We start from the raw sequence: 55,992 nt of genomic DNA on the forward strand, positions 1-55,992 counted from the left end.
GTGGATTCGTCGTAGACGGCCGGCGGGTAGGTCCAGCCGAGTTCGAGCAGGCCGTCCTGGACCACGCCGGTGATGTCCAGCAGGTAGGGCCGGGGGGCATCGGGGTCGGTGTGCCCGGCGAGGCCGTGGAGAAGGCCACTGCGGCGAGAGCCACGGCGGCGATGGACGGCATCACGATGTTCGTGATTCGCTTTTTCGGGTTACTCATCTCAGTTTTCCCTTCCGGTTTTCCTGTGTCAGGAGTTGGTCCACTGGAACGATGCGTTCTGGTTGTAGACGTTCCGGAAGCGGGCGATGTGCTGGTAGGGGTCCATCACATCCTGAGCGCCTTTGTAGCCGCTGTTGTAGTAGACGCGGGCTGTATACCTGGGGTGGTGGTTCTCGCCGGACGCGGCGTTGTTTTTGATGGGCTGGCTGGAGCCAGGCCACGGGTTGCTCGCGCCCTCGTGGCAGAATCTGAGCCGGTATGTGCTGGGGTCGGATCCTCCGGGGCGAAGTACGTCGAAGTTGTAGACGCGGTAGCCGATGTTTCTCCAGGTTCCCTTCTGGCCGGAGTTGTAGAAGATGGAGAACTTGAAAGCTGACCGGCCGGGTAACTCGCAGGCCTCCATGCTCCACAGGTTGTCGTCGTCGTAGTAGTTGTCGTCTGCCGCTGCCGGTTTCACGGTCGCGCAGAGCGCTGCTACAACTCCGACCAGGACTCCAAGGAACTTGCGCATAGTTCTCCTTTTGCTGTTCTCTCCACTGCCAGTAACAGCCCAGACACCGGCGTGAAGTTTCCGGTTACACATCATTACCGCTTCGCGGCCAGCCGGGGCTATTCGCCCGGCCAGGCCGTCGGCTGTGATGACGCGCCATTACCTTTTGACCGCCAAACGCTGGACGCTTCGCCAAACGAACCGAGCAGGCCCAATTCCTGCGCCTTGGCCCCCAGCGCGACACGGCCCCTGACCTGAAATTGGGACATGATGTTTCCCACGCGTCGCTGCACTGTGCGATGCCCTATACCCAGCTGTCGGGCAACTCCTGCGTCGCTCAGCCCGCTGTAGAGCAACTCAAGAATCTTGAAATCCGTTTCCTTGAGTTGCGACTCACTCGCACTCAAGCTTCCCCCTCAGCATTAGCCAGCAAGCGCTATAGCATGAAGATTCTATGAAGGTCCCACGAGGAACAACAGCCCCACAAGGCGTACCAAACAGACACAAGCGACAATCTTGCTGGCGTCTTTACGCCATTTGCATCCAGGCGACATGATGTGCCTGATCTTCCCAGGTGAAGCGGGTACGGGCGCTTCGAGCTATCGCTCGTCGAGCGATTTCAGCCGCCACTTGGCCACTTTGACGCTAAGCGGCTTTCCTCTATCGCTTCACATTCTGCTCGTTCACCAACCGCTGCCGAACGGGCCGACCCGGGCCGGACTGCCTGAACGATCAAGCCTATGCCGGCATGGGGGTACGACCACGGTCACCTGCGGTGATGATAGGTGGGCCTCACATCACCACTGCATCGCCCGCAGAAACATCGAGACCTCACAACGCCGGGGTCGTCACCGATGGACCGGTGACCGCCATGCCCAGGCTCGTCGGCTGCCGCAGAAGTCAGCCGACGCTTCGGACGCGAAGTGACGTCTCCTCGCGTTCACCAGCATCGCCTGCGCCCCCATTTGCTACCGAACTCAGTCTTCTCGCGGCTTGCTACCGGGCGAGCGGATTCGCGCTGCGGGCCCTCAGCAGGCAGCGAAGCGACGGACAGATCGGACTCTTGGGACGGCGCCTGCCCATGAAGGAACCGCTGGCAGTGATCGACAACGAGACGGCGCCGGTCTGCCTCGGTCGGCTCATCACCAGTGAACTCAAGGGCGACACGATGGGCTCACCCGCGATGCGCAACGTCTGGCCAGGGCGTCGAACCCACAAACGCACTCGTCGGGCATCTCCCACCATGCCTCTGTGAACGCTCGGTCGCGGAATACGTACACGTGGTAGTCGTCACCGAAGATGATCACGGGGCCGGTGGCATAGTCACGAGCGAAGGAGGGACATCACATCGGATGACGAGACGGTCTGCTGATTCCGGGGTGGGGTGACAGTGACCGGCTCTCCGAGCCCGCTGAACTGGACGAAGAAGGACCGGCCCCCTTCGACGTGGAACTCCGCGAGTCGGGTTGATGGTTTTCCGTGCTCAGGTACGTACACACGAATCCTCACGGGACCATCCGTGAGCGTCAGAGGTCGCAGCCTTGCTCCCTGGCGTTCGGTAACCGGTTCAGGAAGGACGTCGCTGTCGCTACTGCTGGCTCCAGCCAGCAGCTCCCCCGTCTTGCAGACAGCGGCTATGCCCTCAAGCTGCGGCGTTTCCGCGGGGAGTTCGGTCACCATGTACGCCCCACGCAACAGCCTGGCTGCTTCCCAGGCGGGCACGTCATCGGCAGGCGTCACAGGACCCGCGCTGGCGGCTCGGCCGTCGTTGAGCAGCGACACGGCCTGATCCACGTCCGAGTCCTTCCATCGCGTCCACACCCGCCCTTTTGAGAGCAGGCTCTCGGCACCGCCCACCGTCCCCTTACAGTCACCTCCCGCGATGACCTGGGCGTCGAATGGGGTCTTCGTCCCGTCAGGGCTGCGGATCTCGCCAGTCATCCTGTAGGAGTGCGCCTCCCGAACGGGCTGCAGGGCCTCTTCCAGGGCTCGTGCCTCGCTGCTGCCGCTGGCGGTGGCACAAGAAGTCAGCGTCACCGCTAATGACAGGACCACGCCTGCCGCCACGACGGGCTTTCCGAGCATCTTCCATCTCCCCATTTTCGTCCATCGGAAGCTCAACTCTCCATCAGTGCACAGGCGTTGACAACCGCAAGTGGTTGCGTTGCAGCCATCACCCGTCGGCACCGCGAGGTCCGACCGGGCATCAGGGCCCGCGGTCTCGGGGCTGGCTCAGTTGTCATGGGGCGGGCCGTAGAAGGCGTTGCCCTGTGGTGTCGCGTGCACGGGCGAGGCCAGGAGCGCACAGGCGGCGGCGATCGAGCAGGAAGCGCATGAGGACTTCCCTCTGGCCCGGCTTGTGGGTGGCTTCGTTGATCTCCAAGGGGTTCTGGCACAGATCTTGGGGAGCAGTCGCCGAGTGTCACCGGGGCAGCACGGGTTGGGTCAGCCCGCAGGGCGGTTTGCCGGGACAGTCGAAATTTCCGGGCACTCTCGCGAGCCGTGCTGGCATCGTATGAATCATGGCAGCGATAGACGACACATCCGAGCCTGACAGCCCTGTCCGCAGCGCTTACCCGCCCCTGCTGGAGGAAGCGTGGCTGTATCAGGCGGATCAGGTGTGTCCGGAAGACCTGCCGATGACCGCTGCCCAGGCACTCGCAATTGGAATGGACACGCCGGCCCTGTGCGAGCTCGCTGGTCTGCCGCGTCATGCGGACCCGCGGGACATCCGTGACACATTCGAGCAGGCTCTTCAAGAATTGGGGATCAAGCTGCCCGATCACCACCTGGCCCGACGATACGCGCTGCGCAGGCTGGCCGCGCGATTCACCGCCGGGGAGGTGAATCTTGCCGAGTTGGCATCGGACGAGTGGGCGGAGGCGGAGGTCGAGACCGCTGAGGAGCAAGCATTCGTGGCGCTACTCCCGCCATGCGCGTGCTGCATCGAGTACACGCTGGGGCTCGACGAGGCGGCATGGGAAGCACAACTGCAAGTCGCGGCCCGTGCCTTGGTCTCACATCCCACTGTCGGACCGCGCTTCTGACGATTGAGGTCAGAAGGCGTTTCTGGCGCAACATCTGGGGTCGAGGTCGCGGAGAGTCACTGAAGCAGGATCATCTTGCGGAGTAGTTCGAACCCTGCTCTGCCGTAGAGCTGCCTCTTGATCTTCTTGATGCGGTTGACGGCGCCCTCGATGCTGCCGGAGCTCCAGTCGAGAGTGAGCCCGGCGGTCACGGCGTCGAGGTCTCGGAGCAGGTGGAGTGCAAAGCCGGTGAGGCCGGGCAGCTGGCTGGCGTCGACCGCGTCGATCCAGGTGGGGAGTGTGCAGCCGAGGCGGTCGGTGAGTATCTCGCCGAAGTCGCGGACGTGTCCGGAGGCCGTGTCCAGTTCGGGGCAGCGGGCCAGGACGTCCTTCAGGCCGGCCCGGTCCTCCTCGGTCAGTACGGTGGGGTGCCGGGTGAGCCAGCCGGTCACCTGCCGCACCGTCGGCGGCCGGGGCGGTGCCTCGGCCGGAACCGCGCGCAAGGTGGCGATGTGTGCACGCACCATGCCGTAGGTGACAGGAGCTTGCTCGGCGACCAGCTCGCCGTGGAGTTGGGTGACGCTGGTGCATCCCTCGGCGAAGCGTCGCTCCAGGTAGGGCTTGTAGGGGTCCAGCCTGCTGGGCCGGGGCCGGTTGTCGCGGATGGTGTCCTGCCAACGTGCGGCGTTCGCGTATCGCAGCACGGTGTTGAGGCCCCAGCCCAGGTGCCGGGCGATCGCCCGACGTGAGTGACCCTCGGTGAGCATCTCGTGGACAAGGGCATGTGCGGCCTTCTTCCGCTCGGCTCGCCGGCCGACCGGCTCCGCGCCGTTCTGCGGCCGATCGGAAGCCGGTGAGGTGTCCTGCGGCAGCGTGCCGCTGGGCATCGGGTTGCGCAGGCAGTCTCGATGGGCGGCGACGCAGGTCTCTACGGCCCGGCCGAGGCCCTGCCACAGATGAAAGCGGTCAGCGACCTGCAGGGCATCAGGGGCGCCGCGGCGGGCGCCCTCGGCGTAGGCACCCGCCCGGTCCCGGCAGATGATCTCCACGCCCGGGTGGCGGATCAGCCAGGCGGCCAGCGGTCCACCCTCGCGGGTCGGGAGCACATCGACTAAGCGATGGTCTTCGACACTGGTCAAGACCGTGGAGTAGGTCTGGCCGCGACGGATCGCGAAGTCGTCCACGCCCAGCACCCGTGGAGTACTGAACTGCGGATCGGGCAGTGCCATGACCCTGCGCACGGTCGACGGAGAGCAGGTCACGGCGCAGGAGGGGGACTTCTACGGCGGTTGGATCACCGCGGAGGTGCGTGGGCCGTTCAAGGGCGCGCCGGGCACCCAACTGTGGTGAGGCGGCGACGGTGAGAGCCTCTCAGTCGAGGATCGCGGTCGCCTCCACCTCGACCAGGACGTCGGGCTCGAACAGATAGTCGACCCCGATCAGCGAGGAGGGCGGAAGCGGCACCGTCAGCCCGATCTCCTCCGCCACCTGCCCGACCCCTGCCATGAACGCGTCGATCTTCTCGGGAGCCCAGTTTGTGACGTAGAACGTGAGCCTCAGGACGTCGTCGAACGACGCACCCGCCCCCGCGAGGCCCTTGCCGGTGTTCCGCAGCGCGTGGGCGACCTGTCCGGCGAGGTCTCCCGGGGCGACGGGCGATCCGTCCGCCGACCGGGCGACCTGGCCGCTGACATGCACGTGACGTCTTCCGGTGCCCACGGCCACATGCTCGTACGGGGTGGGCTGCATCATGCCTTCGGGTGTGAAACGACGGACGGACATGGAGGTCTCCTCACCTCGACCAACTCGGTATACCTTTGCTACCAGGTAGACGAAGGACACTTCAAGGAGACCAGGTATCGTGCCGGGTACTACGCACAGCCACGACGGCGAGCTCAGGATCGAGCACCCCCACCGGGAATTCCTCGACCAAGTGCTCGACAAGTGGTCGCTGAGCGTCCTCAACGAACTCTGCGAACACCCCTGCCGCTTCAACGACCTGCGCCGTGCGATCCCCGCGGTGACCCAGAAGTCGCTCACCGCGACGCTGCGCCGGCTCGAACGCAACGGCATCGTGGAGCGCGTGCTCCTCAGTTCCCGCCCCGTCGCCGTCGAGTACCGGATCACACCCCTGGGCAAGACCATGCGGCAGCCGGTCGAGGTGCTCCTGAAGTGGGTCGCGACCCACATGCCCGAGGTGGAACGCGCCCGTCGCGCCTTCGACCTCGCATGAACCGGCCGGCAACGTAAGTCCCCCGACGACCGTACTCAATGAGGGACACGACCCCTGCGGGAGCACCACGAGATGAGCTGTCTCGTCCTCCCGCAGCCCTCGGCACGACCTTCGCGTTGCGCGAAGCCGGACAATGACGGGCCCGTACCGGCACGGTCGTTGCGGGCTGCGATCTGCGCTGCCCGGTACCTCACATCCCCCGACCCGCGGCAGCCCAGGAGCATCACGAGGAGGCAGGCGGCGGTGACCTCACCTCCGCCGCCGCAGGCAACGCACCTCTGCGTCCTTCGAACGGGTGAAGGCACTCATCTCGTGCAACCACCGGACCCAGGTGCGTGTCCTGCACAGACGACACCACCCGCTCAACCATGGGGAGCCCGCTCTTGCGGCAAGACCCTCGCCTCGGCTCCGCTGTTGCGGCCGGCGCACTGACCGCCCTGTCCTTCGTTCCCGCACACGCCGCCGAGTACGGCTGTGTCGAAGATCCGCGGAGTGCAGTACGACGCGCCGGTCCGGGACTCCAACAGCTGTTCCTCGGGCCGCACCGACGAGAGGTACCCGACGGTGAAGAACTGCTCCTTGCGCTCGACGATCAACTTCAAGGGCTACGTCGCCAAGGACGCCACCGGTAACCGCTTCACCTTCACGCCAACCGCTACCTGCAGCCCGGTGACCATGTGAAGCTGCGCGGCGGCCACGGAACCGGCTCCGACACCGACACCCGCAACGTCGTCTACCGCGACAACTACAACTTCCTGTGGAACAACGACAAGATCACCAACTACCTGCACAAGCCCTCAGACAGCCGCGCCGACGTCCACGCCCACACCAACCGCAACAACGACCCCGACGGCAACGGTTACATCAACTTCCACAGCTGAGACCACCCGTCTCCGAGCTAGCTGCCCGGCCCGCCTCGATCCTGGGGCCGTCGGTGAGGCGAAGGTGCCAGCACTGCGAACACAGCGCCCTGTGCCCAGCGCACCCACTGACCGGCCCGCCGGCGAGCGAACCGACTGCCCGCGCAGCTTCACGCTCTCGCTCGCGCGCATCGGGTCGTGAGCGACGGCTGCCCGGCCAGGGCAGAGAGCTGCTGGGGTCACGGGCACTCGAAAGGACACAACACTTCCATGGGAGACGAACAGGGACGTGCGCGCGGTAACGGCCGCGCCGGAAAGGCAGGCCAGGGAAAGGCTGGCCGATCCAAGCGTGCCTCCGCCAAACCCGTGCGCCTGTACCACCGCTACCACGCGTGGCGTGCCCCGTTCCCGCTGTGGGCGAGGATCGTGTGCGACATCCTGTTCTGGACCCTCACTGCCGCCGCGGCCTACGTCGCGATCGGCAGCCTGTGCGGGGCCATCCTCATCGCAGCTCCCCTCCTCGGGTTCCTCGGACTCGCCTCGAGCAGAGAGCACGACGACGGCATCGACTGGAGCGACCACCGCATGGGAGGGCAGCCCAGGAACCCCGGGCCGAAAATCTAGTGCTGTCCTTGTCTCATCAACCTGGGCGCCGACCTCAACGAGCCAGGCGCGCGAACCCCTCGCAGCCGTCGCCGAGGTACCGTCCCCGCGCGCCCCGGCTGGGGCCGCATCCGCGTCAGAGCGTTCGGCGTGAACGAATCGGAAGTCACCAGCAATAAGGGGGATTCCGGCCGGATCCGAAGGCCGAGGCCCCGTTACGGCCCCCGAAGACGGAAACGGGGGTCGGACCGGACTTCGCCCCCCGCGTCCTCGGCATCGAGGGCGGCGGCACCGTCGACACCACCCTGGACGGCAGCGGTTTCGAGTGCGGCCAGAAAGTGGCCACGATGATGGGCGGCTTGGGCCGCGCCTTCGACGGCAGCTACGCCGGCCCCCTCAAGGCAACAGCAACGGCTCGACCAACCAGGCTCATGAAAGCGCGAGGTCAGGCCCCGGACTGACCCGGCGTGTCCAGCCCCCGGGAAGTGGAGGCATTCACGCCGGGCCCACTGACCATTCGCTACCGGTAGGAGGCGACCGCCCAGGTCGCCTTGTGGTGCTTGCTGTGCTCGCTCCAGCGGTATTTTCTCATGCCGTCCAGAGAGTCAATGACCTCGATCCAGCTGGTGGTGCCGGTGGGCTCACCCTTCGTGTCGAGGTTGGCCAGGCCACATTCCCTTGGCGCAGGTTGTGCCACCCGCCCCATCACTGGGTCGCTGCCGACACTGTTGGATATGGTCCGAGTGTTGGCCAGGGGCTCATGGGCATAGTCGGTGCACCATGGCTGGCGCCGTTGTCGACCTCCGCAACCTGCGTGGCAGCGGGCCACTTGGTGAGATCGTCGTTCGTGTGGCAGCGGGAGGCGCCGCTCTTGGAGAACTGGGTGACGCCTCCGCTGGCACCCAACCCAGAAGCGAGCCGGGTTGCCGTAGACCGAGGTCAGGTCATGACCCCAGGCACCACCGCCGCCGGGCTGCTTGGGCAGGGCGACGCTTGTGGGATTGATGAGTTGCTCCGCGCGGGTGTCGTAAGTGAACCTGCCCAGTTCCAGGCCGCCGAGGACCTCATCGCGCGAGCAAGGGCCACTGAGGTAGGTGCGCACATCGGCCGAGGCGAACAGCTCGATGAATGGCGGACGGTCCGCGACTTCGCCGGGTAGGGGACAACACTGATGAAACCGCTGGCGCCGTCACCGGCGACCAGGGCCCGGACCCGTCAGCTCGAAGGCACGGTGCCCGAGCTGCCCGGGCGGGGCCCGGGCGTGTCCGGGGTATGTCCGCCCGGAGGCCGGGGAGGCCGAGCTCGGCCACATGCTCCTACCGCAAGCGTGGGGGTGCGGATATGGCGCCAAGGCGTGCGCCCGGCGCTATTGACGCTGCTGCAGATGACGGAGTCGTCGCCACTACGCCCCCCGTCGGCTTCATTGCGCGCTCGAGGCTCGCCCACCGAGGCGCGGCCCTCGTCATCGTCTCCCAGAGCGACGCGAACAGTACCGTCGCGGAAATCCAGGCCACCGCGTCCAGCCGAACCCATTCCCGGGCTGCCCTCTGAGTACTAGTCAGCTACCGCCATACGCGTACCTCGCCCGCAACCCGTACAGCGCGCGGGACTCAACGGTCAGTCGAGCGGCCGGGCATCACCCAATCAAGTTCAGTAGCAGGGTGAATCAGTCGCTGCGGCTGTATGGGGTCCCGCCCAGTCTGGCGTCGTTCTCCGACAGCGACGTGGGCTGCTGCGGGCCGGGTCCGGAGCCACGCAGGATGCGAACGCGGCGGATTGCCGCTGCCGTTGTGAGGCTCAGGCACACCGAGGTGAGGGCCGAGGTACCGTATGCCGGCAGGTTCGCCGGCGGGTCTTCCACCCAACTGTGAGAGAGGGCACGGGATGGCTGCTCGGGGTCGAACGTGACAAGCATGGCCTCATCAGGGCGAGCCTCGGGATACATCCCGGCATAGTCCGAAAGCTTGACGTCGTCTCCCGCCCGAGGGCCGCCTACGAAGCGCACCTTGACGTACTGCGGCTTCGAGTCCACGCCGACGACGGTGGCGGCGGAAGTGACTCCCCTGGTCCGCAGGTCCCGTACCAGGGAGTGCGATGGGAGCCAAAGGACGGCAGTCATGCCCGCGCACAGGAGCGACATGCCGAGCCCGGCCAGGATCACGCGGCGCTGTGGGGGCGTTGGACGTGGCTTCCATCTCCCTGCCCTGCTCACCTGCCGGGCCCTGTCAACGTGCGGTGGCAGCTGGTACTCGTCCGCGGGGCGTCTGTTCTTCTTCTTGGCCACAGCTGGAATCCCTCATCATGAGGACCCTCCGCTAGCCTTATATGAACTGGCTGGCGTCGATGAGTCGTCTTCGATTGTGTTGTTGCGGAGCGGTCCCCCGACGGCGAGCAGCATCGGCCGGACACGGTCACGCGCGGGTGGGCACTTCAGTCTCCCCCATGCCGCAGGTACCTTCGTGCCGCAGGCCTGTCACCTGTTCCGTCGACCTTGGCATCAACCAGGCCACTCTGCGTGAGTGGGTGCTGAGGGGCCGGGAACGGTGAGGCGTCTGCCCGGCTGCCGTCCGTGCCGGGCAGACAGCCGTCCGATGCGCGCAGGCGACGCGGTCCGAGGACCCGGATGAGCGGATCCGGCATGCGGGAAGCTCGACCGGGACGGCGCCAAAAACCCACGGCCCGGCAACACTCAGCGATGCCCTCGTAGGTGGAACTTCCCCTCAACCGGCTGCACAACCATCTACGTCAGCAGGCGCAACGACGACGCCCTGCGTCACGACCTCCTGCGCCGGCCATGACCGCGTCCGGCCTCGACGAGGTGATCCATCCGACGCACCGGCTGCAGATCTGCGCCATGCTCGCCGCGGTGGAATCCATGGAGTTCTCAACTGTGCGCGACGCCCTGAGGGTGAGCGACTCCGTCCTGAGCAAACAGATGAAAGTGCTGCAGACGGCCGGCTACGCCACCGTCAGAAAGGCACCATGAACTCCCGGACCCACACCTGGCTCGCCCTCACCGACGCGGGCCGCACCGCTCTCGCCGGACACCTGGCAGAGCTGCGGCGCATCGCGGCACTCGCCGACCCGGCGAAGCAGTAGCCGGACCCCCGCGCAACCCGGTGGTCGCACGGGAGAGGGGAGACCGTTGCTGGGTGACGCCTCCCGCTCCACCGCTAGACGTCGGCACCCTTCGACCGACTGCTGGAGCAAGTGCTCTCGGACAGTCCCGGCGAGCCCGTCGACTGCCGGCAGAGGCGCCGAAATGGCAGTTCCTCCGCCATGCCGCAGACCGGTGCAGACGGCTGTTGCACGGCTCGGGCGACCCGGCGATCAGCCGCTTCGAACCCCGGCAGCCGGACGACAGCAGCGAGTTCGGCGACCGGCGCGCGGTCTGGAGGCCGCCCGCTCGGGCCTGCGCTCTTGAGACCGGCGAGTCGCCGCCCTCGAAGTCCGCCTCACCGAACAGGGACCACCGGCCTGGTCCTGTCCGGACGAGGCCCGTGGATGTCAGTGCTGCGGTCCATACTCGTGCCGCGGCGCCACCCGGGCACCGCAGTGTGAGGGGAGCAACATGGCTGAGGTGCTGGTCTTCCACCATGGACACGGGCTGACCGCCGGCGTGCGCAGTTTCGCCGAACAGTTGCGACGGGCCGGACACACCGTCCACGCTCCAGATCTGTACGAAGGGCAGGTATTCGACAGCCTCGAGGAGGGCGCCGCCTATGCCCAGAGCGTCGGGTTCGGCACGATCATCGCGCGCGGAGCCGCCGCCGCCGAGGGGCTGCCTGCGGAGCTCATCTTTGTGGGCTTCTCGCTCGGCGTCCTGCCGGCGCAGAAGCTGGCCCAGACTCGCCCCGGAGCAAAGGGTGCACTGTTGCTCGAGGCGTGCGTCCCAGTCTCGGAGTTCGGTGCCGCCTGGCCCCAAGACGTCCCGGTTCAGATTCACGGCATGGACGCAGATCCGTTCTTCGCCGGGGAGGGTGATGTGGACGCCGCCCGCGCGGTCGTCGAGACGGTGACGGAAGCCGAGCTGTTCCTCTACCCCGGCGACAGGCACCTGTTCACCGACAGCAGCCTGCCGTCCTACGACGAACAGGCCGCGATGCAGGTCGCCCATCGGGTGCTCGGCTTCCTCGACCGCATTGAGACCATGTCCTACGTGGTGAGGCGGACGAACCGCTTGTAGCAGCACATGGCTGCGGCGAGGCCGAGAAGAGCCGGGGAGTTGCGGCTGTGGCGCTCGCAGCCGGGGTTGAGTCTTCAGCAGCCGGACAGCCAGGAGATGGTGCGCTGGATAACCCAGCGGCGTCTCCCCCATGGGAGTCGTGTCTCGTATGGTTGCCCTCGATCATGGGCTTCAGCCCTTCGCCGTCCTGGGTGTTGGCGGCCGAGACAACCGACGAGGAGGGGCAGTCCGTTCGCGTCCGACAGGACGCGCATCCTGGAACCCGGCTTGCCCCGGCCCACGGGACTCGGACCTGTGTGTTCGCCTCCATTTCCGGCCCTGCCGTGCGCGGTGTCGAGCGCGACCCTTGTGACGTCGGTGAGGCCGGCGTCGTCTGGCCGGTGCAACACCAACAGGTTCCCAGCGGCCTCGACAGGCACACCCGGTCGGGGCCGGCCGGGGGCGCGCTGCTGTCAGCGGGTGGTGAGCATCCCTTCCCGCAGCCGGGCGAGGGTGCGGGAGAGCAGTCGGGAGACGTGCATCTGGGAAACACCGAGGAACTCGCCTATCTGTGCCTGGGTGAGTTCTTCGACGAAGCGCATGTGGATGATCTGCCGGTCGCGCTCGTCCAGTGCGGCGATCATCGGGGCGAGGGCGTGGAAGTCCTCCACGAGCTCGAGCGCCCGGTCGTCAGTGCCGATGAAGTCGGCCAGGACGGCCTCGCCGTCCTCGCTGGTGCTCAGGGTGGCGTCGAGGGAGGTGGAGTTGTAGCCGTTGGCGGCGATTCGGGCCTCGACCACCTCCTCTTCGGGCAGGCACATCAGCTCCGACAGTTCCTTCACCGTCGGTGTGCGGCCCAGACGGCTGCGGAGCTCTTCGGTGGCGCGGGCGAGCTGGACGCGGGCTTCCTGGAGGCGGCGGGGCACGTGCACGGCCCAGGTGGTGTCGCGGAAGAACCGCTTGATCTCGCCGACGATGTAGGGGATGGCGAAAGAGGTGAACTCCACCTCTCGCGTGAGCTCGAACCGGTCGATCGCCTTGATCAGGCCGATCATGCCGACCTGGACGATGTCCTCCATCTCCTCCGGACCGCGGCTGCGGAACCGTCCCGCCGCGAAGCGGACCAAGGACATGTTCATCTCGATCAGCGTGTTGCGTGCGTAGCTGTACTCGGGCGTACCCTCCTCCAGCACGGCCAGCTGGTCGAAGAACAGGCGGGACAACTCACGGGCGTCCTTCGGCGCGACCCTGGAAGGGTCGACGACCTCCGGCAGACCGGCTGTGTCCATCTTCGTCGCAGTCACTGTCGCCATGATGCTTCCCTCCCCTGAATGCACGCCCCAGCCCACCACGGGCCGACGACAGGGCGCCTACCCCAGCATGTACAGCTCATACCCGTCACCTGGAAGGTTCGTCGCTCACCCGCAGCCGGACATCACCGGACCGCCCTTCCCGAAGCCATGCAAAGCCCCGCACGTTCACCGAGCCAACCGCGTTCCTCGCGAACAGTCCGACTCCCCCTGCGGGCACCGACGTTGTGCCTGGGCACGGGTCAGCGCCTCGATCGCGAAAGGCCGGCCCATGATGCCCTGATCGCACATCCGTCCGGTGCGATCGCTCATTGGTGAGTTTCTCCTTGCCTCCACCTGGCGCGACGCGACGCTGAAAGGGATGGCGCAAGCAAGGCGTCTCGAGACGTACGTTCTGCAGGTGGGGAGAGGGCATGACACGGCAGTCGGAACGCCCCGGGGGCCTGGAACAGCCGGCGGTGCTGCTGGTGGCGGGACTGGCCGATCTGACGGTGAGCACTCTGGGAGCGGCCTTCGGGACGATGCGAGGACTGCTGCGTCGTTCCGACACGACCGACTTGGCGGCCGAGGCCGAACGGGAACTGCTCGCACGCGGGCGCCTGGCCCTCGACCGGTACGCAGCCGTACCTCCGGCCCATCTGGAAGTCCTCGCCCGACGCTCCATGGCCCGTCGGGCCGGCGATGGTGTCTGAGCGCTGGGAGCCGACCGCGTTCAGGGCCCATGTCGACGAGGTGCTGCGTCATTTCGTCGCTCAGGAAGCCGACAGGCTCGCGGTGATCGATCCCGCCCTGGCCCCGGTTGCCCGGCAGGTGGAACAGGCGGTCACGGACGGAAAGCGGCTGCGAGCGGCGTTCTGCTACTGGGGCTGGCGCGCGGCCGGGCAGCCGGACAGTGACGCGTTGGTGCGGGCGGCGGCCTCCATGGAGCTGGTACACGCCGCCGCCATGGTGCATGACGACCTCATCGACGACAGTGCACTGCGGCACGGCCGCCCCACCGCGCACGTGGCCCTGCGAGCAGCACTGAAGCGCCGCCGACGGGCGGCGCATGCGGCCCGGTCGCTGGCGATGCTGGTGGGGGACCTGCTGATGTCGATGGCCGGGCAGCTGTTCGCCGCCAGCGGCTTGCCCGCCGCCTACCTCGGCCGAGCCCGTCCGCTGTGGGCGGCTCTCGCCCGTGAGCTGATCGCCGGCGAGTGCCTGGAGATTCTGCACACCGGAACCACTCCTGACACCTCCGCGTCGCTGAAGGTGATCCGGTACAAGACCGCCAAGTACACCGTCGAGCAGCCTCTGCTGATCGGCGGTGCCCTGGCCGGCGCCGGCGAGCGGCTGCGTGAGGGGTATTCGGCGTATGGGCTGCCGCTGGGCGAGGCGTTTCAGCTCAGAGACGACCTGCTGGGTCTTTTCGGGGATCCGGAGCGCACCGGCAAGGCCAGCCTCGACGATGTGCGCGGCCACCGGCCCACCGCTCTGCTGGCAGAGACGTGGCGCATTGCCGGTGACGGAGAACGCGAGCAGTTGCGCGCTCTGTTGGGCCGACGCGATCTGGACCACAACGGACTGGAAGCCGTGCGCGCGGTGATGCTCCGGCTGAAGGCGCCGGACCGTGTCGAGGACATGATCACCGCGCGGGTCCAGGAGGCCACGGACTGCCTGCACGAGCTGGACATCCCCGGGCACGCCATCGCGGCTCTGACCGCGCTGGCCCGGTCGGCGACGGTCCGCCGCCACTGACGCCCTCGACAGCGGCGCGGCCGCACCGCCTCATGTCCACGACGGCGTCTCCGCCCGCCCCGCAAGACCAAGGAGCCCTGTGATGACCTACACCGAGGCGTCGATGGACGCGCTGCGTCAGGCGGGCGACGAACTCGCCGACGCCACCGTCGCCACCCTGTTCGAGCGCGGCGAGGTCGGCAAGTTCAACACCCTCATGCGGTACGTGTCCACCGCCGGTGCTCCCCTGCCCGATGGGCTGCCCGACGTCGCTCGGGAATACCTTCAGGCCACGAGCGCCCCGCCGGCCTGGGTGGACTGGGGGGAGATGGAAAAGGCACGGCTGTTCTTCATCGACAACAACGTGCACATCTCCACCGCGCTGTCGTTCGCCTCGATGCCCGCCTGCTACGTCGTCCCGCACGTGGCCAGGCTGCTGTCGGCCACGCACGGGCTGAAGTACCCGTCCAAGCGGATGGCGGAGACCGGCCAGTTCACCGTCTATCTCATGCAGCCCGGCGCGTTCGAGGCCGGCAGCCGCTTCATCCCCGCCGCGCAGAAGGTCCGTCTCCTGCACGCGTCCATCCGCCACCATCTCAGGCGCGAGGACCGCTGGGACACCGGGACACTGGGTGTGCCGATCTGCCAGGAGGACATGATCGGCGGCCAGATGTTCTTCTCCCTCCTCGTGCTGGATTCGCTGCACCGCCTCGGCATCCACATGTCCGTCGAGGGCGCGGAGGCGTATTTCTACGCCTGGCGGGTGGTGGGGGCGATGCTCGGCGTCGAGCAGGACGGCGTCCCCAGGACCTCGGAGGAAGCCCGCCAGTTCCTGGACCTGTACATGATCCGGCACATGGGTCCGTCCGAGGAAGGCGCGAACCTTACGCGGCAGTTGATCGACCTGTATGAGGAAGTGGTGCCCGGCACGCTCTTCGACCCGATCGTCTCCGCGCTGATCCGCCACCTGATCGGCGACACCTGTGCCGACTGGCTTCGAGTCCCCCGCACCGCCTGGGACACCGTCGTCAAGACCGTCCCCCACCTGCTCGGCATCCTGGAGACGATCGAGGACCGCTCACCGCTCGGAGCGTGGGCACTGGACCGCCTCGGTCACCTCACCACCATTTTCGAGCTCTCCTCCCTCACCCGCGGACGCGTCATGCACTACGCCATCCCGGAACAGCTCAAGCATGAGTACGGCGTCACCGGAACGGTGCTCCGCACCCACCGCTGGACCCCGCCCGCCCCCAGCATCATCTGACCGACAGCTTCCGGCACAGTGCGGGCGAAGCCGGCCGTGTCGCCGCGGTCGGACTTCCGTCAGCTGGGGAGGTAGCAGCGAATGGTGGTGCCGTCAGGGCCGGTGTGGACCCGGACGAGGTCGGCGAGTTGGTGGACGAGCAGGAGTCCACGACCGCCGGGCTGCGTGGGATTCGGCGGCCGGCGGCCGGCCAGGGGGTCGGTCAGCTGTCCGGCGTCGTGGACCTCGCAGACGAGGCGCTCGCTCTCGGCCCATATCCGCAGTGTGCCCGATCCCGCGCCGTGGACGACGCTGTTGGTGGTCAGCTCCGCCACCGCGAGTTCCAGGTCTCCCAGGCTCACCCCGGACAAGCCCAGGGACCGCGCCCGGGACACGGCGAAGTCGCGTGCGTCGGGCAGTGTCCGGGCGGCGAAAGGGAAGGCCGCGGCGCCGAGTGGGGCGAGCAGGGGCTCGTTGTAGCGGGCGATGATCTGCTCTGGGCTGTAGGCGGTGGATTGCGTCTGGCCATCGGCATCGATGACGACGGGGTGGGTCGCCAGGGCGTCACTGAGGGCCTGTTTCTCCAACTGCCCGGCGTCGTAGGGACACAGGATGGTCACCGCACGCCCGGTGAAAGCGGCATTGATCAGCGCCTCGTGCTGGACGCACGCCGGGTATTCGACGGCGGAACGGCCCTGCCAGATCGGCTCGCCGATGATACGGACCCGGCGGGCGCCGGGTTGGGCGTCGGCGAACTTGCGCAACACGCTGGGGATGATGCGGCCGGGGTTGCGGCCGGCCCGGGTCATGTCGATGAAGCGGACCTGTGCCGCCCGCTCACCCAGCTCCTCGCGGATCAGCTCCAGGCGATCCGGCGGGGCGGCGACGGCTGCGGGCTCACCGGCGTCCAGCCCTTCCCGCAGGAAAGGAACGGTTCCCGCGATGTACTGGTCCGTCCCGTCGTAGAAGAGCGCCGGATGAACGAACGGTTCGTGCGAGGTGGCTGTGCTCATCACGCAGCCACCTCGATCGAGGCAATCCCGGGCCAGAAGAGCTCAAGGATGCGGGGCAGCTGCGCCGGAGGCCGGTGAAGCACGATCCGCTGCCCCTCGGGGAGGCGCTGGGCAGTGACCGCCAGGTCCGTCGCACCGGCCACATCCACGAACCTCACCCGGGACAAATCCACATGCAGCACATCCGTGCGACGCTCGACCAGCTGCTTCAGCGCCTGCTGCCAAACGGTCCGTGTGTTCAAGCTGATCTCCCCGGTCGCCCCCAGCCCCGAACTGTCGGGCAGCGGAACGATCTGCAGTACCGCGCCACGTGGCGGCGCGACGGGGGACCCGCCCACGCCAGGTGCGACATCCACGCTCTTGCCCCCCAGTCCCCCGGGCTCGACCGCACGGCGGCTCACATCGATCAGATTTCACCCTACCCGGTCTGGCACCGCGGAGGCCCAGCCCGGCCAAGTAGATCAATACGGCCTGCAGTCCCCTCGTCGACGACTGCTCCACGCCTGGCGGGCACGGTGAGCTCAGGGGGCGGGAACGATTTCCGCCCAGACCGTTTTGCCGGGGTGGCGTGGGATGACGCCCCAGCGTTGGACGAGTCGTTCCAGGAGCTGCATGCCGAAACCGCCGGGTTCGGTGTTCTTGGTGGCACGGATGCGCGGCCAGCGGTCACTGTGATCGCTGACCGCGACGCGCAGCAGTCGGCCGTCCCAGGTGAGCCGGATCAAAGGCGGGCCGGCGCCGTGGCGGATGGCGTTGGTGATCAGTTCCGAGACGAGCAGTTCGGCGGTGTGGGGCATCGGGTGCCGGCGCAGCGGGCCGCCGAAGCCTTCCAGGCAGTCACGGACCCAGTGCCGGGCCGCCGTGATACTCGCCGTGGCTGCGGGCAGACGCGTCTGGCAGGACGTGGTGGTCGGTTCGCTGTTCACAAGGTTCCTCCCGCGGGGGATGGCCCGGCGCCGCCGTCGACCGGCTCTGCGCAGCCGGTGGCGGCCATCTGTCGGGTTACCCCTGCCCGCCTGACGAACCAGGTGTGTGTGCCGGGTGACCGTCGGATTCTGTGAAGGGTCATCCGCCCCTATCGAGGGGACCGGTGGTGTCGGGCTGGAGTTCGCTGACAGAATCAGGTCTCGTCACCGGGCATGGGGCCACGCCGGTGGCGTGCCGCCGTGGCCCGAGGGTGAGGGAGCCGGCATGGAGCAGGTTTCGGATGTGGAGATTCCGCTGGACCGTGATGTGTTCCTGCGGACGTTGGTGCGTGAGTTGGCGACGTCGCTGGAGTCGGTGATCGGTCTGGAGGAGGCGTCCGGTTACGTCAGCCTGGTGGGGCAGGCCGTCGGGACGCAGATCGACACGATGTACCTCAAGGCGCTGGGAGCCGACCGGCTCACAGGTGAGCAGGTCGCCGAGGCGCTCGTGGATCTCAAACGCCGTATCGCGGGTGACTTCTACGTCATCGAGCACGACGAGAAGAAGATCGTGCTGGGCAACCGGGTGTGCCCGTTCGCGGAGAAGGTGGTGGGTCGGGAGTCGATGTGCATGATGACGTCCAACGTCTTCGGCACCATCGCCGCCCGCAATCTGGGCTACGCGCGGGTGGAGCTGGAGGAGACCATCGCGCGCGGCGACGCGGGCTGCCGGGTGGTGGTGCACCTGGTGCCCGACGTGGATGTCGAGACGGTGAGTGGCCGTGAGTACTTCGGCGACCGGGCTGTGGCTCCATGACCCTTGGCCTCTTCCGGGCCATCACCAGACCGCTGCCCCATCCGGTGCTGCTGTGCGGGGCCGACGGCCGAGTGCTGGCCTCCAACCCGGCGGCCGGCCGCTGTGACGACAGGCTGCGCCCGGGCGCCAGCGTGTTCGACCTACGGCCCGACGACATACCGTGGCTGCGCCGGCAACTGGCTGTATGGCTGCACAGCGGCAGCCCGGTGCCGGGCTCACTGGTCATCAAGGACGCTGACGGCCGCATGCGGCGGTTTCGCTGCCACGGGGCGCGGGCCACGTGGTGGGACGGCCCGCAGCCGGCCGTGCAGCTGCATCTCGTCGAGGCCGGGGCGTCGGACCGGTTCGTCGTGCTCAGCCAGCAGGTGGAGGCACTGAACCGGGAGGTGGCCTTCCGCCGGGCCACGGAAGTGGACCGGGCCAGGTTGCTGGCCGCTGAACAGGCCGCCCGTGCCCAGTTGCAGCACCTGTACGACCTGACGGCCGCCCTGGCCGGCGCTATCACCCTCGCGGAGGTTTCCCGCGTCGTCAGCGAGGTGGCGCCGGCCGCCCTGGGAGCCACCGCGGCGGAACTCTATCTGCACTCGGCGCGGCTGGTGCCGCCCCTGCAGCCGGAGGACAACGGTCTTCCGGCAGACGCGGGGGGCTGGACCGACCTGGACCGGCCGTCTTCATCGGACGGCTCGCTTCCCGGTGAAGCCGCGGATGCGGTTCCCCTTGCCCTGTCGCTGGAGGCGGACGGTGTCCACCTGGGCATGATGATCGTGTACGGCTCGCACAGCTCGACCGCTCCCGAGCACGTGACGGCTGTGGCCCAGCAGATCGCCCAGGCCCTGCGCCGGGCGGGGCTGCACGAGCACGAGCACCGGGTCGCCGAACGCCTGCAGCTCAGTCTGCTGCCGCAGCTGCCACAGCTGCCCGGTCTGGAGGCGGCCACCTGCTACGCCCCAGGAAGTGACCTGCTCTCGGTCGGCGGCGACTGGTACGACGTCTACGACGTGGATGCCGATCACATCGGCCTGAGCATCGGCGACGTCGCCGGCCACGGACTGCATGAAGCGACCGTCATGGCACAGATCACCGCCGCCCTGCGCAACATCGTGCCGCGCTGCGGCACCGACCCCGCCGCCGTCCTGGAGGAACTCAACACCTTCCTGGGCCGCTACCATCCGAGCCGCATGGCCACCGCCTGCTACCTGGTCTTCGAGCGCCGGACACGCACCCTGAGGTACGCGAGCGCCGGCCATCCGCCTCCGCTGCTCATCCACGCCGACGGCGCCAGCGCCTACCTCAACCACGCCATCTCACCGCCTCTCGGCCCCGTCCGGAACGTCTGCTATCGACAGGCCGACGCCATCGTGAGCGAGTCCGACACACTGCTTCTGTACACCGACGGGCTGATCGAGCGCCGTCGCGAGGACCTCGCCATAGGGATGGGGCGGCTGACCCGGTTCGCCCGTACCACCAGCGGCCTGAGCATCGCCGAGCTGTGCGACCGGTTCCTGCACCACCAGCCCGAGGCGGCGTTCCCCGACGACCGGGCCCTGCTCGCCGTCCGCTTCCCCTCAACGGCCTGAACACAGGTCCTGGCCTCCTGGGCCACGACCGGATATGCAGGACCGAGAACCACACCCGGGACAAGCCGACGCCGGACCAGATCTACGCGATCGTGGATCCGACGGCAGGACGTGGGGGCAGGTCGTCGACACCAACAAGCTCGGTACCGGTGTGGGCCCAGCCGGCTCAGGTGCCCGCTACGCAGTCCGCTTCCCGGTCCTTCAGTATCGGGGCCTCCTCGACGAATGGTTCCGGCGGAGACCGAGGAGGCCCACCCGGCAGGCGTACTGCGCCGCCCGGATCCCCACACAGTGGAACACTTACGTCGGCGGCCACCTCCTCGCCGGTTTCCAGACGGTTGACGACGTGGTGAAGTGGTTCGCCGACCGCTTCGCCGGCAAACCGATGCCTGGGAACTGTTGACGTCCGTCGAGGCCTCGTTCCCAGTACGGGTAGCGCGCCCCGTGATGACAGTCCTCTCGGCAACACGGAGATGGTCATCGCTCGTTCCCGGCGGGCTCGCCGGGCGTCTCCAGAGCAGGGTGGACGACACCATCGACTTCCTGCACCACGCTGGAGCGGCCGTGCCCCTCTGGGTCGTGACCGAGGGGCGTGTGGATGTCTGCCGCAGGGACTCGTCCGCTCACTGGCCGGCATCTCGCCATTTCCCACGCGCGGAAGGAGTGGCTGAGGATACCGGCGGGCATGTCGCCTCGCGCGGGCATGCCGCCCGGAGGATCATCCGGCCTTGCGCCGGGGGCCCGGCGCGCTGTCGCCGTAGATCGCGTCGGCGATGCGGGGAGGAATTGAGTTGACTGCCCGCAGAGCTGGTGAAGAAACCAGGGAGTTCGCCCGTGTGTTCTACCTGCCGACGGGCACAAGGAGCGGCGGAGGTTGATAATCATGGTTCCCCTGCTTCTTGTTCTGCTGCTGGCTCTCATCCTCTTCGGCGCGGGCTTCGCGCTGAAGGCACTGTGGTGGATCGCCGTGATCGTGCTGGTCGTCTGGCTGCTGGGCTTCGTCGTCCGCACCGCGGACAGCGGTGGCCGTAAGGGCCGCTGGTATCGCTGGTAGTCCAGTCAGCACGAAGCGACACCAACCATCGGTGGGCCCCGGACAGTGTCCGGGGCCCACCGGCATCCCTCGCAGAAGAAGACACTGACCCCGGTGAGCGGGGTGGCGTACGGATCGCGGGCCGGCACCCGACGCATTGCCGTCTGCCACAGAGACAGAGCGCCTCCCGTGATGTCACCACCGACGTAGTGGGTGTTGTGGTCCGGTAGGAACGCGCAATAGTCCGCCTCCGCCCTCATCAAAGACCCTGGCCATCCGCACATTCGGGGCGGTGCTGCTGCGGGGAGACGTCGCAGACGAGTGCGGCGGCGCGGGTGAGGCGTCCCGTCGGGCCCTCCGTAGGTGTTCAGGTGCGGGTGAGCAGGTCGGCGACCCGGGCGATCATCTGGCTCTCCTCCCCGTTGCGGGCGGTGGTCGGCGTGTAGGAGAGCACGAAGCGGCGCTGCTGATCACGAGTGGAGAACGCGGCGTTCTTGTAGCCATACGTCTCGCCGGTCTTGCCCCAGAGCGTCACGCCGTTGACGGTGGCCTGCTGAAGCCCGGCGCTGTAGCGGGCCGGAGAGCCGTCCAGCATACGCACGTCGTCCGGTGGCAGGGTGAACATCAGCTGGAGCAGCTCCGGCGGGAGCAGTCCGCCGGAGAACAGTGCGGCCAGCATCCGGTCGAGGTCGCCCGTGGTCGAGATCATGTCGCCCTCGCCCCGGGACGAGGACTGGTCGTACATCGTGATGTCACACAGACCGCCGTCGGCCATCGCCAGATATCCGTGCACATGCCGGCCGTGGATGCGCGGTTCGTTGCCGGGTACGACGGTGTGCTCCAGGCCCAGCGGACGCATGATGCGTTCCCTCACGGCCTCTCCGTACGGGCGGCCGGTCACCGTGTCGATGATCAACGCGGCCAGTACGTAGTTGATGCCGCGGTACTCCTGCCGTGTGCCCGGGGCGAACTTCAGCGATCCGTGCGTCGCCGTCGCCACCCACTCCCGCGGCGTCCAGCGGTCGAAGCGATGACGTAAGACGTCCTCCGCGGTCACCGGTTCGGGGATGCCGACGTGGTCCGGCAACCCGCTGGTGTGGTTCAGCAGATGTCTCAGGGTGACAGGGGAGAACCGGGCCGGGAGCAGCCGCGGCAGGACGCGGCGCACCGGCGTGTCCAGTCCGATCCGGCCCTCGGCCACCAGTTGCAGCACCACCGTGGCGACGAAGACCTTGGTGATGCTGCCGATGCGGACCTTGTCATGCGCCGTCACCGGCCGCCGGGTGCTGATGTCGGCCACACCCGACGTACCACGCCAGTGGCCGGCCTGGCCGCCGACCCGCAGTTGGGCTGCGGTCGACGGCGGGCGTTCCAGATCATCGACAGCCGCCTGCAGGGCGGCGGTATCCAGCGGCGGGAGAGCCGTGGGTGAGGAGGGAGATGCGACGGCGCGACGCGCCGGCCATACCGCGGTGACGGCCAGGGCGGCCGTTCCTGACAGGGCAGCGCCCGCAAAGGCCCTTCGTGACATGTGGGTTGGGGTTGGAGTCATACCCCTCACACTGTCAGCGGGTGAGTGACCGAACATCGGGGTCGCCCCGGAACATCTCCCTGACTACACCCCTGCTCCCACCCGCACATGAGTGGCCAACACCCCTGGGTGCAGCACTGAAGGGGCAGGCACCGGCAGGACGCCGGAGGAGACCGGCGTGCCGGCGGTGTCGGCGACGATCGCCTCCATGACGTTGCAGGTGATCGTGACCTCGACGAGCAGGCGTATCGGGCGGGTGAGCGCACCGCAGCAGGACGGTGATGCATTGACCGCCGCCGGAAGAGGACCAGACCGCCATGGGGTCTGCACGCACGCGGAGGGGCCGGGCCGGTCGGGAGGGCGCCAGATGTCAAGATGGGGACATGACTATCAAGGTTTTCTTCGACATCACCATCGACGACGTTCCCGCCGGCCGGATCAACATGAACCTGTTCGACGACGTCGCCCCCAAGACCGCGGAGAACTTCCGCGCTCTGGCGACCGGCGAGAAGGGCTTCGGCTACAAGGGCTCGTCCTTCCACCGCGTCATCCCGGAGTTCATGCTCCAGGGCGGCGACTTCACCCGCGGTGACGGCACAGGCGGCAAGAGCATCTACGGCGAGAAGTTCGCCGACGAGAACTTCACGCTCAAGCACACCAAGCCCGGCCAGCTCTCCATGGCCAACGCCGGCCCGAACACGAACGGCTCGCAGTTCTTCATCACCACGATCGTGACGTCGTGGCTTGACGGCAAGCACGTCGTGTTCGGTGAGGTCGCCGACGAGAGCAGCATGGAACTCGTACGGAAGATCGAGAGCTACGGCTCGCGGTCCGGCCGTACCTCGGCCAAAATCACCATCGCCGACTGCGGCACTCTCTGACCGTACGCCGCCGGGGTGGGCGGGCAGCCGGGGCGATCGACACAGGCTGACTGCCCCGTATGCCTCCCGTGCCCTCAGTGCTGGATCAGGCCACGGGCACCTGCCCGAGGTGAGCGAGCCCCAGCGCGTCGCTGTCGAGGCGCCGTGCCGGGGCCCGGGGGGATCCCACCACGCCTGGGCGGATGAGGGCCTGCAAGTGCACGGTGGCCCGCGACCCCGCCTTCGCGGCGATGTCACCTCCGGCACCACCACCTGGGGATCCGTCCTGGGCTGAGGAGCGGGCAAGCACGGCACGGGCGCACGGACCGTGGACGTCCGACTGCCGGTCGGCGGCATCTCGGCCGACGGCGCATACCGCATCAGCGCCGCCGAGAACACGGCCGTGATCGGCCTGCCGTCGCTTGCTGAACGGCACCACCCACTCGAGCAGTTGTCTAGCCGACGCCCGCCAGCCGCTGCCGGATGTTGCGGAAGGCATCGACCAGGGCCGGTGGGCCGATGTCGTCGAGTGTGGTGTCGAAGGTGATGAGCAGGCCCGCGATGCCGGCCCAGGACCAGCCGCCGATGGTCAGCCGGCACCGACCGGAGTCGATGGTCTCCACGACGGACCCTCCGGGGGCCCAGCGGGCGACCACATCGGCAGGCACGGCGAGGGTGGCGGTACCGACGCACTGCCACTGGCCGGGGGTGTCTCCTCGGTCGGGGTTCTGGACGACGAGGCGAGTGAGGTCGTCGCGTGTCAGTGACTGGGGTGTGAAAGCAGCTCCGGCAGGGGCTCGTGGGCGGATGCGGTCGACCCGGTAGGTGCGCCACGTGCGGTGGGCGTGGTCGCGTGCGATGAGGTACCAACGCCCGGCCCAGACGACGAGCTGGTGGGGCTCGGCCTCGCGAGGAGGCTGGAATCCGGGCTCGCCGGGCGCGGGGATGTGGCCGTCGGGTGTGGTGTAGTCGAACCGCAGGACGTGGTGGGTGCGGATGGCCGATCCGACGGTTTGCAGGGTTGCCACGTCGATCGGCGGAGCGGAGAACTCCCAGTAGTTGCGCAGGCTCGTGACCTCGAAGGCCTCGCTGGCGGCCCGTAGGCGGGCGGGCATGACCTGGCGCAGGGTGGTCAGCGCGCGTGTGAGGGCATCGTCGATGCCATGGACGACCGCCGGCGCGGTCTGCAGCGCGAGGGCGATGGCGACGGCCTGGTCGTCGTCAAGGACCAGGGGCGGCAACTTTCCGCCTGTCCCGAGCCGGTAGCCGCCGCGGGGGCCCTTGACCGCTTCGACGGGGTATCCGAGCTCGCGGAGGGTGCCGATGTCACGGCGCAGAGTCCGCGACGAGACGTCGAGTCGACCGGCGAGTTCGGGCCCGGACCATTCGATGCGCGCCTCGAGCAGGGACAGCAGGCGCAAGATCCGCGCAGACGTGTCAGCCACGACAGACAGTCTGGCATCGGTAGCGGTCATTATGTGGCCGCTATCGGTGAAACGGTGCGGCCATGGCTCCCTCCTCCACCACCCACGCGCAGGAAGCACCAGTGGCCGGCCGCCGGGCGTCCCTCGCGCTTCTGGTCATGCTCTTCGCCTCCTTCATGGACCTGCTCGACGTCACCATCGTCACCGTCGCTGCTCCGGACATCGCCGCCGACCTGCGGGCGTCCCCATCGCAGCTGCAGTGGATGCTCGCGGCCTACACCCTCGCGCTCGGGTCCGGCCTGATCACGGGCGGGCGAGTCGGCGACGGCTACGGCCGCCGCAAGGTCTTTTCCGTCTCCCTGGTGTGCTTCGCAGTCGCGTCCGCTGCGTGCGCTCTGGCCCCCTCGGCCGGGATCTTGATCGCGGTCCGGGCGGTACAGGGCCTGGCCGGTGGGTTCATGGTCCCCCAGGTCTTCGGCATGATCCGGTCGTCGTTCGAACCGGCCGCGATGGCCAAGGCCTTCGGTGCGTACGGAGCCGTCCAGGCTCTGGCATCGGTAGCCGGGCCGCTGCTGGGCGGAGCGCTCATCGCCGCGGATCTGTGGGGTCTGGGGTGGCGCACGATTTTCTGGATCAACGTCCCCGTCGCAGTCCTCGCCCTCGCGCTGGGTGCCCGGGTGCTTCCGGAGTCCCACGCGCCGGTGCGCACCCGTCTGGACGTCCCCGGGGCCCTGCTGGCCGCGGCTGCGGTGCTGCTGGTGCTGCTGCCGCTGGTGCAGGGCCGGGACTGGGGGTGGCCGGCGTTCGGGTGGGCCCTGCTCGCGACCGGGCTGCTGCTCCTGGCAGTGTTCCTGGCCTACGAGCGGGCCCTGACCCGTCGGGGCGGCCAGCCCGTGCTGGACCCGGCCCTGCTGTCGATCCGGCCGTTCATCGCGGGCCTGGTGGCATCGGTGCTGTTCGTCGGCGGCCTCGCCTCGTTCTTCCTGGTCCTGTCCATCTACCTGCAGGCCGGCACCGGCCGCTCCGCGTGGGACACCGGCCTGGTGATCCTTCCGTACGCGATCGGGTCGATGATCACCTCTGGCGCCGGGGTCGCCCTCGCTGCGCCGGCCGGGCGCGCCCTCGTCGTCACCGGCGCCCTGACCCTGGCCGCTTCCCAGGGGCTGCTGTGGTGGCTGGTCAGCGACGGCGCCACGGCCCCGGGCTACTGGCCTCTGGCCGGTGTCATGTTCCTCGGTGGCCTCGGCCTGGGACTGGGTGCACCGATCCTGGTCAGCGTCGTCCTCGCCGGTGTGCCGGGCCGCCACGGCGGCGCCGCCGGCGGGGTCCTGTCGACGGTGAACCAGATCGGCGGCGCCGCCGGTGTCGCCGTCCTCGGCACCGTCTTCTTCAACGCCCTCACCCCGGCCGCCGGGGCGGCGTCCGGCGCACCAGCGCAGCTGTTCGGCGACGCCCTCGCTCAGGTGCTGCCCTGGCAGATCGCCATCTACGTCCTGGCCGCCGCCGCGACACTCGTCCTCCCCAAGACCGCCACCACCCATCAGCAGTGACCCCGCCATCCGCCCAGTGGAGCAGTGCACGATGGCCCATCACCCGATCCGGGTGCGTAGCGGAACAGCGGCCGGTCCGGTGAAGTCGGGTCCGTACGTGCCGCGCAGCCGGTCGACAGCGAACTCGGTCGTGATGTGGGACAGGTGCTCGGGGAGAGGCAGACAGTCGATCAGCGCCACCCGCGTGGGCAACGGCGCAGACGCATGGAGGTGCACAGATGGCGCCCGTGGCCTGGCCACCGTCTGCTCAGTACCCATCCTCGATCTTGATGGTGAGGAGGCGGCTGTCATCAGCTTCTTGCGGACATCAACAACCCAACCGGCTGCTGTCGTTCTCGATGAATCTGGGTACGCCGCTGCACCGACTGGTTCCACCGCTGTTTCGTCGACGGCTACGGCTGGGCGATGGCGCCGAACGTGGTCGGCACGTCCCAGTACGCGGACGGTGGCCGGATGACCACCAAGCCGTTCACCTCCGGGGGCGCTTACATCCATCGCACGAGCGACCTGTGCGACGGCTGCGCCCTCCGGCCCACGGACCGTACCGGCCCGCACGCGTGCCCCTACACCGGCCGGTACTGGCTTTCCGGCACCGGCACCGGTTGTCCGGCAACGCCCGCATGCGGCGCGCGATGCAGGGTCTGGACCGGCTCGGCGGCCTCGACGACGTGCTGCGCCAGGAGCGGCGCCGAGGGGGACAAGGCACCGTGACGGGCCGCGGCGGTAGGTCCCCGGCGACACCACGGACAGTCGTTGCCCTGACATGTGTCAGGAGCTCAGCCCCCGCTCCCTCGCTAGGTTCTGTCCACGGCGCTTTCCGTAGGTCAGCACCTTCACTTCTCGAGACGAGGGGGACCCATGAGTCAGTCCATGAACCGCAGGGCGCTGCTGAAGTCGGCCGGATCCGCGGCGGTGGCGGGATCGCTGGGTGCGCTCGGTGTCACGGCGCTCGCCACACCCGCGCAGGCAGCACCCGCGACGATCAACACCGACCAGGTGATGGCCACCACCGATCGCGTGACCCACGCCCCGAACCAGCGCGGAACCATCGGCATCGAACTCCGCTCCGGCTACTACAACGGCTACCAGTACGGCTGGGGCCGGCTCGTCGGCTCCGGCTGGGACCCGCGTGGCTGGATCTGGCTGGACATCAGCAGGGACGGCGGCAGGACCTGGTCCTTCGCCGACGGCACCTATTTGTCGGACGGCACCGGCTACGCGCACACGTCCGGGTGGCTCACCCAGTCCGACCCGAACTACGTGTTCAGGGCCAGCTACGACCCCAACTTCCGGGCCGTCAACCCGTACCTTCAAAGCGGAATCTGGTAGCAGCGGCCCGGTCCGCGGTCCCGGTCCGCGGCCCCGGTCGCCGTCCCTTGTGAACGTCCCGTCCGCTGCCGCGGTGCACACGCGACAGCGGACGCCGACCCGGTCGCGGGGTTCACGAGCTGAGCAGTCGTCCAGGCATCCGCTGTCGATAATCTGACCGAGTGAAGACCGAGTTGACTCTCCTGTCACGTGTGGCCTACCGCGGACGGGAGATCACCGCCCCCCGGCTGCGTGGGCTGCTCGCGCTGCTCGCAGGCGAACTGCGCTCCGGACGCAGCACCGCGCGGCTGGTGGACGGGTTGTGGCAGGACGAGCTGCCGGCCAACCCGGCCAACGCGCTGCGGATCCTGGTCTCCCGCACGCGCTCGCAACTCGGTGCCGAGGTCGTCGTCAGCACCCCGACCGGCTATCGGCTGGCGCTGGGCGAGGAGCAGGTCGACAGTTCGGCGGTGGTGCGCTGCGCCGAGGCCTGCGCCCGGCACGCCAGGGCCGGGGATCATGCCGCCGCTCTGGCGAGTGCGGAGGACGGCCTCGCCTTCTGGGACGCGGCCCCGGACACCGACGCCACGCCGGGCGACCCGGTGGCGGAACTGCGCGCCGAGCGAGCGCAGTTCCACGGTTCCCTCGCACGCGCCCGTGCGCTCGCGCTCGCCCGGCTCGGGCGCGGGGCCGAGGCCCTGGCGCCGCTGACCGAGGTCTTCGCCGGGGCACCACGCGACGAGGAAGTGCTGGCCGAGTTGTTGCGCGCCGAGGCGGCAACAACCGGGCCGTCTGCAGCGCTCGCCCGCTACGACGCGTACCGGCGCGAGCTCCGCGACGATCTCGGCAGCGACCCTGGCGCCGGGCTGAAGGCCGTGCATCAGGAACTGCTGCAGGTCCAGGCGCCCGCGGTCCGGTACGGGGTGCCGCACGATCCGAATCCGCTGCTGGGGCGGGATGAGGACCTCGCGGCGCTGGCCGGGCTGTTGCACACCTCGCGTTTGGTGTCGATCGTCGGCCCGGGCGGGCTCGGCAAGACGAGGCTGGCGCACGCCGCCAGCCGCCGGGCGGAGCAGCGGGTGGTGCATTTCGTCTCGCTGGCCGGAGTGGGTGCGGACGAGGACGTGACCGGCGAGGTGGCGTCGGCGCTCGGCAGCGGGGAGGCGCCTCGCGGTGGTGTCGGGGCGTACGGCGGCGGAGCGGATGTGCCCGCAGGAATCATCGCCGCTCTCGGCGCCGCCCCTGCCCTGCTGGTACTGGACAACTGTGAGCAGGTCGTCCTGGGCGCGGCCGACCTGGTGCGGGAGCTGGTGGCGCGGTCCAGGGACCTGCGGGTGCTGGTCACCAGCAGGGCGCCGTTGGGGCTGAGCTCGGAAGCGGTGTACCAGTTGCCGCAGCTGAGCCTGACGACCTCCATCGAGCTCTTCGAGCAGCGGGCCCGGGCCGTGCGGCCCGATGTCGAGCTGCCGCCCGACGCGGTGGCGGGGCTGTGCCGGCATCTGGACGGGCTGCCGCTGGCCGTGGAGCTGGCGGCGGCGCGGGTGCGGGTGCTGTCCGTACCAGAGATCGCCCGTCGCCTCGGCGACCGGTTCGCGCTGCTGCGCGGCGGGGCCCGGGACGCGCCCGAGCGGCACCGCACCCTGCACGCGGTCGTGGAGTGGAGCTGGAATCTGCTGGAGGAGGACGCGCGGGCGGCGCTGCGGGCGCTGTCGGTCTTCCCCGGTGGCTTCACCGAGGGGGCGGCGGAGCAGCTGCTGGGCGACGGCGGCGAGGCGCTGTTCCTGCTGGAGCAGCTGGTGGACCAGTCGCTGCTGAAGGCCGGCGACACCGCGGCCGGGATCCGCTTCCGCATGCTGGAGACGGTGCGGGAGTTCTGCGCCGTCCGGCGGGCCGCGGCCGGGGAGGAGGAGGCGGTCACCGACCGGTTCCTGGGCTGGGCACGGGACTTCGGTCTGGCCAACCACGACGTGTTGTTCGGCCCCGAGCCGCTGCGGCACTGGCCGCGACTGCGCGCGGAGCAGGACAACCTCGTACTGGCCCTGCGGCTTGCCCTCGCCCGGGAGGACCACGACACCACCGCGGCGGCCGGGGCGGTGCTGGCCGGGGTCTGGCTCACCGACTCGACGAGCTTCCAGCGTGTCTTCGCCCTGGCCGCCGACACCGCGGCGCCGCTGTCGCACTACCGCCCCGACGCCCGGCACACCGAGGTCACCCGCTCCCTCTGCGCCGCCTGCGTCACCGCCCCGTTCGTGGGGTACGGCACGCTCCGGACGCGCCATCTCGTCACCCTGCGCCGGCTGCCGCCCGCGGAGCCGGACACACTGCTGCGGGCGCTCGCCGTCGTGCTGTGCACGCTTCCGGACATGCGTCCGCCCGGCTACGAGGCACTGGAGGAACTGTGCGCGAGTAACGCGCCGTTGCTGGCGGGCGTCGCCGAGGCCGTTGCCAGCTACCTCTGGGAGCACGAGCAAGAGCACGAGCGTGCGCTGTCCTCCGCCCTCAGGCTGCTCGCCGCGGTCGACGCCGTGCCCAACCCGTCTCTCGAACTGCTCGGCCACTCCCGTTGCAGCGAGCTGTACGGGGACGCCGGTCTCGGGGAGGAGGCGTACCGGCATCTGCTGGCGGCGCTGGACGCCTTGGAGCACCTGAGTGACCAGTCGCCCACGGCAGGCCTGCGCCGGGGCCTGGTGCTGGCCTGCCTGCAGCGCGGTGAGTGGGACGAGGCCGAGGAGTGGCTGCGGCGGGTGGAGCGGGACCGGCCGGCGGAGCAGACCTCGGCCGCCGTGATCGACCTGGCCGCCTGGGCCGAGATCGCGCTGGCCCGCGGACTGACCGAGCTGGGGTTGAAGCGGTGGCGTCTGGCCGTGGAGCGGGTGCGCGAAGGCGACTCGCCGCCCCCCGAACCCACCGTGGATCCCTGGGTGCGGGCGATCGAAGCCTACGCGCTGGCCGCGCACGCGTACGCCGGGCGGCTGGAGCCGGTCGCCGGGCTGGTGGCCGTGATGGAGGGTCGGCTGCGTGCACTGCTCGCCGACGGCTCCCGCCCGGCCGGCGGGATCCCGGTGTCCGGCACCGACGTGCTGGCCCTCGGCCTCGTGCGGCTCGCCATGGGTGACGCCTCCGCGACTCGGCTGTTGGCGCTCGCGGAGCGGATGCACGTGCCGCAGACGTTCCCCTCGATGTCCACGGGCCGTGCCCGGCGGGCCGCCGAGGAGGCAGACGGGGCGGCGTACGCCGACGCGGTGTCGGAGTACGCCGCCCTGGGGCGGGACGAGCTGCAGGCCGCGGCCCGCGCGCTCATCGCGGGTCGCGGTTGAACTGCGCCGTCGACCAGCGGTAGCCGAGCGCTGTCAGGCCGAGGCACCAGGCGAGCGCGAGCCATCCGTTGTGGCCGATCTCCGTGCCGAGCAGCAGGCCGCGCAGGGTCTCGATGGCGGGGGTGAAGGGCTGGTACTCGGCGATCGGCTGGAACCAGCCCGGCATCGTGTCGGCCGGGATGAAGGCGCTGGAGATGAGCGGCAGGAGGATCAGCGGCATGGCCATGTTGCTGGCAGCCTCGGGGTTGGGGCTGGCCATGCCCATGCCGACCGCGATCCAGGTGAGCGCCAGGGCGAACAGCGCGATCAGTCCGAAGGCCGCGAGCCATTCCAGGACGGTGGCGTCCGTGGACCGGAAGCCGATGGCCACGCCGACGGCACCGACGAGGACCACGCTGGCGATCGACTGCACCACGCTGCCGACGACGTGCCCGACCAGCACCGAACCGCGGTAGACAGCCATCGTCCGGAAGCGGGCGATGAGGCCCTCGGTCATGTCCATGGAGACGTACACGGCAGCCCCGATCACCGTGCTGCCGATGGTCATCAGCAAAATGCCCGGGACGAGGTACGCGATGTACTCGGAGCGGTCCGCGCCGCCGCCACCGATGCCGCTGCTCATCACGTCCCCGAAGATGTAGACGAAGAGCAGCAACATCATGATCGGCGTGAGCAGCAGGTTCAGGGTTCCGGACGGGTAGCGCCAAGCGTGCAGCAGATTGCGGCGCAGCATCGTGTTCGAGTCTCGGACGGCGAGGGAGAACCGGGTGGTGCGGCCGGTGGCCAGGGGGCTGCTCATCGGACGTTCTCCTTGGGCTGGTCGGTGACGTCGGCCGGGCCGGTCAGGGCGAAGAAGACGTCGTCGAGGTCGGGGGTGTGCACGGTCAGCTCGTCGGCCTCTACGCCGGCCGAATCCAGCCAGTCGAGGATGGCGCGCAGTTCGCGCTGGCTGCCGCCGCTGGGGATGTGCAGCGCGAGGGCCTCGTCGTCCCGGGTGACCTCGCGCAGAGCGGAGGCGGCCGACCGGTACACGGCCGGGTCGGTGAAGCGCAGCCGGACGTGTCCGCCGGGGATGAGCCGCTTCAGCTCCTCGGCGGTGCCCTCTGCGGCGATCCTGCCGTCGTTGAGGACGGCGATCCGGTCGGCGAGCTGGTCGGCCTCCTCCAGGTACTGGGTGGTGAGGAAGACGGTGACACCGTCGGAGACGAGTTCGCGGATGATCTGCCACATGTTGTGGCGGGAGCGCGGGTCGAGGCCGGTGGTCGGCTCGTCGAGGAAGATGATCCGCGGCTTGCCGACCAGCGTCATGGCGATGTCCAGGCGGCGCTTCATACCACCGGAGTAGGTGGAGGCGGGCTTCTTCGCGGCCTCGGTGAGGTCGAAGCGCTCCAGCAGCTCGGCGGCGGCCTGCCTCCCTTCACGCTTGGAGAGATGGTGCAGATCCGCCATGAGGAGCATGTTCTCCTCGCCCGTGATCAGGCCGTCCACGGCGGAGAACTGACCGGTGACACCGATCGCGGCCCGTACGGACTGCGGATCGGCGGTGAGGTCGTGGCCGCCTATCCGGATGTCGCCGGCGTCGGCGGTGATCAGGGTGGAGAGGATCTTCACGGCGGTGGTCTTGCCGGCGCCGTTCGGGCCGAGCAGGGAGAAGATCGTGCCCGTGGGCACGTGCAGGTCGATGCCGTCGAGGACCGGCTTGTCCCCGAAGGACTTCCGCAGCCCCGTGGCCGCGATGGCGGATGTGCGGGTCGTTGTCGTCATGCCCCGGAGTCTGCGGGGCGCCGCGTTCAACGACCTTTCAGCGCGGTTTCACTCATCCTCGCCGGCCCACGCCACCCGCGCCCAACGTCCTGGCGTCGAGGCCGCCAGGGTGCGCCGTCGTCGTGCGGCAGAGGCTGGCCGGCCCCCAATTCATCGCCGTTGCAAGGCACTTTCAGGGGGCGGCTCGAGACCGGTGTCGATTTCGACAGATGGTGCTCGAACTTGAGGGGACTCGTCCGGGACGAGGGTCCTTGTGGGAACCTGAAACCTGATCGTCGAGGGAGTCTGCCATGCCCACCGCCCCGCACATCGCACTCGATTCGCCCGCGGCCGTCGACGGGCGCCATATCCGCGCCGTGACCTTCCAGTCCGTACGGATGGAATACCTGCGGCGCGTGCTCGGGGAGCTGAGCCTCGCGGCGGCCGGCAGCCGGGCGCTCGTCGTCGGCAGCGGACGCGGCCTCCTGGCCCGTGGTCTCGCCCGACTCGGGTTCGAGGCCGTGGCCGCCGATCCGTCCCCCGCCGCGACGGCCATGGCCCTGGACACGGACGGCGGACTGGGCGTCAGGTACCTGACGACGCCCGCGGAGGAACTCGGTCTCCCGGACCGCTCTTTCGACCTCGTGTACTGCGCCGACACGCTCGAGATCACCGAACGGCCGGATGCGGTCCTCATGGAGGCGGCGCGCGTGCTGCGCCCCGGCGGTGCCTTCGTCTACGACACGGTGAACCGCACCCCCGTGTCCCGACTCGTCTACCTCGGCGCCTTCCAAACCGTCCCGAGCACACGGATCATGCCCCGGGGCCGCTACGCCGCTCACCGGCTGCGCCGCCCGGTGGAGCTTGCCGAGTCCCTGGACCGGGCGGGGCTGTCCGCGAAGGACGTCTCGTCGTTCAAGCCGCGAGACGTACGCAGTCTGGTGCGCGCGACGCGTGGGCGCAGGCGGGGCACGCTGACCGATGATCAGCTGCCGGAGCTCGTCGACATGGTGCTCGAGCCGGAGGGCAGGCCGCTCGTGACGTACTTGGGATACGCGGTTCGCCGGGCATGAGTCATGCTCCCGCTCCCCCGCCCCCGGGGGGACCGGCGGTATGAGCATCGCTGCAGTTTCACACCCCATGGCCCGGACACGGGACCGCAGCGGCCTGGACACCGGCGAGCGGAAGCGCCTGAGTACGCGTACTCAAACCGTCCGAGCTCTCCGCCCCTGCTGCTCGCGGGCCGGTCGTAGCCACACTGGACCGCCTTGTCCCCGTACGAAGAGGTTCCGATGGGCCGTGCCCTCAGTCTGCGCTCCGCCACAGCCGGCGACTTGTCCTGGATTCATGAACTGCGGCACCGCGTCTACGCGGAGGAGTTGGGCCAGCACGTGCCCAATGCCGAGGGGCGGCTGGTCGACGGGTTGGACGGCGACAACGTCTACCTGGTCGCGGCACGGGGTGCGGATCGTGTCGGGTTCGTGAGCGTGACGCCGCCGTGGGCCGGCCGGTACGGGCTGGACAAGTACCTGACCCGGGCGGAGCTTCCGCTCCTCGACGAGGCCGATGTCTTCGAGGTGCGGCTGCTCACCGTCGAGCCCGACGCACGGGCCGGTGCGGCAGGCGCACTGTTGATGTACGCGGCGCTGCGCTGGATCGCGTCCCGGGGCGGGCGGCGGGTGGTGGCGATGGGCCGTGCCGACCTGGTCGGCATGTACCGGGCGGCGGGTCTGCGTCCCGTCGGCCGTACCGTCCGCAGCGGGGCGGTCGACTTCGAAGTCCTGACCGGGGAGGTGGCGGAGCTGTCGCGGTGTGCCGCAGGGCGGCATGCGGCGACCGTGGCCCGGCTGGCGGCCGGTGTCGACTGGCGGCTGGACGCGCCGTTCGCGTCCCGGCCGGACGGCTGCGAGCACGGTGGGGCCTCGTTCACCGCGGTCGGCGCGGACTTCCGCACTCTTGAACGGCGTCACGAGGTGGTCATGGCCGACGTGCTGGACGCCTGGTTCCCACCGGCTCCCGGGGCGCGCGCCGCGCTCGCCGAGGACGTGGGGTGGGTGGCCCGCACCTCACCACCGACCGGTGCGGAGGGCTTGCTCGCGGAGCTCGCCGCGGTCCGTGGCCTGCCCCCGGAGACGCTCGCGGTCGGCGCCGGATCCTCCGACCTGATCTTCCGGGCCTTCGGCCGGTGGCTGACGCCGACGAGCCGGGTCCTGCTGATGGACCCCGGATACGGCGAGTACGCCCATGTCACCGAGCGGGTGATCGGCTGCCGCGTGGACCGGTTTCGGCTGCGGCGCGACGAGGGCTGGCGAATCGATCCGGTCAGGTTGTCGGCGGCCGTCGCCGGCGGGTCGTACGACCTTGTGGTCGTGGTCAACCCGAACAACCCGACCGGCCGCCACGCACCGGCCGCCGAGCTGCGCGAGGTGATCACCGCCGCCCCGGCCCGGACCCGGTGGTGGATCGACGAGGCATACCTCGGCTACGTCGATCCCGCCGAGTCGCTCGCCCCGTTCGCCGCGCGGGACCCGCGCGTGGTGGTCTGCACGTCGATGTCGAAGACGTACGCCCTGTCCGGTGTGCGGGCCGCGTACCTGGTGGCCGAGCCGGGTACGGCGGCGGAGCTGAAGCGGTGGACACCGCCCTGGGCGGTCGGGCTTCCGGCCCAGCTCGCAGCCGTGGCGGCACTGCGCGACCCGGAGTACTACGCAACCGCGCTGCGGCGCACGCACGCGTTGCGCCGCCGGCTCGCCGCCGACCTGGCCGCGGTGGACGCCTCGGTCACGGTCGAGGAGTCGGTGGCCAACTTCCTGATCCTGACCCTGCCACAGGGCGGGCCGAGCGCTGCCTTGCTCGTCGAGGAGTGCCGGCACCACGGTGTGTACCTGCGGGACCTGTCGCCGCTGTCGCCGGCGTACGAGGGCCGCACCGTGCGCGTGGCGGTCAGGGACACCGTCGAGAACGCGCGCATCGTGGACGCCTTCCGGGCTGCCTTCGGCGAACTGCGCGCGCGTTCCTGCGCTCTGCCGGGCGTCGGGGCGGCACAGTGACCTCGGTGGCCGCGCTGGCGCCATGGCTGGGCGGCGCGCTGCTGGTGAGCGGTGTTGCGGTGGGGGTGTCGCGGCGGCGGGAGTTGATGGTCCGGTGGTGTGCGTGGGCCGTGGGTGTGCCGGTGGTGACTGCCGCGTTCTGGTGGGGGCGGCACGGGATCGCGCTGCTCGCCGGAGTCGTCGCGGTGGTCGCGGTGCTGGAGTTCGGGGTGCTGGCCCGACTCCCCCGCGTCGACCGGGCGGTGCTCACCGCGGCCGTGACGGGGCTGATCGTCGCCGCCGCGGAGGCGCCGGACCAGGTCTGGCGGGTGGGCGCCGTCGGGGCGCTCGCGCTGGTCGCCGTACCGCTGGTGGCCGGCGATGCCGAGGACGGACTGCGTCGGCTCGGCACCGGTCTGCTGGGCTTGGTATGGCTGGGTGTGCTGGCCGTGCTGGCGCCGCTGGGGACGCTCGGCCTGGCGCTTTTCGCCGCGGTGTCGATCGCCGACGTGGTGGCGTACTTCACCGGCGGGCTGCTGGGCGGGCCCCGGTTGTCGCCGCTGTCCCCGGCCAAGCGGTGGAGCGGAACGGTGTGCGGCGCGGCAGCGGGCCTCGCCGTACTCGCGCTGTTCTCGGCGTGGAGCTGGCCGGCCGCGGCCGCGGTGGCCGTCGGCGGACCGGCGGGCGACTTGGTGGAGTCCCTCGTCAAGCGCGGTGCCGGGGTCAAGGACTCGGGCCAGTGGCTGGCGGGAGCGGGAGGGCTGCTGGATCGGATCGACTCACTCGTGGGGGCGTTGGCGGTGGCCGTGGTGCTGGGGTGAGCGGGGCTTCGGATCAAGGCTGAGGATTCGGCCATGTGACAGGGCCCTGCTCTCCGCCGGGTGGCTGCGGAGCTGGTTTGTCCGTGACCTCCTGCGGAATTGTCCGAGATCCGTAACGGAGGGATCCCCCAGCCGTCGTCCCTCGTCCTGTCAGGTGGCCGCAGGGTGGCCGGAGATCGGGCGAGGAACTACGAAAGAGCGGGGCGGACATGGCGCGGCACGGTGGTGGGCGGGGCTGGTACGGCAAGGTCATCGGGGCGGCGCTCGGGGTGACGGTGCTCGCCACCGGTGCCTCGGTGTGGACCGCGCAGGCCGGCGCCGGCGGCACCTCGGCACCGAACGCAACGGCGTCCGTCTCGCCCGGCGGTGACACCGAGCCGGTGGCCGTCAGCATCGCGCATGCCTCCGAGAAGGGGGCGCGCGGCGTCAACATCACCATCGACGACGGCCCCGACCCCGTGTGGACCCCTCAAGTGCTCGACGTGCTGCGGGAGTACGGAGTGAAGGCCACGTTCTGCATGGTGGGAACGCAGGCTCAGGCGCACCCGGACCTGGTGAAGAAGGTCGTCGCGGACGGGCATCGGTTGTGCGACCACTCCGTGTCGCACGACACCGCCATGGACAAGAACTCCCAGGCCTATCAGTCACAGCAGATCCTCGACGCCGAACGCATGATCACCAAGGCGTCCGGGGGCGTCCGGCCGATGTACTACCGGGCACCCGGCGGAGCCTTCACCCCGTACAGCCGCAAGCTCGCCGCGTCCCGGGGGATGCGGCCGCTGGGCTGGAACGTGGACAGCAAGGACTTCGAGCGGCCCGGCACGGACGCCATCGTCGCCACCGTGGAGCGCGAACTGCCCAACGGGCCGACGCTTCTCTTCCACGACGCGGGCGGCGACCGGTCCCAGACCGTCGAGGCGCTGCGGCGGATCCTCCCCTGGCTCAAGGAACAGGGCTACTCCTGTGGCTTCCCGGTGCGTTGAGCGGCCCTGCTCCGAGGCCCGGAGCCGGTTGTCCAGCCCTCCCCCGCATGCCGCGAAATCGCAGCAGTAGGAGAGGAATTCGCCCAGCGCCCGTACGACGTGAGTCACGCTGCCGCGTTGTCCAGTTCCAGTGCCGCGCGCAGCCAGTCGTCCGCGGAGCCCGGGGTCGGCTGTGGGGGCCTGCCGGGCGGGGTCAGGACGATGGCGGCGAGTTCCCAGTACCGGTCCAGGCGCGCCTCCGCCGACAGACGGGTCGCCAGTAAGCGGCGGAACTCGTGGGTGTCACGGCTGCGGTAGGCGCTCGCGTATGCCGCGACGTAGGCGTCGAGGGCCTCGCCCGGCTGCGGGTCCTGGTCCCGGCGCAGGTGTGGGGCGGCGAGTTCGAAGGCTTCGGTGAGACCCGCGTACAGCAGGACGGCGCCGGCGGCCCCTGCTGCTCGGTGTACCTCCGGCTGGGGCTGCCGACCGCCTGGGCAGGGAGCCGTCGTCATCGCATGCAGCCGGGCGAAGGCGAGTACCTGGGACGGGTGTGGTTCGTCGGGCGGCTGGGGGACGGCCGCCTCCAGGAATGCCGCGGTTGCCGGGCGCGGCATCCGCGCCGGCAGCCAGGCGCGCCAGAACCTGGCCAGTGGGGCGGTGCTCGGCGGGGTGTTCAGCGCGCCGAGCAGCCTCAGCCGGCCGGCGCGCTGAGCCGGCGGGCAGTCCCGCACCAGCTGGAGTGCCGCTTCCCGCCAGCGCAGTGCCTTCAGCTCACTGTCGAGCTCACGCAGGCGGCTGTCCAGGGCGCCCTCCAGTGCCAGGCCGGCCGCCTCTTCGTCCTCGAGGATGCGGCGTACCTCGGGCAGGGGCAGGTCGAGGGTGCGCAGGGAGCGGATCAGCTGCAGTCGTTCCAGCGCCTGGCGGCCGTAGCGGCGGTGTCCGCCACTGGTGCGGGCAGCTTCGGGCAACAGGCCCTGGTCGGAATAGAAGCGGACGGTCTTCACGGTGGCACCGGCTCGCTCGGCGAGCTCCCCGATGCTCCACAACAGCTCGTGCGAGGTGGACAGTTGAACCTCCCTCAGGGGGAGTTCCTACGGTACCGGGGCGCGGGAGGGGCAGACGCCGCTGCCCGCGGACGATGGCGTACGCGACCGGCGCGGCGTCATGGACGAGTCCGGGGAGGGCTTCATGCAGGTGTTCATCATGGTCGCGGGTGTGTTCACCGGGGCTCATGTCTGGCAGGAGACGGCCGCGCGACTGGCCGGGGCGGGCAGCGCGGCGCACGCGGTCCCGCTGACGGGCATCGACCCGGCCCGGCCCGCCACGCCGGAGCACGTCGGTCTGGAGACGCACATCGCGGACGTGATCGCGGCGATCGACGCGGTAGACGTCACGTCCGGGCAGGAGATCGTGCTCGTGGGTCACGACTACGGGATCCACCCGGTGCTCGGCGCCGCCGATCGGCGGGCGGAGCGCATCGCACGCGTCGTGTACCTGGACAGCGGGATGCCGCAGAACGGTGTTCCGGCGCTGGCCGCCGTGCCGGACCAGGCGCTGCGCGCACAGCTGGCCGAGCGCGCCGAGGCAGGCGAGCGCGAGGGCGTGCTTGCTCCACCGGCTCGTGACGAGTGGGGGCTCTGGGGCAGTACCGATGGTGTCGACGAGGCGGCCCTGGAGCGGCTGACCGCCCTTGCGGCGCCACAGCCACTGGGCACCCTGCTGCAGCCGCTGCGGCTGACCGGAGCGGTCGCCGCGGTTCCCGTCACCGGTGTGCTGTGCGCCGGGAACGGCGCCAGTATCGGCCTGGTGCAGAGGCTCGTCGACTTCGGCGACCCCGCGCTGACCGCCCTGACCCGACCTCAGGTCACCTTCTTCGAACTTCCCACCGGGCACTGGCCGATGCTGTCGTGTCCCGCCGCACTGGCAGAGGTCCTGCTGCGGGCCGCGGCCGGTGAGGGGCACCGCCTGCGGCCGGTCGGCGACGATGCGCCGGTGCCCGCCCACCTGCGCCCGTTCCCACTGGACGTCCCCGAGCTGCCTCGCGACCGCCAGGGTCGAGTCGATCTGTACGTCCCCCACGGCGACGGCCCGCGACCGGCCGTGGTGTTCGTGCACGGTGGACCGGTGCCCGCCGGAGCGCGGCCACGCCCCCGTGAGTGGCCGACCCTGGTGGGCTACGCCCGGTTGGCCGCCGCCGAGGGCACGATCGGCGCGACCCTCGACCACAGTCTTCACGACGTCACGGACTACGAACGCGCCGCCGCGGACGTCGCCGCGGCCGTGGAACTGGTGCGGGCCGACCCCCGGGTGGACGCCGACCGGATCGCCCTGTGGTTCTTCTCCGGCGGCGGCCTCCTCACCACGGACTGGCTGACACGGCCTCCCGCCTGGCTGCGCTGCCTGGCCGCCTCCTACCCCGTCCTGGCCCCCCTTCCCGCCTGGGGGATGGCAGGCACCCGCTTCCACCCTGCCAGGGCGGTCGAAGAGGCGGGGCCCCTGCCCGTCGTCCTCCTCCGTGCCGGGCGGGAGACACCCGAGATCGCCGCGACCGTCGATACGTTCGTGCGCGCGGCCGAGAAGTACGCAGCGCGACTCGAAGTGGTCGATGTCCCCAACGGCCATCATGGGTTCGAGACCGTCGACGCACCTGAGGAGACGGTCCCGGCCCTGCACCGTGCGATGCGCTCGGTGGTCACCCACCTGACCGAGTGACTCCCCCAGCCACAGCGACGGGCTCAGGGCGGCAACGGATGGCGATCGGTGGCCTTGCTGCGGTCTTCCCCCCGGAACCATGGTGGCGCTAGCTCCACCCCCTTCAGGGGGTGGACGTCATTATGCCGGCGGAGAAGTCTCTGGATACTGAGCCTCATGACCACATCGATGGCGCCTCGGATGGACCCGCCGACACTCGGAGAACGACAGAAGCAGACCAGGGGAAGTGACTTCGCTGAATTGTCTCGGCGCATAGCCGAGGCCGGACTTCTCCGGCGCCGTCCGCTGTACTACACGGTCCGTTTCGGACTGGTCGCCCTGGCTCTCGCGGGGTGCGTAGGCGCATTTGCCGCGCTGGGGGACAGCTGGGGCCAGGTGTTCGTCGCCGTCGCCCTGGCCGTGGTCTTCGGTCAGCTCGGGCTGGCCGCCCACGACCTCGCCCACCGACAGGTCTTCTCCCGTCGGCGGCCCAGCGAGGTGGGGGGACTGCTGGTCGCCGACCTGCTGCTGGGCATGAGCTACGGGTGGTGGATGAACAAGCACACCCGGCATCACGCCAATCCCAACCACGAGGGAAAGGACCCGGACGTCTCGCCGGACATTCTCGTCTGGTCGCGCCGCCAGGCGCGCACGGCCCGGGGTTTGCCGCGTTTCGTCGGAAAGCACCAGGCCGCGCTCTTCTTCCCGCTGTTGACCCTGGAAGGGTTGAATCTGAGCTTCAGCAGCTTTCGAGCTCTGAAGAGTCCGTCGATGAAAAGGCCCGCACTCGAGGGCACGCTCCTGGTGGCGCATTTCGTGGTGTACTTCGGCGGACTTTTCACCGTCCTCTCCCCCGTCAAGGCACTTCTCTTCCTCGCTGTCCACCAGGGCCTGTTCGGGCTCTACCTCGGTTCGGTGTTCGCGCCCAACCACAAGGGGATGCCGATGATCGAGGAGGGGAACAGGCTGGACTTCCTGCGCCGCCAGGTTCTGACCTCGCGCAACGTCCGGGGCGGCGCGCTGGTCGACGCCTTCATGGGCGGGCTCAACTACCAGATCGAGCACCACCTCTTCCCCAGCATGCCGACACCCGCACTCGCCAGGGCCCAGGTCATCACCGAGCGGTACTGCGCGGAGTTGAGCATCCCCTACCACCAGACGGGACTGATCGCCTCGCACCGGGAGGCACTGCGCCATCTCAGGAGCGTCGGCGAGCCGCTGCGCGCCCCGTCAGAGGGCTGACCCGGTCGTTCGTTCGCCCCCCCGGCGTGGACAGCGGTGAAAGCCATCGGGGGCGTGGCGGTTCGCGGCGGATCTTCGAGCAGGGGCGAGTGCCCGAGCCGCGGAAGCAGCGCGACCTCAGCGCCCGGAACGGCGCGGCAGTCGAGAGCGGATGAGGATCGCCACCTGCGGTCGTCCCGGCCGAAGATCACCAGGAGCGGCCTGCCCAGGACCGCCAGTCGATCCGGCAGCGTCCGCTGCGCCAGGGAGACGCGGGTGGCCTGCGCCGACGCTGTGAGCGAATGGTGGGTCATGCCGCGCACGTCGTCCAAGAGCTCTTCCAAAGCGGTGGCGTTCGGCCCTGTGCTACTCCGCCGCTTCGCCCCGCCGACGGGCCCGCCCCCGTTCGCCTGCTCTCTGCGCCTTGCCCATGAGCCGGTCCCGACTCCGCCGGTGCCTCGTCATGCTCACTCGGGTCTGCTCACCGATCGAGCCTCAAAGTGCTGCCTCATCGGCGCTCGAGGAAGCTTGCCATGGTCAACAGCAGCAGCATGGTGCCGGAGAACGCGCCGGCACCGAGCAGCACGGCGTGAGCGGGTGTTGCACCGTCAAGTCGTGCGAGCAGACCACCGCCCAGGCCCACGACGACAGCAAGTTGCAGCATCAGTGCCAGCCAGATCATCCGGATGCCGGACATGTGGAGAACCCCCTCGAATCGACGCAGCCACAGCAGGCGCACCCACAGGAAAGGGGAAATCCTCCGACGCGCTCCATGGAGCAGGGACGAGTCCGGTCTCATCCGCACGAAGACTTCGGGCATGGGACATCATGGGACACGACGAGCCGGGTGTCGGACATGATGGGAAGGTGTGGGACGTGACTCCACCGTCGGCGGCGGGGGGCGCCTTCGGGCCGGGCCTGCGACCGGACCATGAAAGGGTCATCAGCGTATCCGAACTCGGCTATCAGTTACGCCTGTTACGCCTCGCAGCGGGCGCGCCCACTCTCCGCCGGATGGAGGCCTCGGCAGCTGAATGCGGCACTTCCCTTCCACGGAGCACCATCAGCAACGCCATGTCCGGCCGACACCTGCCCGCCCTGAGTACTGTCTTGGCGTTCGTGTCGGTCTGCGGATGCCCCGCAGGCGAGATCAGCCGGTGGCGGGCGGCCTGGCAGCGTGCGTACGCCGAACGCTACATGCATCGCCCGGAGCCGATGGGGTCGACCGCTCACCTCGCAGCCCCGAACGGCGACGGTGCGGCGGAGGCGGTGGACGGTGTCCTCGCCGCGCGAATCGCTTCGCTGCCCCTTCTTCAGTCCGCCGAGCGGCTCACAGCACTGGAACCACGCCAGGCCGCAGCGATCCTCACCGGTCTGGGCGCGAGCCCGGCGTCCGCGCGGATGGAGCTGATGCCGCACGAGCAGACCAGAATGATCCTGGTGGCGATGACCCCGGAAGTGGCCGCCGAATGCATGGCGCGGCTGGAGGAGGAGAAGGTCCTGTCCCTGGTGTCGGACATGGCGGAGGACGCTGTGGCCGCCCGGATGGCTGAACTGCCCCACACGACCGCCGCTGGTCTTCTGGTCCAGATGACTGCGCCCAAGCGCGCCATGATCCTCAGGTTTCTGAACTCGCACCTGGTCGGCCGGTTGCTGGCACAGTTGGACGACGGTGACGCGCTCGAGCTGCTGCGGAGCATGGACCCGCAGACGGCCGCCCGCGTGTGGTCGGACCGACTCCTCAGGCTGCTCGCCTCCGCCGACGCCGGGTGGGCAGTCGCTGTGCTGAACGCGAAAGATCCCGGCAGCCTCTTCCCCCTGCTGGAAGGCGCGCGTGACGAAGAGCGCTTCGCCACGTTCCGCTTGGTGGGCCCCGAGCAGCGTGGTGAACTGATCCGTTTCATCGAACCCGACGAACCTCGTCACTGGGGTTGGATGAAGGCGATCGGCAAGGACAGCGTGAGCGAAGCGATCGAAGCGATGGACCCCGGGCACGCCGACGACGTGCTTGCGATCGCCCGACGAACGTGGGGGGCGGCGTTCCCCGACCCACGACGGCAACGTCGGGAATGAGCGGAGTCGGCATCACCACGTCACCACCGGGACATCGCCACAACCGGCCCCGGCCGACGTCTGCGAGAGACCGCTCTTTACACAAAGCACCGCCATGGTGACACTGGGTGCCCATCGTTCGGTCGCGAAGGGGGCGCCACGTGAGCGACGATCCGTCGGAGTGGGCGAAGCCGGCACCGCTCGGATACGGAAGCGCCTCCGAAGCAGCCCACTTCGTCGCAGCTCCGCTGCTTGCCGGGGCCTGCATCGCCACGGTCGGCGTCCTGGGCTCCGACGGTGACAAGTTCCGCTGGCCGGGCCCCGCCATGCTGTTGCTCACTCTGGCCTTCGTCGCCCTGATCGCGAGCGTGCAGTGCGGGTTTCACGCCCGTCGGCACTTCTATTCCCCCGCCGATGTCGACGACTGGTACCCGCCCGGCGCCCGCCGTCCGGCCGAGGAGACCCTGCGCTCGGCGCAGCGGCGAGACCTCGCGGAGTGGCGGCGTATGAGCCGCCGGGGTGGCACGGCCTACAACTTGGGCATCGTGTTGCTGGGTGCGGGCGTCACACTCTTGCTGGCCCCGCCCGAGGCGGCGTCCGACGGGCACGCCGCCTGCCGTTGGGCGGCGGCCGCCGTGACGGCGGTGGGGAGTCTGGCGGAGCTTGAGTGGATCCTGCGCCAGGAGCGGGTGCGCAGGGCTCTCGCCCAGGTGGCCCGACGTGCGAATGCGGGAGGAAACCCTGATGACTGATCACGGTCACGATCAGTACGCGGCGACGTATCCGAGTCCGGCATTCATGCAATGCTGCGACTGCGGAGGCCCGTTGCTGTACCGCGGTCGGCCCTTCAAGCCTGAATGGCGTATGTGGGCGATGGGCAGCGCCCAGATCGTCGCGGAGTCCTCATATGCCCACGCGGACAACTGCGAGGTCTCGGCAGTTCCGGCCGCCAGGCTGCTCGGCCTGAACAGGGAGCAGGCCCTGGCGGAGGCGCGCCGTCTGCGGGCGGAGGGCGGGAGCCGTTCCCAGCCACCGTCGGATCCGTGACACCGCGCGAGGGCCCCGGCCGGGCAGGATCACGGTTGTTCCCCCACGGTGCGCGTCAGCTCGTCGACGAGGCGCTGAGCCGCCGCCGCCTGCCTGCGGTACGGCTCGCCGAGTAACCGGTAATCGCGCAGGGCCTGTTGCGCGTAGAGGAGCGCGTCTTCCACCCGGCCGTCGCGGTGCACGAGAAAGTTCGCGAAGTCCATCCGGCTCTGTGCGGCGCGAGAGAGGTCGCCCGCGCGTTCGTGGTCCCGGACAGCCTGACGGAAGTGCCGGGCAGCCTCGTCTGTCGCGCCGATCCGCTGGTACACCCCGCCGAGTTGGTGGTGAAGGGACGCCGTGAGGTGAGCGGTTCCGTCGTCATTCTGAAACTGGGCGAGTGCCTCGGTGTAGAAGCTCTGGGCCAAGAGCAGTTCGGCCAACGCCTCCGTCGGCAGGGGCACAGTGATCCGGCCGGGGCGACTCGTGTCGAACGCCCCGGACTCGACGAGCCCCCGCATGTGCTCGGCGCCGAGTCTGTCCGCCCGCTGTACGTGGAGTGCGCCCGACCCGTCCAGGGCGTGCGCCAGGGTGAGGTGGTCGCTGGTTCCCCGCACAAGGGCTTCGCCCCGCTCGAAGCAGGCCTTCGCCATGTCCTCGAAACGTGGGGCACGCTGGGCCCGGTACCAGTGACCGAGCCGGATGTGCGCTGTCGCTTCGAGGGTCCGGTCGCCGCTGCGGTGCGCGAGGTCGACCGCCCGGCGAAGACTGGACTCGGTGTTCTCGACAAGCAGGCGCTGCACGTCCTGGCGCGGATCGGCCCCGGTCGTGGTTCGCGAGACGGCGGGCCCTCGTTCGTCGTCCGCCCGCCCCGACCCCGGCGCCGTGACCGGGCGTTCGGGCCGCGCCCGCCCGGTCTCGGTCAGGAACTGGGCGAGGACGGCGTGGAGGGAACGGTCCCGGAACGCCAGGTTGGGACGTGGAGCGCCGGAACCGGGCTCGAGCAGGGTGGGTGACAGACCCTCGACGAGACTGCACCACCGCTCCTGCCGCCCTCGCTCCAAATACAGCATGCGCAATGCCTGCATCGGGCCCATGACCTCGTCCGCGAGCGCGTGCTCCAGGGCGAACCTTCGTGCCTGGAGCAGGTTGTCCTCTTCCAGTGCGATGATGTCGAGGACTCCCCTGACTCCCTCGTTGTACGTGCCGAAGAGCGCGTGCCCGTACTGGTCGTAGATTTCGGTGAGGACTGTGCGTACCGTCGCCGACAGGTCATGTGCCCGGTCGTCCAGCAGCGGCCGTAGAGCTGCGGGCAGCATGGGGTGGATCGCGTAGTAGCCCCCGGTGAACGAGGTGAGCCAGCCCAGAGCGCTCACCCTGGTGAGGAGGCGTGCGGCGCTGTCCTTGTCCAGGGCGGGTATGTGCCGGCCGGCACGGGTGTGTTGCAGTCGCCGGGTGAGATCCGACAGCGGCAGGGCGGCGACGGTGGTGCGGAAGAAGAGCAGGAGACCGAGCGCCCGCTGTTCCCGCTCGTGGAGGCTCTCGCGCAGGGCCGGAGTGATGGCGGCCGGGCCCGGCGCCCCGTCGCCGGGGTGCAACGGTAGGCCGGTGCCGTTGTGCAGCCTCTCCAGCCAGGCATCGGCCCCGCCGGCCCGTTCCATGTCGGGCAGGTGGCGGCACAGGGCATGCAGTGCCAGGGGATTTCCCTGGCTGAAACGGATGACTGGCTCTGGCAGGGCAGGCGCATCCGGCCCCATGATGCGGGCCGCCATTTCTGTCCGTTCCGCGTTTCCGAGGGCTCTCACGGCGATCCGCTCGAGTGGCCCCGGTAACCAGGACATCTCGTGGCGGGCGGTGAGCAGCAGCCGTACCGGCCCCTCGGACAGTCCTGCGAGCAGGCCGGCCAGACGGGCGCGCTCGGAGGAACTCCAGATGTCCGCTGATCCGGCGTCGTCCCAGATCCACAGGGCGGAAGTCGGTGATGTCGCGTCGTGCAGCGTCGGCGTCGGCGTCGGGCCTTGCAGACGGCGTCGTACGGCGTCCAGCTCCCAGCAGGTGGTGGTCCGCAGGGAGGTGAAGATCACTGGCCCGGACATGCCCCGGGTCCGGCGGTACCAGCGGGCGAAGTCCGCCGCCGTGGCGGTCTTGCCGCTGCCGGCCGCACCGTGCAGGAGCACTGCCCCGCTGCGGTCGAACGCCCGGTCCACTGCGATGATCGTGTCGTCTCCGCCCAGGAAGCCGATCGCCGGTGGGGCAGGCAGGAACGCGTCCAGGGGGTGGGCGGCCGGGCCCGGCGGTCCGGGGCGGATCTCGGAGGCTGGTCGGCCCGTCCCGTCGAACAGGTGCAGAGGACCACGCTGGTACACCACCGGGACCAGCCATTCGTCCGTGCGCGGTCCCGCCCCGCCCTGCGCGGCCAGGACTCCGCGAGCCTGCGTCACCGCCTCGGCCACCTCGGCGCCGTCCACGAGCCGTTCGTACAGTACGGAGACGAAGGTGGCAGCAGCGGAGACGTACACGTTGTAGCGCATGGCCACGACGGTGCCGAGGCCCGAACGCAGGGCGTTGCGTGCGAGAGAACCGAAACCGCGCGGCTGTCGTGGGCCGGAGTCCGGGCCCGCCACCGTGGCGGGAGCGTACGGGGCGCTCGGGTCGACGCGGTCCGAGCGGCAGGCGTTCAGGATGAGTGCGGGCACGCCGGCCCGGGTGAGCAGCGCACCGAGCTGGCCCCCGGTGACCGGACGGACGTTGGTCTCGGAACCGGGGTCCTCGAACAGAGCCGCGCCCTGCGCGGGCTGCCCGGGCAGGGACGCCAGGGCACCGAACACGCCGTGTCCGTCGAAATGAACGATGTGGAAGGGCTCACCGTGCTGCCGGGCGGTCAGCACAGTGCGTTCGAGTTGCTCGTACGTCGGTGGACGCAGAACCTGGATGTGTACGTCCGCCCGCCGCTCGGTGGACCGGAGCAGGCGGCGGGCGACGGACCGGAAGGGCACGTCCCGTTCGCTCAACGGCCGGCAGATGACGAGCAGGATTCTGATCGCACCGCGACGGCTGGGCACTTTGTACTCTCGGGCGTCCTGCCGTGGTGGCAGCACATGGGTGAACGAGCGGGCCGCCAGTGACAGGACGGCCCCGTTGGGCGCCCGCAGCAGTTCGAACGGCACGGCCACCAGGTCGTTGAGATCGGAGTCCACCTCGACCCGAAGGTCCCCCACCCGTTCTCCGGCCCGTTGCCACAGGGCCCGGGCATCCTCCGAGTGGTCGAACAACGCACGGAAGAACGCCTCACCGAGTTCGTCGAGACGCACAGCGCAGCGCGCCGCGATGACCGGCGCCGGGTCGGACGGGAACTCACGGTAGTCCTCGAGGTACCAGCGGATCTCCTCCTGATCCTGCGGGCTGATCTCCAGCTGGGGCAAGGGGAGCAGGGCCCTGTCCCGCCGTGGGCCGTCGCGGAGGACGATCTCCACCAGGGGGCCGGCTTCCCTGGTGCCTGAGCTCAACCCGATGCGCATCACCCTTTGCTCGGGCCGTGACACAGCCCCACCCCTCTCACTTCCCTGCGCCGTTCCCCCGGCTGTTCCCCCGGCTGTTTGCCGGCCTCTTGCATCGGCGGCAGTGACCTCAGTGGTCCGTGAAGCCGCGGTAGCCGTTCAGCTCTTCGTCGATCCGGGCCTCCTGGTTGGAGCTGCGCAGATGCATGAGCTGCATGTCCTCCCGCTCGTAGGCGGCGGTGTACCGAGCCTCCGCCTCTGCCGCGAAATCGCGGACCCGCGTGGTCAGGTCGTCGCTCAGCGCCTCGAAATCCCGGAGCCGATCCGCCAGATCAGCCTGGTGCCGGGTGGCCTCCGCGGCCCGGTACTGCCACTCCAGCGTGTTCAGCTTCCGTTGGAGGTTCGCGCGGTACTCGAGCAGCAGTGTCCGGCACTGCTGGTGGCGCCGCACGGTTTCCTCGGCCATGGCGAGGTCCGCCTCGGTGGAGGCGAGGTCCGCTCGTAGGCGGTAGGCGCGTTTCAAGGCGGTGCGTGCCATGGGGGGCGGGTCCTGGGTATCCCCGATCCCCTTCATCGCGGCCGCCGCCTGAGCGGTCAGGTCCCGTTCTTCGGCGGCCGTGTCCGCCCGGCGCTGCTTCAGCGCGTTCCGGTCCGTCAGTACTTTCACGATCCGCCGTTCCCCGTCCTGCGACAGGGTGTCCAACTGCCCGATCAGGTGCTGCGCCGGGCCGAGCCCGGGCGCGCCCGCACCGTCGAGGGCTTGGAGGAACTCGATGACCTGACGAGCCCAGCCCAGGGCCTCGCCCCAGCGCGCGGGAAGCGCGCCGCCGTGCTCCGGCGGTGTCGCCATGCCTTACTCCTCTTCGATGCCTTGGGAGAGTTCCCGGATGGTTTCGGCCAGCGCGAGCAGGTGGCGACCCGCGGCGTCGGCCTCGTGGGCCGTGCTCCCTGCCGCCATGGCGACGCCCAGATTGTGGTGCAGCGCTTTGGCTGCCTCGCTGATGCGGTGCAGGCGTATCGCGTCCCGTTCCAGCAGCCGGCGCGGCTCCTCGGGCAGCTGCCGCCAGTGGGGACCGAAGAAACGGGCGAGCGAGACCACTTTGACCGTCACCATGCTCAGGGCCGTCATGGCGGAGGCGGCACCGGCCCGCACCTCGTCCGTGAGCGCCCGCGGTACGGCAGCACGTTCCGCCACGCCCGTCCCGGCGTGCAGCATCAGCAGGCACCGGGCCGACTGCACCAGCGGGTCACGTATCGGCCAGTCCGGCAACTCGGCCGCTGTCGTCTCCAGATGGTGGGCATCGCCCGACTGCACAGCGCGGACGATCTCGGTGCTCATCCACGACGGGTCGCTGACCTGCGCGAGCCGCGCGGCCTCCGCGGCAGCGGCTTGAGCCTTCCTGCGCGCCTTTTCCTCTTCTTCCTTCTTCTCTGAACTGACGAGCCATACGACGGCTCCGAGGCATAAGAGAATGATGAGCAGTTCCAAGTCGCCTCCGGCGGCAGGACCCCTTGGCTCGGCCACAGCCATGGTGACAGGGCGAGGAGCAGATGCGCCATTGGTGCGCATCGCCGGATTGGTCCGTGGCACCCTGGCTTGTTGACCTCTTGGCCGGCTCGTCAGAGGCCGCGTCTTTGACGACACCACGGGCGAGCTGTCGCCTCCTCACGGTGTGCTTGCCGGTCCGCCGTAGAAGCTCTCCAAGGCCTCGGCGCGCCGCGCCGTTTCTTCGAAGCCGATCAGCGCAGGGCGGACTCTCCGCCTTCCATCCAGATCCTCAGGCGGGAAGGATGCCCCGCGTCCATATGGACCGTGTTCGCGGCTGTGGCCGTGCGGCGGGCTGTCGCCTCTGGCTCGCCCGTGTTGGTGTTGACGTCGAAGCGGGGGAAGTTGCTGGAGGAGATGTCCAAGCGGATGCGGTGTCCGGCCGCGAAGAGGTTGGCCGTGTCGGGGGCCGTCACCTCGATCTCGTACACCTCGCCCGGGGTGAGCAACTCCGGGTGTTCCCGGGAGCGGTGGAACCGGCAGCGCACGATGCCGTCCGTGAGATTCATGGCGAATCCGTGGGGATAGTCCGCGTTGGGCGGGTGAACGTCGATCAGTTTGATGGTGAAGTCGGTGTCCGGGGCCGAGGTGGAGATGTGGAGCGTTGCCGAGACCGGGCCGGCCACGACCACGTCCCGTTCCAGTGGGGGCGTGGTCAGGCTGATCACGTCCGGGCGGGAGTCCAGCGGGAGGTAGGGGTCATGGGCACCGTGCACCCGGGCGTCCGGGGCGTTCTGGTCGAAGGCGCCGCCCGCCATCACCGGTTCGCCGGAGGTGACTTGACCTCCCATGGTGGGGACCGGGCGGCGTGGGTCGAAGTCGTAGGTCACGGAGGCGGCGGGTGTGGTGGGTGGGCGGGTGGACAGAGCGCCGTCGGTGGTGAAGTAGAGGTCCACCGGGGCGGTCGACGCCGGCGGCCAGTTCGTGTCCGCGCGCCACGTGCCGCCGTGGCGCATCCTGCCCGCCGCGTTCCGTCCGCCGTCGCCTCCGCCCATGAGGAAGTACAGCACGGGCGGCAGGTCGTTCCCGGGGCTCGCCTCCCGGCCCAGCGCTCTGTCGAACCAGCGGCGGCGGAACTCCAGGTATGAGGGCGCCACGTTGCCGTCGAGTGTCGATCGCGGGCCGAAGTCCACGTCCCCCGCATGCGTCTCGCAGCGGTGGCCGTGTGTCCAGGGGCCCATGACCAGGTACGAGGGTGCCGTCTTCAGCTCGCGCAGAGCGGTGAAGTTCTCGATCGTGGAGCGGACGTAGGGGTCGTACCAGCTGCCCATGTGCAGGCTGGGCGCGTCCGGGAAACGGTGGTAGAAACCGCGGCCGTAGATCGCCGGGGTACGGTAGTAGTCCCCGAATGCGTCCTGGCGCCACTGCTCCAGGAGATAGTTCTCGTACGCCGGCAGGTGGCGCAGGGGCGTGCAGCCGGGGCGCCACGGCATCGCGCCGAACCAGCCGGTCACATCCACCCGGAGCAGCGCCTCGGACAGCACCGGGTCCGCCGCCGCCTCCGGGCTGCGCAACGCCTGGCGCAGCGCCCAGGTCACCTGTTTCAGCTCGAAGGCGCCACCCATGCGCAGCCCCGCGTCATAGGCGCAGGAGAAGCCGCCCGAGTCCTGGAACATGGCCGCCAGGCCCTCGGGCCCTTCGGCCGCAGCGGCCGACTGGCAGTGCGCGGAGTAGGAGACGCCGGTCATCACCACCCTGCCGTCGCACCAGGGCCTGCTCCTGATCCAGGCGATGGTGTCGGCGCCGTCCGGTCCCTCGCCCAGGTACTTCACGAACGTTCCCTCTGAGTCGCCGCGCCCCCGGCAGTCCTGCCGCACGACGTGGTAGCCGGCGTCGGTGAAGTGGCGGGCGATGTCCTCCGGACGCGGGAGGGGCGCGTCGGAGCGGCTCTGGTCCGAGCCTCGCTGGGCGCGCCGGCCGTACGGCGTGCGCTCCAGGAGCACCGGGAGTGCGGTCACCTCCGGAGCGGGTGAGGCCGAGTACAGGTCAGCGGCGAGCCCGACTCCGTCCCGCATGGGGACGCGCAGGGTGCGGCGCCACAGGGCGCCGTCCTGGAGAGGTTCCGGCCGGTCGTCGCGGGCGGCGGTGTCGTGGGGCGGGGGCGTGTCGTACGAGGTCACGTCCATGACGCTAGGCAGGCGCGGGGCTCAGGGGCGATCACTTGACGTCATGAGGTCAACTGTCGTTCCAGACGGTGACGGGAACGGTTGCGGGACCTACTGTGCAGCGCAAGCAGGACCCCCCGTCCCGCTTTCTCCCTTTCCTCCCCCGCTGTCCCGCCCTCCCCCACCGTCCCTCCCCCGCCCTCACAGGAGGCCGCCATGAGCACACCCGTCCACCGCACCCGAGAGGTGCAGGGCCCGGCACCCGGCGAGGAGGGGCGGGGTTCCCGGCTTCTCGACCTGGTGGAGCGTGCGGGGAACGCTCTGCCGCATCCGTTCTGGCTGTTCTGGATCCTGTGCGCAGGCGTCGCCGTCCTCAGCTGGGCGATGCACGTGTCCGGGCTGAGGGTCGAGGATCCGTCCTCGGGTGACCTGGTGGGCGTGCGCAGTGCCCTCTCGGCGGACGCTGTGCGGGACCTGGTCACGGGCGCCGAGGAGTCGTTCGTCACGTTCGGTCCGCTCGGCGTGGTGCTGATGGTGATGCTGGGCGTCGCGGTCGCCGAGCGCTCGGGCCTCTTCGAGGCGCTGGCCCGCCGCATGCTCTCGGGGCTGTCCCCGCGCTCGGTCGTCCTGGGGGTGGCACTGGGCGGGGTGTTGGGGAAGTTCCTGTCGGACTCCGCCTACGTGGTGCTGATTCCGCTGGGGGCGGTGGCCTTCCGTGCCGTGGGCCGCTCCCCCATGCTCGGCATGATCGTCGCGTTCGTCTCCATCAACGCCGCGGGCGACGCCAACCCGCTGATCGCCCCGGGTGACGCGCTGTTCGCCTCGGTGGCCACGGAGGCCGCGCAACTGGTCGACAAGGACGTGGTGGTCCGCGCGACGGACAACATGTACTTCACCACCGTCTCGGCGGTCGTGCTGGCCGGCACCATCGCCCTGGTCGTGGACAAGATGCTCGCCAAGCGTGAGCACCGCCTGGTCCCCGATGCGGACCTGGAAGCGGCCGCTGCCGGAGAGGTCGTCGGGACCGGAACCGACGACGCCACCGAACGCCGGGCCCTGAGGCTGACCGGTGTCGCCGTGCTCGGCTACGCCGCCCTGATCGTGCTGGCGATGCTGCCGCAGTCGTCGCCGCTCCGCGGCGAGGGCGGAGCCGTCGTGGAGTCCACCTTCATGAACGCCATCGCCGTCTTCCTCACCGTCTTCTTCCTGCTCATCGGCACCGTCTACGGGCGTCTCACCGGACGGATCCGGGGGAGCCGCGCGATACCGGAGTTCATGGCGGACGGTGTGCGCTCCATCGCACCGCTGCTGGTGCTCTTCTTCGCCGTGTCCCAGTTCCTCGCCCTGTTCAAGTGGACCAATATCGCCACGGTCGTGGCGGTCGAGGGCGCCGGCTTCCTCAGAGGGCTGGGTGCGCCCACGCTGCTGCTGTTCACGCTGCTGATCGTCGTGGTCGCGCTGATGAACCTGCTCATCACCTCCGGCTCCGCCCTGTGGACGCTGGTTGCCCCGGCACTGGTGCCGATGCTGATGCTGCTCGGCACCAACCCGGCGACGACCATGGCGCTCTACCGCATCGCCGACTCCTGCACGAACTCCATCACCCCGATGAGCACCTCGTTCATGCTCTGTGTCGGCTATCTGCAGACCCTGCGCCGCAAGGCGGGAATCGGGACTCTGATCTCCTTCACCCTGCCCATCGCCATGATCATGCTGGTGGTCTGGGTCGTGCTGTTCTTCACCTGGTACCTGCTGGGCATTCCGCTCGGCCCAGGGGCGCCGGTGCGGTAGTTCCGCCGTACGGTGACACCGTGAGCATCGTCCTCGACCTCGGGGGACTCGGTCCCGCGGATTTCGCGGCCGGGTCCTCCGCACTGTCGGAACTGATGGCGAGCCTGCATGTGCTCGCCGAACCCGAGCACCACCCGGAGGCCGCCGACTGGGCGGCCCGCGCCACCTCGGCGGATCCCGAGCTGCGCGAGGAGCTCCTCTTCTTCACTCCTCTCTGGGCCCGATTCCGCTGTCGTCTGTTCTTCCCCCGTGCCCTGCCGCTCGCGGCGAGCCTGGACGAGGAACTGGCCGCGATCGCGACGCTGCCGGCCGAGGAGTTCCTGGACCTGGTGGCCCCCGGAGCCCTCGGCACCACGACGCTGCCCGTGCCGCCCGCCCGCGAGCTACGCGCCGGCACCTCGGCTGCGGAGGACTTCGCGCGCCGCTGTCTGCGCCGCTCCTACGCCCGCGGTGAACTGGCGCGACATCTGGTGGCGGCCCCGCTGGAGCTGCGGGACCGGCTTCTGGCGGTACTGCGGGCCGCTGACGCCGCGTTCTTCGCCGCGGACTGGCGGAGCCTGCGGCCGGGCCTGGAGGCCCATGCCCGGGAGGTGCGCCGCAGGCTGGCAGCCGGGTCACCCGCCGATGTGCTCAGCGAGTTGCTGCCGATGGCGGCCCGTGTGGGGCCGGGGGAACGAGTCCGGCTGGACAAGCTGCAGATCGACGAGGTGAAGGTCGCCCCGCGCCCTCTCGTCCTCGTCCCGTCCGCCCGGGTGTGGCCCCATCTCACGGTCAAGCATGAGCACCCGTCGTGCGTGACGGTGCAGTACCCGGTGTCCGCCGCGACGCCGGGCGGGCAACTGACTCTGCGGGACCTGCACGACCGGCTGATGGCGCTGACCTCGCCCGCCCGGATGGAGCTGTGCCGTCATCTGCTGGGCGAGCCCATCACCACCTCGGAACTCGCCGCCCGGCTCGGCTCCAGCGAACCGCAGGTCTCCCGCGCCCTGCGCACTCTGCGTGAAGCGGGCCTGGTGCGTTCGACCCGCGAGGGCAAGCTGGTGCGGCACCGGCTCGCCACGGATGTCATCCGACGGCTGGGACACGACGTACTGGCGACCGTGGCGCGCTGAATCACCCCTGCCGGTGCCTCGAGGTGCCCTCCACGCACATGGCCGTGGCCGGTGCTTCGAAGTGCCCTCCACGCACATCGCGGTGGCCGGTGCCTCGAGGTGCCCTCCACGCACATCGCCGTGGCCGGTGCTTCGAGGTGCCCTCCAGCGCCTCGATCAGCCACACGTGCCCTTCCGGCCCGGGCGCAGGAGCCGTCCTGGCGTGGAACAGTGGAGGAGACACGGCGCCCTCGCGGGTGCGGGCCGGACGAAGGAGGCCGGGATGCGTCCCCCTGTTCTGGCGGGCATCGACGGATCCGAGTGGGCGGCGGCAGCGGCCGAGTGGGCGGCGCGGGAGGCCGTTCTGCGCGGTGTTCCGCTACGGCTGCTGCAGGTGGCTCCGCGGCTCTCCGGGCCCTCTGTTCCGGGCCCGGCGATGGAACGCCTGCATCTGATGGGCGCCCAGGTGGTTCAGCGGACGGTCGAGGACGTCTCCGCCCGCTATCCGGACCTCGAAGTGACGGGCGAGCAGGCGGACGAGCCTCCCACCGTCGCTCTCCTCGGCGCGGCACGCGATGCCGGACTGCTCGTCGTGGGTACGCGCGGAACAGGCGGTTTCCAGGATCTGGTGGTCGGCTCGGTCGCCCTGCGGATGGCGGCAGCGGCCCCCTGTCCCGTCGTGCTCGTCCCTCGCCCTGCCGGCAGCTTCGCCGACGGAACGGCTGCGTCTCGCGGCACCGGCGTCATCGTGCTGGGGTTCGACGCCCACCGGCCGGCCGGTGAAGCGGCCGACTTCGCGTTCAGGACCGCCGGCGCCCGCGCGGCCCGCCTGCGCGTGGTGCAGGCCTGGGTCCTTCCCGCGGAATCGGTCTCCCCGCACACCTTCGTGGTGACCGAGGAAGACCGCGCCACCTGGGAAGACCAGGAGGTGCTGGGGCTCTCCGACGCGCTGCGCCCGTGGCAGGAGAAGTACCCGAGGGTGGCGGTGACCACCGATGTCATGCTGCTCCATGCCGCGGAAGCGCTCCGGAACGCCTCCCGGAGAGCGGACCTGCTCGTCGTGGGGCGCCGCACCGACCCGAGGGCCGCCGAGGGCCGGCTGGGCCCGGTCGCACATGCCGTGCTGCACCATGCCCGCTGTCCGGTCGCGGTCGTACCCCACGGAGACTGACGACTCAGCCGAAGAACACCTCGAACTCGTCGTACAACGACGGCTCCACCACCTTGTTCC

General features: G+C 69.6%; 51 protein-coding genes and 4 pseudogenes (1 of these 55 only partly in view). 30 read left to right on the forward strand and 25 right to left on the reverse strand.

Annotated elements, in window-relative coordinates; all coding sequences use genetic code 11:
- Window positions 1–236 precede the first annotated feature (236 nt).
- From ACZ7EG_RS38130 to ACZ7EG_RS38140, 3 genes are all read right to left on the reverse strand, one after another.
- Complete coding sequence (locus ACZ7EG_RS38130) at window positions 237–719, reverse strand: hypothetical protein (RefSeq protein ID WP_471089127.1); 483 nt, start codon at window positions 717–719, stop codon at window positions 237–239.
- A gap of 98 nt (window positions 720–817) precedes the next feature.
- Entirely contained in the window at window positions 818–1,105 is a 288-nt protein-coding gene (locus tag ACZ7EG_RS38135) for a response regulator transcription factor (RefSeq protein WP_471089129.1), read from the reverse strand.
- Between the two features lie 916 nt (window positions 1,106–2,021).
- Window positions 2,022–2,783, reverse strand: coding sequence for a hypothetical protein (locus ACZ7EG_RS38140; protein WP_471089131.1), 762 nt, complete (start codon window positions 2,781–2,783; stop codon window positions 2,022–2,024).
- Between the two features lie 437 nt (window positions 2,784–3,220).
- On the opposite strand from ACZ7EG_RS38140, the gene ACZ7EG_RS38145 reads away from it, so the two are divergent.
- Entirely contained in the window at window positions 3,221–3,745 is a 525-nt protein-coding gene (locus tag ACZ7EG_RS38145) for a hypothetical protein (RefSeq protein WP_471089133.1), read from the forward strand.
- Between the two features lie 56 nt (window positions 3,746–3,801).
- On the opposite strand, the gene ACZ7EG_RS38150 is transcribed toward ACZ7EG_RS38145, so the two are convergent.
- Window positions 3,802–4,953: an ISL3 family transposase gene (locus ACZ7EG_RS38150; RefSeq protein ID WP_471089135.1), complete on the reverse strand. Its 1,152-nt coding sequence runs from the start codon at window positions 4,951–4,953 to the stop codon at window positions 3,802–3,804.
- On the opposite strand from ACZ7EG_RS38150, the gene ACZ7EG_RS38155 reads away from it, so the two are divergent.
- Entirely contained in the window at window positions 4,952–5,074 is a 123-nt protein-coding gene (locus tag ACZ7EG_RS38155) for a hypothetical protein (protein WP_471089137.1), read from the forward strand. The genes ACZ7EG_RS38150 and ACZ7EG_RS38155 overlap by 2 nt on opposite strands.
- Before the next feature lie 21 nt (window positions 5,075–5,095).
- Here the strand turns inward: ACZ7EG_RS38155 and ACZ7EG_RS38160 are convergent, their stop codons facing one another.
- Window positions 5,096–5,506, reverse strand: coding sequence for a Rid family hydrolase (locus ACZ7EG_RS38160; RefSeq protein ID WP_471089139.1), 411 nt, complete (start codon window positions 5,504–5,506; stop codon window positions 5,096–5,098).
- A gap of 79 nt (window positions 5,507–5,585) precedes the next feature.
- Here ACZ7EG_RS38160 and ACZ7EG_RS38165 point away from each other — a divergent pair, with 79 nt between their 5' ends.
- From ACZ7EG_RS38165 to ACZ7EG_RS38175, 3 genes and pseudogenes are all read left to right on the forward strand, one after another.
- On the forward strand, window positions 5,586–5,957 hold the full coding sequence (locus ACZ7EG_RS38165) for a winged helix-turn-helix transcriptional regulator (protein ID WP_471089141.1): 372 nt from the start codon (window positions 5,586–5,588) through the stop codon (window positions 5,955–5,957).
- A gap of 368 nt (window positions 5,958–6,325) precedes the next feature.
- A pseudogene (locus ACZ7EG_RS38170) lies at window positions 6,326–6,838 on the forward strand (lamin tail domain-containing protein).
- Between the two features lie 345 nt (window positions 6,839–7,183).
- Window positions 7,184–7,441: a hypothetical protein gene (locus tag ACZ7EG_RS38175; protein WP_471089143.1), complete on the forward strand. Its 258-nt coding sequence runs from the start codon at window positions 7,184–7,186 to the stop codon at window positions 7,439–7,441.
- A 499-nt stretch (window positions 7,442–7,940) separates the two neighbouring features.
- Here the strand turns inward: ACZ7EG_RS38175 and ACZ7EG_RS38180 are convergent, their stop codons facing one another.
- Window positions 7,941–8,117, reverse strand: coding sequence for a hypothetical protein (locus ACZ7EG_RS38180; RefSeq protein WP_471089145.1), 177 nt, complete (start codon window positions 8,115–8,117; stop codon window positions 7,941–7,943).
- A gap of 969 nt (window positions 8,118–9,086) precedes the next feature.
- The gene (locus ACZ7EG_RS38185) at window positions 9,087–9,452 is read right to left on the reverse strand and encodes a hypothetical protein (RefSeq protein ID WP_471089147.1); all 366 of its coding nucleotides are present in this window, start codon (window positions 9,450–9,452) and stop codon (window positions 9,087–9,089) included.
- Window positions 9,453–10,127: 675 nt separating this feature from the next.
- Here ACZ7EG_RS38185 and ACZ7EG_RS38190 point away from each other — a divergent pair.
- Window positions 10,128–10,406 carry a transcriptional regulator gene (locus ACZ7EG_RS38190; RefSeq protein WP_471089149.1) on the forward strand — a complete coding sequence of 93 codons (279 nt, stop codon included), beginning with the start codon at window positions 10,128–10,130 and terminating at the stop codon, window positions 10,404–10,406.
- A gap of 585 nt (window positions 10,407–10,991) precedes the next feature.
- Window positions 10,992–11,606, forward strand: a complete 615-nt coding sequence (locus ACZ7EG_RS38195) for a dienelactone hydrolase family protein (RefSeq protein WP_471089151.1) — start codon at window positions 10,992–10,994, stop codon at window positions 11,604–11,606.
- On the opposite strand, the pseudogene ACZ7EG_RS38200 reads toward ACZ7EG_RS38195, so the two are convergent.
- Both ACZ7EG_RS38200 and ACZ7EG_RS38205 read right to left on the reverse strand, forming a co-directional pair.
- A pseudogene (locus ACZ7EG_RS38200) lies at window positions 11,576–11,995 on the reverse strand (transposase family protein); the annotation flags it as partial. The gene ACZ7EG_RS38195 and the pseudogene ACZ7EG_RS38200 overlap by 31 nt on opposite strands.
- Window positions 11,996–12,058: 63 nt before the next feature.
- The gene (locus tag ACZ7EG_RS38205) at window positions 12,059–12,898 is read right to left on the reverse strand and encodes an RNA polymerase sigma factor SigF (RefSeq protein ID WP_471089153.1); all 840 of its coding nucleotides are present in this window, start codon (window positions 12,896–12,898) and stop codon (window positions 12,059–12,061) included.
- A gap of 410 nt (window positions 12,899–13,308) precedes the next feature.
- Between ACZ7EG_RS38205 and ACZ7EG_RS38210 the strand changes: the two genes are divergently transcribed.
- The 3 genes from ACZ7EG_RS38210 (at window position 13,309) to ACZ7EG_RS38220 (ending at window position 15,875) form a co-directional block, all read left to right on the forward strand.
- Entirely contained in the window at window positions 13,309–13,587 is a 279-nt protein-coding gene (locus ACZ7EG_RS38210; protein ID WP_471089155.1) for a polyprenyl synthetase, read from the forward strand.
- On the forward strand, window positions 13,577–14,632 hold the full coding sequence (locus tag ACZ7EG_RS38215; protein ID WP_471089157.1) for a polyprenyl synthetase family protein: 1,056 nt from the start codon (window positions 13,577–13,579) through the stop codon (window positions 14,630–14,632). Before ACZ7EG_RS38210 ends, ACZ7EG_RS38215 begins: the two co-directional genes overlap by 11 nt.
- A gap of 82 nt (window positions 14,633–14,714) precedes the next feature.
- The gene (locus tag ACZ7EG_RS38220) at window positions 14,715–15,875 is read left to right on the forward strand and encodes an oxygenase MpaB family protein (RefSeq protein ID WP_471089159.1); all 1,161 of its coding nucleotides are present in this window, start codon (window positions 14,715–14,717) and stop codon (window positions 15,873–15,875) included.
- 59 nt (window positions 15,876–15,934) lie between these two features.
- Here the strand turns inward: ACZ7EG_RS38220 and ACZ7EG_RS38225 are convergent, their stop codons facing one another.
- The 3 genes from ACZ7EG_RS38225 to ACZ7EG_RS38235 form a co-directional block, all read right to left on the reverse strand.
- Window positions 15,935–16,867, reverse strand: a complete 933-nt coding sequence (locus ACZ7EG_RS38225; protein ID WP_471089161.1) for an anti-sigma factor RsbA family regulatory protein — start codon at window positions 16,865–16,867, stop codon at window positions 15,935–15,937.
- A complete protein-coding gene (locus tag ACZ7EG_RS38230; protein WP_471089163.1) occupies window positions 16,867–17,223 on the reverse strand; it encodes an STAS domain-containing protein in 357 nt (118 codons plus the stop codon). Before ACZ7EG_RS38230 ends, ACZ7EG_RS38225 begins: the two co-directional genes overlap by 1 nt.
- Before the next feature lie 165 nt (window positions 17,224–17,388).
- Window positions 17,389–17,793 (reverse strand): ATP-binding protein, encoded by a 405-nt coding sequence (locus tag ACZ7EG_RS38235; RefSeq protein ID WP_471089165.1) that lies wholly within the window; start codon window positions 17,791–17,793, stop codon window positions 17,389–17,391.
- Between the two features lie 265 nt (window positions 17,794–18,058).
- On the opposite strand from ACZ7EG_RS38235, the gene ACZ7EG_RS38240 reads away from it, so the two are divergent.
- The 3 genes from ACZ7EG_RS38240 to ACZ7EG_RS38250 all read left to right on the forward strand — a co-directional run bounded on the left by ACZ7EG_RS38240 (window position 18,059) and on the right by ACZ7EG_RS38250 (window position 21,220).
- Window positions 18,059–18,589 (forward strand): methanogen output domain 1-containing protein, encoded by a 531-nt coding sequence (locus ACZ7EG_RS38240; RefSeq protein ID WP_471089167.1) that lies wholly within the window; start codon window positions 18,059–18,061, stop codon window positions 18,587–18,589.
- Window positions 18,586–20,166, forward strand: a complete 1,581-nt coding sequence (locus ACZ7EG_RS38245; RefSeq protein WP_471089169.1) for a SpoIIE family protein phosphatase — start codon at window positions 18,586–18,588, stop codon at window positions 20,164–20,166. Before ACZ7EG_RS38240 ends, ACZ7EG_RS38245 begins: the two co-directional genes overlap by 4 nt.
- 883 nt (window positions 20,167–21,049) lie before the next feature.
- A complete protein-coding gene (locus ACZ7EG_RS38250; RefSeq protein ID WP_011113206.1) occupies window positions 21,050–21,220 on the forward strand; it encodes a DUF5670 family protein in 171 nt (56 codons plus the stop codon).
- A gap of 346 nt (window positions 21,221–21,566) precedes the next feature.
- Here the strand turns inward: ACZ7EG_RS38250 and ACZ7EG_RS38255 are convergent, their stop codons facing one another.
- Window positions 21,567–22,751, reverse strand: a complete 1,185-nt coding sequence (locus ACZ7EG_RS38255; RefSeq protein WP_471089171.1) for a serine hydrolase domain-containing protein — start codon at window positions 22,749–22,751, stop codon at window positions 21,567–21,569.
- Window positions 22,752–23,113: 362 nt separating this feature from the next.
- Between ACZ7EG_RS38255 and ACZ7EG_RS38260 the strand changes: the two genes are divergently transcribed.
- Window positions 23,114–23,611 carry a peptidylprolyl isomerase gene (locus ACZ7EG_RS38260; protein WP_471089173.1) on the forward strand — a complete coding sequence of 166 codons (498 nt, stop codon included), beginning with the start codon at window positions 23,114–23,116 and terminating at the stop codon, window positions 23,609–23,611.
- A gap of 434 nt (window positions 23,612–24,045) precedes the next feature.
- On the opposite strand, the gene ACZ7EG_RS38265 is transcribed toward ACZ7EG_RS38260, so the two are convergent.
- Window positions 24,046–25,035 (reverse strand): helix-turn-helix transcriptional regulator, encoded by a 990-nt coding sequence (locus ACZ7EG_RS38265; RefSeq protein WP_471089175.1) that lies wholly within the window; start codon window positions 25,033–25,035, stop codon window positions 24,046–24,048.
- A 62-nt stretch (window positions 25,036–25,097) separates the two neighbouring features.
- Here ACZ7EG_RS38265 and ACZ7EG_RS38270 point away from each other — a divergent pair, with 62 nt between their 5' ends.
- Entirely contained in the window at window positions 25,098–26,564 is a 1,467-nt protein-coding gene (locus ACZ7EG_RS38270; RefSeq protein ID WP_471089177.1) for an MFS transporter, read from the forward strand.
- 39 nt (window positions 26,565–26,603) lie between these two features.
- Here the strand turns inward: ACZ7EG_RS38270 and ACZ7EG_RS38275 are convergent, their stop codons facing one another.
- Window positions 26,604–26,756 carry a hypothetical protein gene (locus ACZ7EG_RS38275; protein ID WP_471089179.1) on the reverse strand — a complete coding sequence of 51 codons (153 nt, stop codon included), beginning with the start codon at window positions 26,754–26,756 and terminating at the stop codon, window positions 26,604–26,606.
- Between the two features lie 168 nt (window positions 26,757–26,924).
- On the opposite strand from ACZ7EG_RS38275, the pseudogene ACZ7EG_RS38280 reads away from it, so the two are divergent.
- The 3 genes and pseudogenes from ACZ7EG_RS38280 to ACZ7EG_RS38290 form a co-directional block, all read left to right on the forward strand.
- A pseudogene (locus ACZ7EG_RS38280) lies at window positions 26,925–27,259 on the forward strand (cryptochrome/photolyase family protein); the annotation flags it as partial.
- A 163-nt stretch (window positions 27,260–27,422) separates the two neighbouring features.
- Entirely contained in the window at window positions 27,423–27,893 is a 471-nt protein-coding gene (locus tag ACZ7EG_RS38285) for a hypothetical protein (protein ID WP_471089181.1), read from the forward strand.
- A gap of 161 nt (window positions 27,894–28,054) precedes the next feature.
- On the forward strand, window positions 28,055–31,189 hold the full coding sequence (locus ACZ7EG_RS38290) for an ATP-binding protein (RefSeq protein WP_471089183.1): 3,135 nt from the start codon (window positions 28,055–28,057) through the stop codon (window positions 31,187–31,189).
- Here ACZ7EG_RS38290 and ACZ7EG_RS38295 read toward each other — a convergent pair.
- Both ACZ7EG_RS38295 and ACZ7EG_RS38300 read right to left on the reverse strand, forming a co-directional pair.
- Window positions 31,170–31,988, reverse strand: a complete 819-nt coding sequence (locus ACZ7EG_RS38295) for an ABC transporter permease (RefSeq protein WP_471089185.1) — start codon at window positions 31,986–31,988, stop codon at window positions 31,170–31,172. The genes ACZ7EG_RS38290 and ACZ7EG_RS38295 overlap by 20 nt on opposite strands.
- On the reverse strand, window positions 31,985–32,953 hold the full coding sequence (locus tag ACZ7EG_RS38300; RefSeq protein WP_471089187.1) for an ATP-binding cassette domain-containing protein: 969 nt from the start codon (window positions 32,951–32,953) through the stop codon (window positions 31,985–31,987). The genes ACZ7EG_RS38295 and ACZ7EG_RS38300 overlap by 4 nt, the downstream gene beginning before the upstream one ends.
- A gap of 290 nt (window positions 32,954–33,243) precedes the next feature.
- Here ACZ7EG_RS38300 and ACZ7EG_RS38305 point away from each other — a divergent pair, with 290 nt between their 5' ends.
- From ACZ7EG_RS38305 to ACZ7EG_RS38320, 4 genes are all read left to right on the forward strand, one after another.
- Window positions 33,244–34,005, forward strand: a complete 762-nt coding sequence (locus tag ACZ7EG_RS38305) for a class I SAM-dependent methyltransferase (RefSeq protein ID WP_471089189.1) — start codon at window positions 33,244–33,246, stop codon at window positions 34,003–34,005.
- A gap of 219 nt (window positions 34,006–34,224) precedes the next feature.
- Entirely contained in the window at window positions 34,225–35,982 is a 1,758-nt protein-coding gene (locus ACZ7EG_RS38310) for an aminotransferase class I/II-fold pyridoxal phosphate-dependent enzyme (RefSeq protein ID WP_471089191.1), read from the forward strand.
- Complete coding sequence (locus ACZ7EG_RS38315; protein ID WP_471089193.1) at window positions 35,979–36,782, forward strand: phosphatidate cytidylyltransferase; 804 nt, start codon at window positions 35,979–35,981, stop codon at window positions 36,780–36,782. Before ACZ7EG_RS38310 ends, ACZ7EG_RS38315 begins: the two co-directional genes overlap by 4 nt.
- A 209-nt stretch (window positions 36,783–36,991) precedes the next feature.
- Window positions 36,992–37,765 carry a polysaccharide deacetylase family protein gene (locus ACZ7EG_RS38320; RefSeq protein WP_471089195.1) on the forward strand — a complete coding sequence of 258 codons (774 nt, stop codon included), beginning with the start codon at window positions 36,992–36,994 and terminating at the stop codon, window positions 37,763–37,765.
- Between the two features lie 104 nt (window positions 37,766–37,869).
- Here the strand turns inward: ACZ7EG_RS38320 and ACZ7EG_RS38325 are convergent, their stop codons facing one another.
- Window positions 37,870–38,811 (reverse strand): helix-turn-helix domain-containing protein, encoded by a 942-nt coding sequence (locus tag ACZ7EG_RS38325; protein WP_471089271.1) that lies wholly within the window; start codon window positions 38,809–38,811, stop codon window positions 37,870–37,872.
- A 121-nt stretch (window positions 38,812–38,932) separates the two neighbouring features.
- Here ACZ7EG_RS38325 and ACZ7EG_RS38330 point away from each other — a divergent pair, with 121 nt between their 5' ends.
- Entirely contained in the window at window positions 38,933–40,456 is a 1,524-nt protein-coding gene (locus tag ACZ7EG_RS38330) for an alpha/beta hydrolase (protein ID WP_471089197.1), read from the forward strand.
- 168 nt (window positions 40,457–40,624) lie between these two features.
- Complete coding sequence (locus tag ACZ7EG_RS38335) at window positions 40,625–41,677, forward strand: fatty acid desaturase family protein (protein ID WP_471089273.1); 1,053 nt, start codon at window positions 40,625–40,627, stop codon at window positions 41,675–41,677.
- On the opposite strand, the pseudogene ACZ7EG_RS38340 reads toward ACZ7EG_RS38335, so the two are convergent.
- Window positions 41,584–41,997, reverse strand: a pseudogene (locus ACZ7EG_RS38340) (alpha/beta fold hydrolase); the annotation flags it as partial. The gene ACZ7EG_RS38335 and the pseudogene ACZ7EG_RS38340 overlap by 94 nt on opposite strands.
- 167 nt (window positions 41,998–42,164) lie before the next feature.
- The gene (locus ACZ7EG_RS38345; RefSeq protein ID WP_471089199.1) at window positions 42,165–42,476 is read right to left on the reverse strand and encodes a hypothetical protein; all 312 of its coding nucleotides are present in this window, start codon (window positions 42,474–42,476) and stop codon (window positions 42,165–42,167) included.
- A gap of 56 nt (window positions 42,477–42,532) precedes the next feature.
- Between ACZ7EG_RS38345 and ACZ7EG_RS38350 the strand changes: the two genes are divergently transcribed.
- The 3 genes from ACZ7EG_RS38350 (at window position 42,533) to ACZ7EG_RS38360 (ending at window position 44,755) form a co-directional block, all read left to right on the forward strand.
- Complete coding sequence (locus ACZ7EG_RS38350; RefSeq protein WP_471089201.1) at window positions 42,533–43,729, forward strand: magnesium transporter MgtE N-terminal domain-containing protein; 1,197 nt, start codon at window positions 42,533–42,535, stop codon at window positions 43,727–43,729.
- 140 nt (window positions 43,730–43,869) lie between these two features.
- Window positions 43,870–44,460, forward strand: a complete 591-nt coding sequence (locus ACZ7EG_RS38355; protein WP_471089203.1) for a hypothetical protein — start codon at window positions 43,870–43,872, stop codon at window positions 44,458–44,460.
- A 121-nt stretch (window positions 44,461–44,581) separates the two neighbouring features.
- The gene (locus ACZ7EG_RS38360; protein WP_471089205.1) at window positions 44,582–44,755 is read left to right on the forward strand and encodes a hypothetical protein; all 174 of its coding nucleotides are present in this window, start codon (window positions 44,582–44,584) and stop codon (window positions 44,753–44,755) included.
- A 29-nt stretch (window positions 44,756–44,784) separates the two neighbouring features.
- Here the strand turns inward: ACZ7EG_RS38360 and ACZ7EG_RS38365 are convergent, their stop codons facing one another.
- The 4 genes from ACZ7EG_RS38365 to ACZ7EG_RS38380 form a co-directional block, all read right to left on the reverse strand.
- The gene (locus tag ACZ7EG_RS38365; protein WP_471089207.1) at window positions 44,785–48,204 is read right to left on the reverse strand and encodes a CHAT domain-containing protein; all 3,420 of its coding nucleotides are present in this window, start codon (window positions 48,202–48,204) and stop codon (window positions 44,785–44,787) included.
- A gap of 154 nt (window positions 48,205–48,358) precedes the next feature.
- Entirely contained in the window at window positions 48,359–49,078 is a 720-nt protein-coding gene (locus ACZ7EG_RS38370) for a hypothetical protein (RefSeq protein ID WP_471089209.1), read from the reverse strand.
- 3 nt (window positions 49,079–49,081) lie between these two features.
- Window positions 49,082–49,717: a hypothetical protein gene (locus ACZ7EG_RS38375; protein ID WP_471089211.1), complete on the reverse strand. Its 636-nt coding sequence runs from the start codon at window positions 49,715–49,717 to the stop codon at window positions 49,082–49,084.
- A gap of 251 nt (window positions 49,718–49,968) precedes the next feature.
- Window positions 49,969–51,894 (reverse strand): CocE/NonD family hydrolase, encoded by a 1,926-nt coding sequence (locus ACZ7EG_RS38380; RefSeq protein ID WP_471089213.1) that lies wholly within the window; start codon window positions 51,892–51,894, stop codon window positions 49,969–49,971.
- A 201-nt stretch (window positions 51,895–52,095) separates the two neighbouring features.
- Here ACZ7EG_RS38380 and ACZ7EG_RS38385 point away from each other — a divergent pair, with 201 nt between their 5' ends.
- The 3 genes from ACZ7EG_RS38385 to ACZ7EG_RS38395 all read left to right on the forward strand — a co-directional run bounded on the left by ACZ7EG_RS38385 (window position 52,096) and on the right by ACZ7EG_RS38395 (window position 55,932).
- Entirely contained in the window at window positions 52,096–53,670 is a 1,575-nt protein-coding gene (locus ACZ7EG_RS38385; RefSeq protein WP_471089214.1) for an AbgT family transporter, read from the forward strand.
- 20 nt (window positions 53,671–53,690) lie between these two features.
- On the forward strand, window positions 53,691–54,782 hold the full coding sequence (locus tag ACZ7EG_RS38390; RefSeq protein WP_471089215.1) for an ArsR/SmtB family transcription factor: 1,092 nt from the start codon (window positions 53,691–53,693) through the stop codon (window positions 54,780–54,782).
- A gap of 262 nt (window positions 54,783–55,044) precedes the next feature.
- Complete coding sequence (locus ACZ7EG_RS38395) at window positions 55,045–55,932, forward strand: universal stress protein (RefSeq protein ID WP_471089217.1); 888 nt, start codon at window positions 55,045–55,047, stop codon at window positions 55,930–55,932.
- 4 nt (window positions 55,933–55,936) lie between these two features.
- Here the strand turns inward: ACZ7EG_RS38395 and ACZ7EG_RS38400 are convergent, their stop codons facing one another.
- Window positions 55,937–55,992, reverse strand: the 3' end of a protein-coding gene (locus tag ACZ7EG_RS38400) for a 6-phosphofructokinase (RefSeq protein ID WP_471089219.1). It continues 970 nt past the right edge of the window; the window shows 56 of its 1,026 coding nt (coding positions 971–1,026); its start codon lies beyond the right edge, outside the window; the stop codon is at window positions 55,937–55,939.

Source organism: Streptomyces sp. NPDC037100, assembly GCF_055606225.1.

Excerpts from the sequence above, each read along its gene's own strand:
- ACZ7EG_RS38370 (WP_471089209.1), bottom strand. The coding sequence starts at position 49,078 with ATGGCGACACCGCCGGAGCACGGCGGCGCGCTTCCCGCGCGCTGGGGC.
- ACZ7EG_RS38130 (WP_471089127.1), bottom strand. The coding sequence starts at position 719 with ATGCGCAAGTTCCTTGGAGTCCTGGTCGGAGTTGTAGCAGCGCTCTGC.
- ACZ7EG_RS38395 (WP_471089217.1), top strand. The coding sequence starts at position 55,045 with ATGCGTCCCCCTGTTCTGGCGGGCATCGACGGATCCGAGTGGGCGGCG.
- ACZ7EG_RS38240 (WP_471089167.1), top strand. The coding sequence starts at position 18,059 with ATGGAGCAGGTTTCGGATGTGGAGATTCCGCTGGACCGTGATGTGTTC.
- ACZ7EG_RS38245 (WP_471089169.1), top strand. The coding sequence starts at position 18,586 with ATGACCCTTGGCCTCTTCCGGGCCATCACCAGACCGCTGCCCCATCCG.
- ACZ7EG_RS38195 (WP_471089151.1), top strand. The coding sequence starts at position 10,992 with ATGGCTGAGGTGCTGGTCTTCCACCATGGACACGGGCTGACCGCCGGC.
- ACZ7EG_RS38385 (WP_471089214.1), top strand. The coding sequence starts at position 52,096 with ATGAGCACACCCGTCCACCGCACCCGAGAGGTGCAGGGCCCGGCACCC.
- ACZ7EG_RS38145 (WP_471089133.1), top strand. The coding sequence starts at position 3,221 with ATGGCAGCGATAGACGACACATCCGAGCCTGACAGCCCTGTCCGCAGC.
- ACZ7EG_RS38140 (WP_471089131.1), bottom strand. The coding sequence starts at position 2,783 with ATGCTCGGAAAGCCCGTCGTGGCGGCAGGCGTGGTCCTGTCATTAGCG.
- ACZ7EG_RS38250 (WP_011113206.1), top strand. The coding sequence starts at position 21,050 with ATGGTTCCCCTGCTTCTTGTTCTGCTGCTGGCTCTCATCCTCTTCGGC.
- ACZ7EG_RS38260 (WP_471089173.1), top strand. The coding sequence starts at position 23,114 with ATGACTATCAAGGTTTTCTTCGACATCACCATCGACGACGTTCCCGCC.
- ACZ7EG_RS38305 (WP_471089189.1), top strand. The coding sequence starts at position 33,244 with ATGCCCACCGCCCCGCACATCGCACTCGATTCGCCCGCGGCCGTCGAC.
- ACZ7EG_RS38285 (WP_471089181.1), top strand. The coding sequence starts at position 27,423 with ATGAGTCAGTCCATGAACCGCAGGGCGCTGCTGAAGTCGGCCGGATCC.
- ACZ7EG_RS38345 (WP_471089199.1), bottom strand. The coding sequence starts at position 42,476 with ATGCCCGAAGTCTTCGTGCGGATGAGACCGGACTCGTCCCTGCTCCAT.
- ACZ7EG_RS38320 (WP_471089195.1), top strand. The coding sequence starts at position 36,992 with ATGGCGCGGCACGGTGGTGGGCGGGGCTGGTACGGCAAGGTCATCGGG.
- ACZ7EG_RS38360 (WP_471089205.1), top strand. The coding sequence starts at position 44,582 with ATGGGCAGCGCCCAGATCGTCGCGGAGTCCTCATATGCCCACGCGGAC.
- ACZ7EG_RS38295 (WP_471089185.1), bottom strand. The coding sequence starts at position 31,988 with ATGAGCAGCCCCCTGGCCACCGGCCGCACCACCCGGTTCTCCCTCGCC.
- ACZ7EG_RS38220 (WP_471089159.1), top strand. The coding sequence starts at position 14,715 with ATGACCTACACCGAGGCGTCGATGGACGCGCTGCGTCAGGCGGGCGAC.
- ACZ7EG_RS38225 (WP_471089161.1), bottom strand. The coding sequence starts at position 16,867 with ATGAGCACAGCCACCTCGCACGAACCGTTCGTTCATCCGGCGCTCTTC.
- ACZ7EG_RS38210 (WP_471089155.1), top strand. The coding sequence starts at position 13,309 with ATGACACGGCAGTCGGAACGCCCCGGGGGCCTGGAACAGCCGGCGGTG.
- ACZ7EG_RS38310 (WP_471089191.1), top strand. The coding sequence starts at position 34,225 with ATGGGCCGTGCCCTCAGTCTGCGCTCCGCCACAGCCGGCGACTTGTCC.
- ACZ7EG_RS38270 (WP_471089177.1), top strand. The coding sequence starts at position 25,098 with ATGGCTCCCTCCTCCACCACCCACGCGCAGGAAGCACCAGTGGCCGGC.
- ACZ7EG_RS38205 (WP_471089153.1), bottom strand. The coding sequence starts at position 12,898 with ATGGCGACAGTGACTGCGACGAAGATGGACACAGCCGGTCTGCCGGAG.
- ACZ7EG_RS38150 (WP_471089135.1), bottom strand. The coding sequence starts at position 4,953 with ATGGCACTGCCCGATCCGCAGTTCAGTACTCCACGGGTGCTGGGCGTG.
- ACZ7EG_RS38335 (WP_471089273.1), top strand. The coding sequence starts at position 40,625 with ATGGCGCCTCGGATGGACCCGCCGACACTCGGAGAACGACAGAAGCAG.
- ACZ7EG_RS38155 (WP_471089137.1), top strand. The coding sequence starts at position 4,952 with ATGACCCTGCGCACGGTCGACGGAGAGCAGGTCACGGCGCAGGAGGGG.
- ACZ7EG_RS38215 (WP_471089157.1), top strand. The coding sequence starts at position 13,577 with ATGGTGTCTGAGCGCTGGGAGCCGACCGCGTTCAGGGCCCATGTCGAC.
- ACZ7EG_RS38255 (WP_471089171.1), bottom strand. The coding sequence starts at position 22,751 with ATGACTCCAACCCCAACCCACATGTCACGAAGGGCCTTTGCGGGCGCT.
- ACZ7EG_RS38300 (WP_471089187.1), bottom strand. The coding sequence starts at position 32,953 with ATGACGACAACGACCCGCACATCCGCCATCGCGGCCACGGGGCTGCGG.
- ACZ7EG_RS38160 (WP_471089139.1), bottom strand. The coding sequence starts at position 5,506 with ATGTCCGTCCGTCGTTTCACACCCGAAGGCATGATGCAGCCCACCCCG.
- ACZ7EG_RS38330 (WP_471089197.1), top strand. The coding sequence starts at position 38,933 with ATGCAGGTGTTCATCATGGTCGCGGGTGTGTTCACCGGGGCTCATGTC.